We start from the raw sequence: 57214 nt of genomic DNA, 5'->3' as shown, positions 1-57214 counted from the left end.
CTTCCGGGTTCATCCAACTAGACGCTCCAAAACCGTCGTTCAACGTTTAAGTCCTGCGTGCGCCGGCAGCAGAAATGAGCTTCGATGCGTATCTTCATCGTGCTAAGCCGCTAAGCCGCTAAGCCGCTAAGCCGCTAAGCCGCTAAGCCAGGTGTGCCCAGGTCCTGTTTGAGTCACGCACGTCACCCCAGCTGCGCGACATAAACAATGCCTCCTTGCGCTACGTTGGATCGGTGCCGACGCCGTAGCGGTGCTTGCGTAGCTCGATGCCGGCCTCCGCGCGCTGGCGTTCGCTGACGATCATCTGGTCAATGCTTTCGATGAGCCAGACGGCGAAAGCCTGCACGCGTGGGCTCTCGTCATTCTTCCAGGCGGCGATTTCGGCGCGTTTCGCCTGAAAGGCCTCCAGCATGCCGTACTCGCCCCGCACGACGCCGGTGCTCTCGATCGCTGCGGCCACCTCGCCCCAGGCCGAGGATCGCTCCGGGACCATCTTGATGATCTCCTTGCAGATGTCGAGGACCGGCGCGTCGCCGGCGTACGTGCGCACTACACCGATCACGAAATCAATGTCGGTCGGATGCCCCGTCTTACTGAATGACAGCAGTTCAGCCTGCAAGGCCGCGTCGAAGTCAGGAAACACGGCCTTGATGAGCCGCGCCCCACCGTAGTACGGGAACATACTCGCGTCGTCAGACGTGAAATCCGCGCGTACGGCCCGCAGTAACTCGCCCGGCAGCGTCGACAGGAGCTTGTCCACCCTGTGCAAGTTGTAGGGAATAGCTTCGAAGCGAACCTCCTCGCCGTCAGTGAGGCCGGGTTCCTCTTCGCGCGCCCGCTCTGAGCGCACGCGGGTCATCATGAAGTCGAGCACCGCCTTTGGATCAGTCTTGCCGATGGCGGCCAGCACTTCCTCAGTCTCATAGCCGATCTTCCTGACCGATACGATGCTGGCCAGCACCTCGTTGCGCTCGTCCGCATCCATGGCCTCGACCAGTTTGCTGATGTCCCGGCTGAACCACACCACGTTGACCCAGCGCGGATCATTGCGAGCCGTCACCAACCGCATCCCCTTCTGGAAGATCCCCTTGGCTTCTGCATGGCCGAGGCTGAACTGGCGAGCGGCAACACCCATAGACTCAACGATGGCGGCCGTACCTTCCTTGTCCTCTACTTTCGAGGCCTCGTCCATGATTTCGGCCAGTAGCTCAAAGCGCGGGTGCTGGTCGACGTTCAAGGACTTGGCAATCGCAGATAGCTTGGACCGGTCGACGACCATCCAGCCTTTCACCAACGTCAGTGCATCTGCCGCACGGTCGCTCTCCCACAGGCCGCGCAGCAACGCAATCTCGAAAGGCTGCATCCGGCCCTCATCGTTCTGCAACAGGTCCAGTGCCATGCCCGGCATCCGCTGCGCCAGTGACCTCAGGAAGTCGTAGAAGATCGGAAACATAGCCAGATCGTCAGACCGGGTCTTGGCGAACTCCAAAATGCGCGCTCGCCACTCTTGGTAGGTTTCCGGAGTGATCTCTTGGAGGTACCGCTCGGCCGCGGCGCGCCTGACCTTGTCACCGTTCTCCCAGTCGTTCTGGGAACTCTTGAGTTCCTCCCAGACCCCATGGATGCCTTCGAAGCCGATTAGGTCCTTATAGATCGTGTACTCGCTGAGCTGGGCGATCGCGTCACGAATCTCCAGGGCTGCGGCCGCAATTGGCTGAGAGGCCGAGTGATAGAAATTCCAATAGGCATCGTGTTCGATGGACTGGACGACCTGCAGTTCCTGCGTTGACACTTGGTCTCGAAGGAAGTTCAAGACCTCGATGGCATTGCGCTCAAACATCTCTAAGGTCCGGACATCGCTGCTTGGACGTTCGCGGCGAGTTGCTGACCCGAATGTCTGCAACACGCGTTCGCGGTGTGGTACATCCTCGCTCAGCATGAACATTCGCTTGAGCAGGGCGATAGCGGCGTCTCGCATCTCGACGACGCCTCCTCCTGCCTGCACGCCACCACGGCTGATGTTCACTGCGTTGTAAGTCCAAGTGTGGCCTTCGATCGCGGGCGACAGCACTTGACGGAGCATGTTCAGCGCGATGCCCGAGATGGCGAGCAGCGGCCCATCCTCCATCCTGGCCAAATACTCGACGATCTCCTGCTGCGGCCGCGCTCCCAGTGGCGGATTGCCATAGAACAGGTTCAGGTCGAAAGTGGCCAGCGATTCCAGCGCGCGCTCCGCCTTGTTGCGGGTGTCGGAGTCGTCAGAGCGCGCGATCTCCAACAGAAAGTCCATCAGCGCATCGATGTGGACATAACGCACCGCCTGCGGAACGTCGACAGCATCGCGGATCAGTTGCTCAGACGAGCGGTACCTTCGATGGCTGGCAGCGACCGGTTCGCCACCCCAGGTCAACTGCCGCTGCTGCACCGAGCGAACGAAAGCGGTCAGCATGGGCAAGACGCGGTAGCTGAAACGCGTCGCCAGGACGGCCAGCACTTTCAATGCCGCGGTGAGTTCGTCGTACTCGGTGCCGGTGTTCAGGACACCTTCAACCCGATCCAACTCGGTCAGCAACTTGGCTTCGACCACCGGCGAAGGGTCGGTCACCAGGTTGGCGAGAGCTGCGAGGCGGAGATCGAAGTCCATCGTCAGATCAACCTCATCAGCAGCGCGCGGACCGCGGGTTCAGCCGCCATGCCTTGAGCCAACTGGAGATTGGTCGGCAGGAGCCGATTGCCAACCTCCCTGAACACGCCCCATGCCACCAGCGTATTGGCCATCAACTCTGCCTTCGCCCGGTCGACATCAAGACTCTCAAGCGTCGAGAATAGCTTTTCCTTGTCGGGGTTGTTCAAAGCCTCGTTCATGCCGATCAAGACGACGTCGAAGTCCTTAAAGGTGTCCGCACGCAGCCTGTCCAGTGTCGACAGCGCTGGCTCCAGACTGGCTTCTGCCGACGACACCGTTCCTGGATCGGCAGCGGGCCCGGCCTGGCGGATCGGGACGACGGCGGTTGCTTCCTCAATCGCCTGGTCCAGCAAATCGATCCTCCTAAACACTTCGAAACCGGCATCCTGCAGCGCGAGCTCGAATCGGCCGTCCTTGACCAGCACGCAGTGGCGCCCTGATCTCACCTTGAGCTCCAGGGCTGCCTCAAAGATCCAGGAATCCGGGATGTGCTTGCGCTCGGGCTCCCGGTCTTGAGCTGGCCTGAACGGCGGCCTGCCGTGCATGTACCGCTCAAAGGCCTGCTTGGCGTGTTCCTCCGTGAACGGCAGGATTTCCACTTTCCTGTCCTCTAGGTACTTCCGAAAGATCGCGCGCGAGTTGCGGTCGACGTCTTCGCGCGTCGGCAGATCCACGCTCGTCGGTATGGGAATTCCTTGCACCAGCATGCTCAGCGGTGACTCCGCCATCTTCAACAGCGCGCCGCGCGCCTGTTCCGCATGCGTGTTGAATTCGTACAGCATCTGCGTGCGCCGCTCTTCCAGCACCACCTCGGGGATGTAGAGCTTCATCACTCCCTGGTTCACGCGCCGTAGCAGCCTATCGAACAGGCTGGACGGGAACTGCGCCGGTCTCAGGACGCTGGTGTCGAGGATGACGTGAAAGATCGGCATGGGCATATGAAACGCCTCGCGGCGCACCAGCGCCAATCAGGCGCCGATGATGTTAGACCAAGTGCCGTAGCCGCCACCGGGCCAGTGCGCTGGCATCACGAACGGGGCGGCTCCCAGCGCAACCTCCCGCAAGGGTAACGTGCCGGCGTCAAGGCCCCCCGACCACATCGAGCCAAGCTCGGCGTTCGACTGACTGCGCAGAAAGCAGACCGTCGTGAACTACCGCTCCCAGCCTGTTGCCGACATGAACTGGCCCATCGCAAAGCACCGGGCCGCCGAATTGTGTCGAGGGGCAGCCAGTACGACTAGCGATAGGGCGTGTGCCTCGAGCCGCTCCCAACGGCAACAAGGTGCAGCTATACGGCCTCGCCGCCATGCGCGCGTTGGCGAAAGGCGGTCGGTGCCAAGCCGTGCTGGGCGCGGAAGAATCGCGTGAACGCGCTCTGCGAGGTGAAGCCGAGGCGGCTGCTGATCTCGGCCATGCCGAGACTGGTGCTGCAGAGCAGGCGACGAGATTCCTCCAGCCGCACCTTCAACTCCAACTGGCTGAAGTTCGTGCCCTCCTGCTGCAAGCGCCGGTTCAGTGACCAGCGCGAGGTGTCGAGCTGCGCACACAAGTGCTGAAGAAGCATTGCGCCCTGGAGGTCGAGTGCGTCGTCGGCGATCAGCTTGCGAATCCGCTCCTCGACAACCGGTGCGAGACCGTGACGGCGAATCCGCTGTAGTTCCTGCTGGGACTGCTGCAGGATCGCCGATGCGATCCTTGAGTTGTAGAAGGAAGCCCGTGCATCCAGGTGAGGCGCGGCGAACAGCATGCGGTTGGCTGCGCATCCGAAGCGCGGCCTTGTGCCGAAGAGCTCGGCCAGGTGGCGCCGGTTGGGCGTTTCGTCGCCAGTCAGTTCCACCTCGAACTGCGTCTCGCGGCCCAGGTCGTAGGCGCGAACCAGGACTGCCAGCGCGACGAAATGAAAGAGCGCCTGAAAGTCGCGGCTTGGCGCGAACTCGGGTATGTACTCGAAGCGGATGGTGCCTGCGTCGTGGCTGGCGAGCAGATGGTCGAATTCGCCGGCTATCGGCCTGAACCGGGCGAATGAGCCGAGTGCGTCGCGCAGCGTCGGTGCATTCAGGCAGGGGTTCCCGATCAGCGGGAGGCTCTCGAAGAACGCGTCGCCGTCGGCCAGCTGATACGTCAGCTGCAGCGGAAGCGACGCCATGAGTTCGACGGTGCGCCGGTGGCGTTCGCCATCGATGCGGCCCTTGGGGTCTGCGAGATCGGCTTGCGCGATACCGGTGCGGGCGCTGAACTGCGCCGGCGAGAGGCCGGCCTTTTCCGCGTACAGCATCGCCGCCCGCGCGACACCGTTCGACACCGTGCGGTCCTTGAGCGCACTGCTGGCGAGCATGGGACATCTCCTTTGGTTTTTCTCCGCCCTGGTCGCCTGGCCATCCGCTCGCGCGCGGCACGTGCTCCCGAATGCAAAGACCTGCCCCCGGCGATCAAACGGAATTCTTAATGTTTCGTTAATGTATGACAGCCTTCGATAAGACGATGGCACAAGACGTTAACGATTACTAAGGAGACATGGATGCGCGTACGTACGGAGCCCGCTTTGCGGACATCCATCTATTGGTTCGCCGGCTCATCACTGGCGCTCGGACTTGCCGGGTGCATCGATGGAGATAGCAGCCTGACTCAGCCCGATTTCGGCGCGACCAGCGTGCCGCTGCTCGCCGCGGACGGCTACAAGTTCAAGGACCTGAACAAGGATGGCAAGCTCGAACCCTACGAGGACTGGCGCCTGTCGGCCGATGCACGTGCCAAGGATCTCGTCGGCCGCATGACGCTGGCCGAGAAGGCCGGCCTGATGATGCACGGCACGGCGCCGGTTGCCGACGATACGACCGGTGCAGGCACCGGCACGTCCTACGATCTCGTGGCGCTCGATGCGCTGGTCAACACGAAGTACGTCAACACCTTCATCACACGCATGAGCGGCGATGCTCAGACGATGGCGGAGCAGTACAACCGGATCCAGCAGCTGGCTGAACAGTCGCGGCTGGGTATCCCGGTGTCGATCAGCACGGACCCCCGGCATCACTTCCAGTACACGGTGGGCGCGAGCGCCGGCAACGGCGGCTTCTCGCAGTGGCCGGAAACGCTTGGCTTCGCGGCGCTCAACGATGCTGCGCAGACGAAGCGCTTCGGCGAGATCGCACGGCAGGAGTACCGCGCCGTCGGCCTCACTCAAGCGCTGTCGCCGCAGGCGGACCTGTCCACCGAGCCCCGCTGGCCCCGCGTCAACGGCACCTTCGGCGAGGATGTGAACATCGTGAAGGCCCAGGTTCAGGCCTACATCGAAGGCTTCCAGGGCGGCTCCGACGGCCTGAATCCGAAGAGCGTCGTTGCCGTGGTCAAGCACTGGGGCGGCTACGGGGCGGCCAAGGACGGCTGGGACTCGCACACGCACTACGGCCGCTTCATGACCTTCCCGGGCAACAACCTCGACATGCACCTCAAGGCATTCGAGGGCGCCTTTGCCGCGAAGGCCGGGTCGGTCATGCCGACCTACTCCATGCCCGACGGGACCTACACGGTCAACGGTGTGACGCTCGAACCGGTGGGCGCCGGCTTCAGCAAGGCCATGGTGACCGATCTGCTGAGGGGCCAGTACGGGTTCAAGGGCGTGGTGCTGTCCGACTGGCTGATCACCGCCGATTGCGATGAGGCCTGCCTGAACGGCGCGGCGGGCATGCCTTCCTTCATCGGGCTCGGCACGCCATGGGGGATGGAGACGGCAACCAAGCTCGACCGCTACGTCAAGGCAGTCAACGCGGGCCTGGACCAGTTCGGTGGCGTCACCGAGCCGGAGTACCTGATCCAGGCCGTGCAGCAGGGGCTGCTGACCGAGGCAAGGATCAACGACTCGGCCTATCGCATCCTTCTGCAGAAGTTTCAGCAGGGGCTCTTCGAGCAGTCATCCGTCGACCTCGAGAAAGCGAAGACGACCGTCGGCAACGCCGGCTTCAAGGCCGAAGCGCTCGACGTCCAGCGACGCGCGATGGTGCTGCTGCAGAACAACGCCAGTACGCTGCCGATGCAGGTCAGCGGCAAGAAGGTGTGGCTGTACGGCATCGACGCGTCGGTGGCCGCAAGCTACGGCTTCACCGTGGTGGACAGCCCGGCCGCCGCTGACGTCGCCATTGTCCGGGTGAGCACGCCCCATGAGTTGCTGCATCCGAACTACATGTTCGGGCTGTTGCTGCACGAGGGTCGATTGAACTTCGCCGATGGTGACGCGGACTACGAGGCGATCAAGGCGGCCGCCGCGGCCCCGAAATCCATCGTGTCCATCTACATGGACCGACCGGCGATCCTGTCCAACGTCACGGGCAAGTCGAGCGCGATCCTCGCCAACTTCGGCGCGACCGACACAGCGCTCTTCGACGTCATCACGGGCAAGGGCAAGCCCCAGGGCAAGCTGCCATTCGAACTGCCTTCGTCGATGGACGAAGTCTCCGTGCAGAAGTCCGATATGCCGCACGACACCGCGCATCCGCTCTTTGCCCTTGGCTTCGGCCTGAGCTACTGATCGCGCAGGACGACCTCGGCGCGATCCCGGACCAGGCGCGTGAGCCGGGCCATTGAGGGCGGACAGCCTGGCGTGGTCCTGCGCGGATTCAGCCCCACAAGGCTGTCTCCGGTGGCTGGATGCTGGCACCGTCGTAGATCAGAGGCGATTCCCGATCGCGCGTGAAGAGCAGCGGTGCGTCGAGGTCGACGTAGTCGCACAGCTGCGCGATCAGGAAGTGAGGCGCCATCGCGAGCGAGGTCCCGCCCATATTGCCGACCATGAGACGGAAGCCAAGATCGCGGGCTTGGCTCGCCAGGGCCAGCCCTTCCGTCAGGCCGCCGCTCTTGTCGAGCTTGATGCTGACGTGGCTGTACAGCCCCTGCAGGCGATCGAGTGAATGCCGGTCGGTGCAGGACTCGTCCGCAGCAAGAGCGAAAGGAGCGCGATGCCCGCGCAACTGCTCGTCTCCCCATCGGGGAACGGGCTGCTCGACCAGTTCGACGCCCAGGCGATGCAGTTCCGGTGTCAGCCGGTCCAGCAGGTCCCGATCCCAGGCCTGGTTGGCGTCGACGATCAGGCGCGCAGTCGGATGCAGTTCCCGGGCGATTTCGACCAGGTCCACATGCCGGTCGCGATTTACCTTGATCTTCAGGATCGGCATGTGTGCGTGGGCGAGAACCCGTCGCCGGAAGTCCTCGTCGTCGCCGATACCCAGGGTCACCGCAGTGCGGACAGGTGCCCAAGGGGCGATTCCGGCCAGTCGCCAGGCCCGCCGCCGTTCGCGCTTGGCCCGCAGGTCCCATAGCGCGCAATCGAGTGCATTGCGGGCTCCTCCCGCCGGGAGCAGCTTCAGCAGAGGTTCTCCCGTCGTATCGTGTTCCACCTGCGTGGCCACACTGGCGATCTGCTCCGCCATCGACGTGCCGGTCTCGCCCATGTAGGGCAGGCCCGGCGCCTCGCCCCGGCCCACGTGCCCTTCGTGGTCACGCACCTCGACCACCAGCACCTCGATCTCGAAGACCGTCCCGCGCGCCAGCATGAAGGGTTCCCGCATCGGCAACCGTTCGATGCGGCTCTCGATCTGCAGCTTCATCATTGCATCCGCGCGGCGATCTTCAGCACCGTGAGTACGTCGAAATAGTTGCTGGTTTCCAGCAGCAACTGGGTGTCGGAGACCTGCCTCACGCCGGGAATGAAGGACCGCGCATAGGCCTCCGCGGCCTTCGCGAAGCTCAGCTTGAATACGAAGTCGCGCGGCATCGGCAGCAGCGCTGGAAGCGGTCCGGCGATCGCGCGCCGCACGCCGTCCCGGATCTGGCGTACCGCCGCATCGGGCAGCAGCGAGACGGCGGACGGTCCCTCGCCGCGCAGCGTCGCCACGGTCGTGATGCCGTCGATCAACTGCCCTGCCTCTTCGCACTGCGCCTGGTCGCCGGAGAGGAAGCAGACCGGCACGCCCATGCTGGCCGCTGCGAGGGCGAACAGGTAGAACTCCGAGGCCGTCCGGCCGTTGAGCTCGATGCGGCTGAACAGCCGTCCGCTGACCGTATGGGCCAAGGGATTGCCGCCGGAGCCGGCCGCCGAGTGGTAGCCGACGAACAATGCGCGCTGGAAGCTCGCGTCGATGCCTTGCACCATCGAGAAGGGATGGCCGCTCCAGCCGCGGATCAGTTGCAGGGACTTGCCTTCAGGCGTATGCAGACCGCGCGGATCGATGTTGCGACCCGTCCAGTGCGCGTCCTTGACGACGATCTCGCGCGTGCCGGCGTCGAACGCGGCCTCGCAGGCGGCGGCCACCTCGGCCGTCATCTGCGCCCGCATCGGCGGGTAGTCCGGGCTGTTCATATCGCATTCCGAGGGCGCCGAGATGCAGGCGATGCCCTCGATGTCCGCGCTGAGGTAGACCTTCATGCGCCGGTCCTCCGGACGAACCAGAGCCGGCGCGCACGGTAGGTGTCGATCCGGAAGCCGGTGACCTGGTTCCTCTCGACCTGGGCGGTGAGCGGGTAGCGCGTGCCCGGCGACTGCTGCTCTTCGAGCCCGAAGGTGCTGCCCCCCAGCGCCGTGATCGCCAGGCCGCGGGCGGCGCTGTAGTCGCCCTGCATGCGCAGGACATCGGGCGCATCTGCGTGAATCTCGGCGGAGGCCTGGAGATCCTCGCACCAGTAACGACCGACCAGGGCGCTGCGGTCCAGGACCTCGGCGGCGTCGAGTCGCCTCATGGACTCGACGGTCCCGCCCACCTCTATCCGCAGTGCGCGAGGCGCCTGGCCGTTCTCCGGGGCCAGGTCTTTCCTGGCCAGCACATACGGGCCCAGGCCGATGCTCTCGAAGCCGGCGCGCAATTGGTCGCCCTGGTCGAACAGCAGAGGAATCGGCGGCATGTGGAACAGTGACACGCCCAGCTTGCCCTGGACCTCGTCGAAGCCGATCAGCAGACCGGACTCCGCCTGGTAGCGAGCGCCCGCCAGATGCTCCAGGCCCGCGATGCTGGCGAGGACCGGCGCAGGCGCGGAGCCCGGCGCATCACCGAGCACGGCATCGACGATGCGCCACCCGAGGTTCGTCGCGCTCAGCGGAGCTCCGTTGACCAGCACGACGAGATCGAGCCCCAGCCCCGGCACGGTCAGCATCTGGCCGTTCAGGCCGAACAGGCCGCCCGAGTGGTGGATGATCTCGTGGCCGCGATAGGCATGCCGCTTCAGGCCCAGCGCGTACGTCGACTGGAGCCCGTTTGCGAGCGTCGCCGGCTCCAGCATCTGGCGCCAGGTCTCCGCCGTGCCGACCCGCTTGTCGCTGCCGCGCAGGTGGGCCAGCCAACGCAGCATGTCGTCGACGGTCGAGACCATGCCACCGTCGCCGCGCAGGTCGGCGTCGGAGGGTGGCCGCATCCAGCCGCCCTCGGGCGCCGGCACATGGGGCGAGGCGAGGCCGGGCACCATCAGCGCGTCGTTCGGGATCGAGTCGGTGTCTTGCATGCCCAGCGGCTCGAAGATGCGCGTCTTCAGGAAGCGCTCGAAGGGCATGCCCGCCACCTGCTCGATCACCAGCGACAGCGCGTGGTAGGTCCCGTTGCTGTAGATCTGGCCCTCGCCCGGTGCGAAGTTGGCCTCGCCCTGCCGCAGCAGGGCCGCGAGCTGCCATTCGTTCGGCTGCACGGCGGTGCCGTTGGCCAGCGTACCCATGTCCAGCGTGCAGCGGTAGCCGCTGGTGTGCGTCATGAACTGCCTGAGCGTCGGCACGCCGCGGCGCGAGCGGACGCCGCTCAGGTAACGCGTTACCGGTGCGTCCAGGTCGAGCAGGCCGTCCTCGGCCAGCAGCAGCGCCGCCAGGCAGGTGAAGTGCTTGCTGATCGAGGCGATGCGGATCCGCGTCTGCGGCCGGTTGGCGACGCCGTGCTGCACGCTGGCCATGCCGAAGGCGCGCCGGTAGACGGCCCGCCCGTTCAGCGCCACGCCGACGATGAGGCCCGGGGCATCGCTGCGCCTGGCGGGTTCGAAGAGACCGTCGAGCTGGGCGCTCAGGTCGTCGGCAATGGGGCTCGCGGACATGGGTCGGGATCTCGTTGTGCCTGGGATTGCGGTCGATTTTGGCGGGCGGTGCGGTGGCGGCCATAGCGAGTTCTTGACATGGCAGGCGGCGCGGAGCGGCCTAGGATGGCCCCATTCCCAGCAACGATGCGCTTCTTCTTCATGGCAGAGCAAGAACTGACGGCCGCCCTCGACGGGCTTTTCGCCCCGTTCCGCAGGGCCGATGCGCCCGGCTGCACGGTGGCGGTCGCCCGCGGCGGCCGCACGGTCTACCGCGGCGCCTTCGGCATGGCCAGCGTCGAGCAGGGCGTGGCGCTGCAGGCGGGCACGCCGATGCCGGTGGGCTCGATCAGCAAGCAGTTCGTCTGCGCGGCGCTGCTGCTGCTCGCACACGAAGGCGCGCTGTCGCTGGAGGCGCCGATCGGCAGCCTCGTCGAAGGATTGCAGGGCGAGCAGGCCAGCCCCACGCTGCGCCAGCTGATGACGCACACCGGCGGCGTGCGCTGCTACCTGGACCAGTGGGTCTTCAACGGTTATGTGACGCTGCCCGCCGGTATGGCCGAACGGATTCAGCGGCGCCAGCATGCCCTGAACTTCGCGCCCGGCACCGGCTCCAGCTACAGCAATGGCGGCTACCTGCTGCTGTCGCTGGCGATCGAGCGCGCGAGCGGCATGCCGCTGGGCGAGTTCCTTGCCCGCCGCTTCTTCGAGCCGCTGTCGATGACCGGCACCTGCCTGCCGCCGCACCGCTGGCCGCTTCGTACGGGCGAGGCAGCGACCTACCTGCCGAGCCCGCCCGGCTGGCGCCACGGCATCGCGATCTCCGACGACCTGTACGGCGATGGCGGGCTGGTCTCCACCGCCGACGACCTGCTGCGCTGGGCCACCTGGCTCCGCACCTCGACGGGGCCGGTGGCGCTGTCTGCCATGGCCCTTCCTACGCGGCTGGCCAATGGATTCGCATCGGACTATGGCCTCGGCCTGATCACCGAGCGCTGGCGCGGGCTGCGCGTGGTGCAGCACGCGGGTGGCATGCCGGGGGCGTCCAGTTCGCTGTTCATGCTGCCGGAAGAAGACCTGGACGTGGTCGTCGCCTTCAATCGCGCCGGCCCGGCCATCGGCATGGGCCTGAAGGTGATCGAGACGGTGCTCGGCGCGCGCCTCGCCGCCGCGGTCGACGGGCCGCGCACGCAGCATCACCCGACGCTTCTCGGGCGTTACGTCGCGGAAGAGAGTGGCCTGCTCTTCGGCTTCGCGGACATGGACGGCGCGCTGGGCCTGAGCCTGTTCGGCGGGGCGCCGTTCGCGCCGGACGCCGCGGCGCCCGACGACGGCATGCTGCCCTTCGTGGCCGATGTCGGGACCGGTGGCATGCGCTTCCGCTGGCCCGAGCCCTCGCGCCCCGGCGGCGCGCTCATCGAGTATCGCGACGCCGGCACCTGGCGCCCGGCGCGCCGGCTGGACATGGACAAGCCGGATCCGGGCTCGCTGTCGCCCGATGCGTGCCACTGGTTCCACAGCGGGGACGCCGCTGCGCGGGTGCGCCTGGAACTGGACGGTGGCCAGCCGGCCCTGCGCTTCCAGGGCGAATACGGCGGCGCGCTGTATCCCGCCGAATTGCTGGAACCCGAGTTGCTTCGCTTCTGGCCGACGGCCTTCCCGGGCGGCATGCTGGCGCGGCTCGGCCGACGGGCCGGTGTGCTGCAGGCCATCGTCGTCAGCACGTCGCGCACCCGCCGCACGGTCTTCGAGCGGGGGGAGGGCTGAGATGCTGATCCAGCAGCCCTCAAGAAGCCCCGCCGGACGCCGCCTGGGGCCGACGCGGCAGATGCCCGCGGGCCGATCGATCGCGAACGGCCCGTCGACGGGCGGCCTGGTCGGCGTGCTGGGCGGCATGGGGCCGCTGGCCACGATCGACTTCATGCGCAAGATGCTGGCCCACACGCCCGCGGCGATCGACCAGGACCATGTGCCCGTCGTCGTCGCCAGCGTGCCGCAGATCCCGGACCGGACGGCCGCCTTCCAGGGCCGCGGCCCCTCGCCCCTGCAGGCCCTGGTCGAGAGCGGCCGACGCCTGATCGAAGCCGGCGTGGACGTCATCGTGATGCCCTGCAACACGGCGCACCTGTGGTTCGACGAACTGCAGTCCGAACTGGTCGTGCCGATGCTGCACATCGTGGATGCGGCGATCCGGCAGATCCCGACGGAGGCGTCCACTGCGACCAGGGTCGGTCTGCTCGCCACCGAGGCGACGCTCGGGTCCGGCCTCTACGCGGCGCGTACCGCGAGCGCCCGGTTGACGATCGACTGGCTCAGCCCCACGCCGGACGAGATGCGGACGCTCGTGACGCCGGCCATCGCGGCCGTGAAGGCGGGCCGCATCGAGGAGGCCCGCCAGGCCCTGCGCCTGGCTGCGCGATCACTCGCCGCTCGCGGCGCGCAGGCCGTGGTGATGGGGTGCACCGAGATCCCGCTGGCCCTGGACGAAGAGGCCGCCGGCTGCGTCCTGGTGGATGCCACCGACGCGCTGGCGCGTGCGGCGGTGGCCTGGTCCCGCCGCACGGAGCTGCAATGATTGCGTTCCGCATGGCGCGGCCGGACGACGCCGCCGCCTGCGCGCGCCTCGACGGGCTCGCCTGGGGCGCGGAAGCGGCTGCGAGCGAGGAGCGGCTGCGCGCGCGCATCCTGGCGCACCCGTTCGGCAATCTCGTGGCCGAAGCAGACGGCGCCATCGTCGGCTCGGTCTGGACCGTCTGCAGCCACCCGCGCGAGATCGCCACCTGGGCGCAGGCGATCGGCGCCGAGGACGCGGGCGCATCGCTGACGCCGTTCGGGGAACTGGTCGTCGGGGTGAACATCGCCGTCGAGCCCTCATGGCTGGCCCGTGGACTCACCCAAGCGCTGATCGAGCGGATCGGCGCGCTGTGCTTCGCCGCGGGCAAGCGCACGCTCGTGTTCTTTCCGCCGGTCGCCAGCGAGGCCCGCGTGGCGTCGGCCTGCGTGGGAGGCCGGCCTGGCCGGGTCACGGCCCTCGTGCCGGGCTACTTCCGCCACGCCGACAACAGCGATCTCGCCGCGCGCGTCGAATGGAGCAACCCCGAACTGCCCTGAGAGCGTGGCGTGGCCTGCGAGCCCGTAACATAACGGGCACTTTCAACGCATCAGCTCGCATGGCCCCCTTGCTCCCGCCGGCAGGCTCCCCTCCGATCGCGCAGTTCGCGGCCCGGCTGATCGACACGCTGGACTCCGACCGCCTCCTGGCCGAGCTGGCGGACGGCCTGCGTGCCCGGCTGGACTTCACGAACCTGATCGTGTTTGCCTACCGACAGGGCTTCGCCGCCGATCTGGTTTTCACCAACCTGGACATCGATCGCCTGCGCAAGCAGATGGAGCCGTACACCAGCGGCCTGTTCATGCTGGACCCGTTCTACATCGCGGACATGACGGAAGGCCGGCACGGCGTGCTGACCTTCGCCGGCGTCACGCCCGAGGCCTTCAAGGACAGCGAGTTCTTCCTGGCCTTCTACAACGGCGTCAATGTGCTGGATGAGCTGCATTTCGTCGTGCCGCTGGCGCCTGGCCGCTCGGTCCATGTGTTCGTGGAGCGCGAGGCGCCGCTGGAGAAGTTCACCACCGACGAGATCGCGGGCCTGGAGTCGCTGGAGCCGATGGTCCGCAGTGCGATCCAGCGGCACTGGGCCTGGCGCGATCGGGCGCAGGCCGACGCCACCGCCTCGCCGATCCAGTCCGCGGGCGGCATCGACGGCGTGATCCGCAACATGAAGCCCGGGCAGCTGACGCCGCGCGAGATCGAGGTGATCGGCCTGTCGCTGCGCGGCCATTCCTCCAAGCTGATCGCCCACGAGCTGAGCATCAGCGAGGGCACGGTGACCAACCACAAGCGCAATGTGTACGAGAAGCTGGAGATCCATTCGCAGAGCCAGCTGTTCTCGCTGTTCCTGAGCACGCTGGCCGGGCAGGCGGCCTAGGGTTCGTCCCCCGTCAGGTTCTTGCTATGGCCCGTCAGGGGCCGCGTTCCTAAGCTGTGAACCAGACAACAGCTTTCGAACCCGTGGAGCATTCCTGATGAGACTCAAGTCCATAGCCCTCGCCGCGACGGCCACGCCGATCGCCTGCTTCTGTTTCGGTACGCCGGCCCTGGCCGAGGACGCGTCGGTCACCGCGGCCGCCGCGACCGAACTGGAGCATGTCGTCGTCACCGCCCGCAAACGCGAGGAACGGGGTCAGGACGTGCCCCAGTCGCTGAACGTGATCTCCGGCCTGGCGCTGGAGTCCTCGGGCGTTTCCACCTTCGAGCAGTTGCAGTACAAGCTGCCGGGCGTCGCCGCCGTCAGCGGGCCGGGCAACCAGATCGCCATCCGCGGCGTCAGCAACAACGCCAACCAGCGCGGTGGCGGCCCGTCCACGGCCGTCCACCTCGACGGCGTCTACCTCCCCCGGCCCGAACTGGCGCTGGGCGAGGTCTTCGACCTGGGCCGCGTGGAGGTGCTGAAAGGCCCCGAGGGCACGCTCTATGGTCGCAACGCCACGGCCGGCGTCGTCAACTACATCTCGCGCGACCCGGGCCAGGGCAGCGGCTTCGACGGCTTCGTCGGCGTCGGCACCGACCATCTGGTGCGCGCCCAGGCCGGCGTCAACCTGCACCTGGGCGACAAGGCGGCCCTGCGCATCAGTGCCGCCTCCACCAAGGATGACGGCTACACCGAGAACCTGAATGCCGCCGGCGGCACTATCGACGCTCGCAATTTCCAGGCGGCCCGCATCAAGGGCGTGTTCCAGCTCGCAGACGGCGTCGAGGCCCGGCTCACCGCGCAGTTCGTCGACGACAAGGGCACGGTGGGCTACGGCGTCTCCGGCAATCCGCTGACGCCGAACTACGCGAATTCGCTGAACCCGCCGCAGCGCCAGAGCGTGCGCCGCATCGAGACCGACACGCCCCCCGATGTCCACCGCCGCGGCAGCATCTTCTCCCTGCAATTGACGGCCGACCTCGGCGGCGGCATCGAGCTCAAGAGCATCACCGGCGTCGTCAACTACGACAGCCGCAACCGCTATGACGCCGACGGCACCGGCGGCTTCATCGAGCGCACCGGTGGCCAGGACAAGTCCGACTTCTGGTCGCAGGAGTTGCAGCTCAGCGGGGGCTCGGCGCGCGGCCTGTCCTGGACTACCGGCCTGTACTTCTCGCAGGAGAAGACCTCGGGCGGCACGACCGTCGAAGACTCGATGTCCTACCCGGACGACCTGACGCCGTTCACCTACTACACCGGCGCCTTCAATGCGAAGTCGCGCAGCGGCGCGGTCTTCGGCGAGCTCAGCTATGCGCTGAACGAGCAGTGGACCCTGGTCGGCGGTGCGCGCTACACGAAGGAAAAGCTCTCCGGCGACTCTCGCGGTGCGGACATCGATTTCGATACCTTCCAGATGGTGCCTTTCTCGGGATCCGGCGCGACGTCCTCGGGCCGCTTCACGCCCAAGGCCCTGGTGCAGTTCCGCCCGTCGAAGGCCCACATGCTCTACGCCAGCGTGACGGCAGGCTTCAAGAGCGGCGGCGTGAACTTCAACCCGCCGATCAAGACCTACAAGCCCGAGAAGATCACCGCCTACGAGTTCGGCAGCAAGAGCGTGCTGCTCGGCGGCGCGCTTGAGATGGACCTGGCGGGCTTCTACTACGACTACACCGACCTGCAACTGCGCACGGTGGTGGGCAACCAGGCGCCGATCTCGAACGTGGCCAAGGCCACGGTGAAGGGCGTGGAGATGGCCTTCGTCGCCCACCCGACGCGCGACCTCAGCCTGGACCTGAACATGGCCTACGTGGACAGCGCGTTGAAGGACTATCTCTCGCCGGCCACCGGCACCGACCTGAGCGGCATGCCGCTGCCGCTGTCGCCGAAGTTCAGCGGCACCGCCGGCGCCCAGTACCGTGTCGGCCTGGGCCGCGGCGATGCGCTGACGCTGCGGGCGGAGGTGAACCGCCAGACCAGCGTGATCTTCCCCGCGCTGCAGAACCCGAGCCTGGAGCGACGCGGCCCGGTGACCCTGGTGAACGCCAACGTCCGCTACAGCTTCGCGGATCGCAGGACCTGGCTCGCGCTGATCGGCCGCAATCTCGGCAACAAGACCTACATGACGAACCGGAACTACTCCGCCGGCTTCGCCGATGTGGAGACCTACGCCGCGCCCCGCACCGTCGAGCTCCGCCTCGGCTCCTCCTTCTGACATCATGAGTTCCACGATCCAATTTCAGCTCCCCTGCGAGCAGGGGCGATCCATCGCCATCGACCCGGCGCGCACGGCGCTGGCCTGCATCGACTTCCAGGTCGACTTCGTCGCGCCCGACGGCATGGGCGCCTCGCGGGGCCTGGCCGTCGAGCGTCTCGCGGCGGCGCTGCCCGCCGCGCAGCGCGCGCTGGCCGCCGCGCGGCGGGCCGGCGTCTTCGTCTTTCACACCCGCGAGGCCTACGCGCCGGACCTGTCGGACCTGAACATGTACCGCCGCCGCTTCGACAGCAGCATCGGTACGATGGGACCGCTGGGCCGCTTCCTGGTGCGCGGCGAGCGCGGCACCGAGATCCTCGACTCGATGAAGCCGCAAACCGGCGAGCCGACGATCGACAAGGCCGGCTTCAACGCCTTCCACAACACCGCGCTGGACACGGTGCTGCGCGTGCGCGGCATCGAGACCCTGCTGGTCATGGGCTTCACCACCCAGTGCTGCGTGGCCTCCACCTTCCGCGGCGGCGTCGATACCGGCTACTGCTGCGTGCTGCTGCAGGACGCCTGCGCCGCGTTCGACCCGGCCGACCACGAAGCGACCGTCCGCATGACCTACAGCGAGAACCACAACTTCGGCTGGGTCAGCGACTCGCTGCGCCTTGAGACCACCCTCGCTGCATACCCGCACCCATGAACATGCTGCTTGCCCAACTCCAGAAGTGGCCGCTGATCTCGCCCTTCTCGATCTCTCGCTACACCTTCACGCACAGCCTGATCCTCACCGTCCGCATGAACGCCGCGGACGGGGCGAGCGGCGTCGGCGAATGCGAGCCGCATGAATGGGACGAGGCCGCCGCGCGGGCCCAGATGGCCGATGCGCAGGTCGTGCCCGAGGCCCGCTGCTACCCGGCCTGGCTCGACGGCCTCACGCGCGACAACATCCTCCAGCGCCTGCCTCGCACACCGCTGCGCAACGCGATCGACTGCGCGCTGTGGGACCTCGATTGCAAGCGCATCGGCGTCCGGGCGGGCCGGCTCGCGGGCCTCGCGATGAATCCGGTGCCGGTGATGCCCACGCTGGGCATCGATGCGCCGGCGGCGATGGAGGAACAGGCCCGCGGCCATCGCGGCAGTCGCTGGCTGAAGGTCAAGGTCGGCAGTGCCGACGGGCGCGACGCCGAGCGGCTGGAGGCCGTCGCCGCGGCGGTGCCGGGCATACGGCTGCTGGTGGATGCCAACTGCGGCTGGTCGCCGGACGAACTGGCGCGGCTGCTGCCGCTGTGCTCACGCCTCGGCGTGGCCATGATCGAGCAGCCGATGCTGCCGCAGTTCAACGACCAGATGCCCAAGCCACCCGGCGACATGGTCTTCTGCGCGGACGAGAGCTGCCTCGATCGAAGCTCGCTCGCCGCCGTGCGTGACCGCTTCCAGTTCATCAACATCAAGCTGGACAAGACCGGCGGCCTGACCGAGGCGCTGGCCCTGCGCCGCGAGGCCGAGGCGATGGGCCTGGGCATCATGGTCGGCATGATGTCCGGCACCTCGCTGGCCGTGGCGCCCGCCTTCGTGCTCGCGCAGGGGCTGGACGTGGTGGACCTCGAGCTGGGCTTCCTGCGGGAGGATCGGGTCCCGGCGATGACGATCGACAATGGATGGCTCCAGGCGCCGGCGGCGGCGCTGTGGGGTTGAGCGCACGAGGCAAGCAAGACATGACCCCCACTTACCGCCGCACGGAAGCGCTTGCGGTGCTGGTCGCGATGATCCTCGTGACCATCACGCTCAGCCTGGCCACGACGCCCTTCGGGCAGATCGCCGATCCGGTACGGCGCACCTTCGGCATCAGCGACGTGAAATTCAGCCTGCTGATCGGCGCGCTGTTTGCCGTGCCTTCGATGGTCATGAGCGTCGGTGGGGGATGGCTGGCAGACCGGCTCTCGCGGCGCCGGCTGCTGATCGGCGCGCTGCTGGTCTGGACGGGCGGCGCGATCGGCACGGCGCTGGCGTCGAGCTATGAACAGCTCGCCGTGGCGCGGCTGCTGGTCGCCTCGGCGGCGGGTGTCAAGTTCCCGCTGGCGATGACCTGGATCGCCGACGCCTTCCCGGCCGAGCGGCGCGGCAAGGCGGTCGGCGCGCTGTTCGTGGTCATCGGTGTCGGCCCGGCCATCGGCGCGGCGATCAGCGGCATCGTGGTCCATGCGGCACAGGCCGGCGTCTTCAAGGACTGGCCGCTGCTGGCAGGCCTGGAACCGTGGCGGCAGGCCGTCGCACTGCTGGCGGCGAGCAATCTGCTGCTGCTGCCGCTGATCGCCGTGCTGCGCGAGACCCGCCAGCGTCATTCCGACACGCCGGAGGTCGCCTCATCGGACGGCAGGCCCGCGCTGCCCCTGCTGCTGGTCGGCGCGATGGTGCTGGGATCGGCACTGTTCTCGCTGGCCGACACGGCGAACCTGGCCTGGCTGCCCACGGTCTTGAGCCGCCAGCACGGTTTCGACGCCCAGCAGGTCGGCTTCGCGTTCGGCGCGATCGCGACGATCGCGGGCTCGCTCGGTCCGATCGCTGCCGGCTACATCGACGCTTGGGCCTACAAGCGCTTCGGCAGCCCGGGCCGCTTGCGCAGTTGCGCCATCGCTGCCTTGCTCTGCGCACCATGCCTGATGGCATTCGGCGGCTCCAGCGCCCACGTGCTGATCGGCGCGCTGATCGTGAGCGGCGTGATCTCGATGATGGCGATGACGCTCAGCTTCCTGGCCATCCAGGCCGCGCTGCCGCCAAGCAAGCGCGGCTTCGGCTCCGGTCTCGCCAACGCCGTGTCGAATCTCGCCAGCGCTTCAGCGCCGACGCTGGTGGCCATGACCTCGGCGGTGCTGCCGGTCGGTCCGGGTGCGATCGGCGTTGGCGTCGCCGTGGTGGCCGTCGGGGCGTTTGCGCTCAACGGCGTGATCTATGCGATGACGGCGACGGGCCTCGGGCGCTGGGAACGGGCCTTGCACTAGCGCCGCCTGAGGGTGCGCGGATCGGCGCATGTGAGCGCTCAGGCGCCTTCGACACCTGCTTCCTGCAGCACCACGCCGGGGAAACGGCCTTCCTGCGGGCAAGCCGGCGGCGCATCCGGACACCTCGCTGTGATGGCCGGCTACCGCCTGAGCGGCGGCAACTGTACTCTTCGCCTAACGCCCCAACTGGACTCCATGGCCGCGGCTCCCGCTGCCTACAGTCGATCCCAGCGATCAACGACGACGAGACGGAGGTTTCCATGGCAAGCAGGAGCAAGCGAGACGTACCCGGCATCCGCCGCTACGACGGCCCGGCCGGCGGGTGGGGCGCGCTGAAGGCCACGGCCAATGCGGTGCGCCACCAGATGGACGCGCTGGAGGTGCTGGAGGCGCCGATCGTGCTGATGCGCACCAACCAGCCCAGCGGCTTCGACTGCCCCGGCTGCGCCTGGCCCGACAAGGAGCACAAGTCCACCTTCCAGTTCTGCGAGAACGGCGCCAAGGCCGTCACCTGGGAGGCCACCAGCAAGCGCGTGACGCCCGAGTTCTTCGCGCAGCACACGGTCACCGAGCTGCTGGCGACGTATACCGACTACCAGCTGGAGGACTTCGGCCGGCTGACCCACCCGATGGCCTATGACGCGGCCAGCGACAAGTTCGTGCCGGTCGAATGGGAGGCCGCCTTCGCGCGCATCGGCGAGGTGCTGCGCGGCCTGGCCTCGCCGGACGAGGCGGAGTTCTACACCTCGGGCCGTGCGTCCAACGAGGCGGCCTACCTGTTCCAGCTGTTCGCCCGCGAGTACGGCACGAACAACTTCCCCGACTGCTCGAACATGTGCCACGAGGCCACCAGCGTGGGCCTGCCGCAGTCGATCGGCATCGGCAAGGGGACGGTGTCGCTGGCCGACTTCGAGGCCACGGAGCTGATCATCTCGATGGGCCACAACCCCGGCACCAACCACCCGCGGATGATGGGCACGCTGCACGAGGCGGCCCGCCGCAAGGTGCCGATCATCGTCTTCAACCCGCTGCGCGAGCGGGCGCTGGAGCGCTTCGCCGATCCGCAGGACCTGATCGAGATGGCGACCTTCGGTTCCACCAGCATCGCCTCGACCTACTTCCAGGTCAAGGCCGGGGGCGACGCCGCGGCGCTGAAGGGCATCATGAAGGCGCTGCTGGCGCTGGAAGACGTGCGCGGCGGCGTGCTGGACCACGGCTTCATCGCCGAGCACACCGAAGGCTTCGCAGCGCTGGCCGCCGACCTCGCCGCCACCGAATGGCCGGCGATCGAGAAGGAGAGCGGCCTGGCCCGCGCCGACCTGGAGCAGGTGGCCGAGGCCTATGCCAGGGCCAGGTCGACCATCGTCACCTACGGCATGGGCCTGACCCAGCACAACACCGGCACGGCCAACGTCCGCCTGATCGCGGACCTGCTGCTGCTGCGCGGCAACTTCGGCCGCCCCGGCGCCGGCATCTGCCCGCTGCGCGGCCACTCGAACGTGCAGGGCAACCGCACGGTGGGCATCACCGAGAAGCCCTCGCACGCCTTCCTCGACGCGCTGCAGGCCGAGTTCGGCTTCGCACCGCCGCGCGGCCACGGGCACGACGCGGTGAAGACGATGCAGGCGATGGTCGAGGGGCGGGCCAGGGCGCTGATCTGCCTGGGTGGCAACTTCGCGGTGGCGATGCCGGATCCGGCATCGAGCTTCCCGGCGATGCGCAAGCTGGACCTCAGCGTCCACCTCGGTACCAAGCTGAACCGCTCGCACCTGCTGGTCGGCAAGGAGAGCTTCATCCTGCCGGTGATCGGCCGCACCGAGCTGGACGTGCAGGCCAGCGGCCCTCAGTCGATCACCGTCGAGGATTCGATGTCCATGGTGCACGCCTCGGCAGGCCGGCTGCGCCCGGCCTCGGCGCAGCTGCGCTCGGAGCCGGCCATCGTGGCCGGCATGGCGGCGGCGACGCTGCCGGGCAGCACGGTCCGGTGGATGGAGCTGGTCAAGGACTACGACCGCATCCGCGACTGCATCGAGCGGACCATCCCCGGCTTCGACCGGTACAACGAGCGCATCCGCGTGCCCGGTGGCTTCCGCATGCCGCTGCCCCCGACCGAGCGCCGGTGGCCGACGCCCTCGGGCAAGGCGATCTTCTCGGTCTTCCCCGGCCTGCGGCAGAGCTACCTGCCCTGGGACGCGGGTGTGCTGTGCCTGGTGACCATCCGCAGCCACGACCAGTACAACACGACGATCTACGGCATGGACGACCGCTACCGCGGCGTGTTCGGCCGCCGCGACGTGCTGTTCATGAACCCGGCCGACATGGCGCAGCGCGGCCTGGAACACGGCGACCTCGTCGTCATCGAGACGATGACGAGCGGCCGGCCGCTGAAGCTCGACGGCATCACCGTGATCGAGTACGACATCGCGCCCGGCTCGGTCGCCGCCTACTACCCCGAGGCCAATGTGCTGGTGCCGCTGGACTACATCGACGAGGAGAGCGGCACGCCCTCCTACAAGTCGATCCCGGTGCGCATCCTGCGCTCGGCGCAGCAGCACCTGAGCCGTCGCGCAGCGTGAGCAAGAAGCCCGGCTGCGGCCGGCTGGCGATCAGGCCGCGTACGTCAGAACAGGAAGTACCTCTGCGCCAAGGGCAACTCCTTCGCCGGCTCGCAGGTCAGCAGCTGCCCATCCGCCCGCACCTCATAGGTCTGCGCATCGATCTCCATCCGCGGCAGATAGGCATTGCGGACCATGTCGCGCTTGGTGACCGAGCGATTGCCCCGCACCGTCGCCACCGTCTTCTTCAGCCCATAACTGTCAGCCTGAGCGGCGCCGGCCAGCGACATGAAGGTCAATGATCCCGCCTGCAGCGCGCCGCCGAAGGCGCCGAACATCGGCCGGTAGTGCACCGGCTGCGGCGTCGGGATCGATGCGTTGGCGTCGCCCATCAGCGAGGCGGCGATGAAGCCGCCCTTGAGGATCAGGCTGGGCTTGACGCCGAAGAAGGCCGGGCGCCAGAAGACCAGGTCCGCCCACTTGCCCACCTCCACCGAGCCGAGCTCGTGGGCCGTGCCGTGCGACAGCGCCGGGTTGATCGTCAGCTTGGCGATGTAGCGCTTGACGCGTTCGTTGTCGTTGCGCGCGGTGTCGCCTTCCAGCGAGCCGCGCTGCAGCTTCATCTTGTGGGCCGTCTGCCAGCAGCGCATCACCATCTCGCCGACCCGGCCCATCGCCTGGCTGTCGGACGAGAACATCGAGATCGCGCCGAGGTCGTGCAGCACGTCCTCGGCGGCGATGGTCTCGCGGCGGATGCGGCTCTCGGCGAAGGCCAGGTCCTCGGCCACGCTCGCATCGAGGTGGTGGCAGACCATCAGCATGTCCAGGTGCTCGTCCACCGTGTTGACGGTGTAGGGCATCGTCGGGTTGGTGGAGGAGGGCAGGAAGTTCGCCTCGCCGACCACGCGCATGATGTCCGGCGCATGGCCGCCGCCCGCGCCCTCGGTGTGGAAGGCGCACAGCGTGCGGCCTTTCGTCGCGGCGATCGTGTCCTCGACAAAGCCGCTCTCGTTGAGCGTGTCGCTGTGGATGCTGACCTGCGTGTCGGTGCGCTCGGCCACCTGCAGGCACATGTCGATGGCCGAGGGCGTCGTGCCCCAGTCCTCGTGCAGTTTCAGGCCGACGGCGCCGGCCTCGATCTGCTGCATGCCCGCCTCGGGGCGGCTCGCGTTGCCCTTGCCGAGGAAGCCCAGGTTCATCGGGAAGGCGTCGGCCGCCTGCAGCATGCGCTTGATGTTCTCGGGCCCCGGCGTGCAGGTGGTGGCCAGCGTGCCGGTGGCCGGGCCGGTGCCGCCGCCCATCATCGTGGTGACGCCGCTCATCATCGCTTCCTCGATCTGCTGGGGGCAGATGAAGTGGATGTGGGTGTCGATCGCGCCGGCAGTGACGATCATGCCCTCGGCCGCGATGATCTCGGTGCCGGGGCCGATGACGATGTCCACGCCCGGCTGCACGTCCGGGTTGCCGGCCTTGCCGATGGCGGCGATGCGGGTGCCGCGCAGGCCGATGTCGGCCTTCACGATGCCCCAGTGGTCGATGATCAGCGCGTTGGTGATCACGCAGTCCATCGCGTCACCGGGCCCGGGGCCGTTGGGCCGCTGGCTCTGGCCCATGCCGTCGCGGATGGTCTTGCCGCCGCCGAACTTGACTTCCTCGCCGTAGCCGCCGGCCTTGAGGGTCAGGTCTTGCTCGACCTCGATCACCAGCGCGGTGTCGGCCAGGCGCAGCCGGTCGCCGACGGTGGGGCCGAACATCTCGGCATAGGCGCGTCTTCCGAAGGTCGCCATTCAGAGTTTTCCTTGCACTTGTCCGCGGAAGCCCCAGACCTCGCGGTCGCCGGCGTAGTCGACCAGCTCGACCGTGCGCTGCTGCCCCGGCTCGAAGCGCACCGCCAGGCTGGAGGCGATGTTCAGCCGCATGCCGCGGGCGGCGGCGCGGTCGAAGCTGAGCGCCGCGTTGGTCTCGGCGAAGTGGTAGTGGGAGCCGACCTGGATCGGGCGGTCGCCGGTGTTCTCGACGACGACGGTGAGCGTGCGGCGGCCGGGGTTGAGCTGATGGACGGCGGTCTCGTCGTCGATCAGCAGTTCGCCCGGGATCATGCGAGCAGGCCCAGGCCGATCAGCGCGATGGCGGCGCCGGCGACGCGCGGCAGCCAGTCCGCGTAGCGGCGCATCTGCAAGCCGAGGCCGATGCCGAGGACGTGCAGCGCGGCGGTGCCGGCGACCATCCCCGCCAGCGCCGCGTAACCCGCCAACTCGACGCCATGCGCCGCCCCATGGAACAGCGCGAAGCCGCCCATCACCAGCCCGCCCAGCGGCAGCTGCCGCGGCGCCAGCAGCAGGGCGCCGGCGGCCAGCAGCGAGCCGGCGATCATCGTCTCGACGGCCGGGAAGGCCACGCCGGCTCGGGCGAGCAGCGCGCCCGCCAGCAGCATCGCCACGAACATCAGCGGCGCCGCCCAGCGGCGCTGCACCGAGCCGGCGCTCCAGATGCCGACGGCCAGCATCGCGGCCAGGTGGTCGATGCCGGTGAAGGGGTGGATGAGCCCGTCGGTGAACCCGTGATGGTGCGCGGCACCGTCGGCGCCGACATGGGCGAAGGCCGGTGCGGCACAGAGGGTCAGGGCGATCAGCAGCGTGTTTTTCTTCATCTTGGTGCGTCCTCGTATCTCATGCAATCGGTTGGTGCACGGTCACCAGCTTGGTGCCGTCGGGGAAGGTGGCCTCCACCTGGATCTCCGGGATCATTTCGGCGATGCCGTCCATCACATCGGCCTTCGTGAGCACCGTCTTGCCCTCGCTCATCAGCGCGGCCACGCTCTTGCCGTCGCGGGCGCCTTCCATGATGGCGGCGCTGATCAGCGCCACCGCCTCGGGGTAGTTGAGCTTCAGGCCGCGGGCCTTGCGGCGTTCGGCCAGCAGGGCGGCGGTGAAGATGAGGAGCTTGTCTTTCTCTCTTGGCGTCAGGTCCATGGCAGCGGAAGCCAGCACGTTCAATGCCAGCGGCACGGGTCTTGATAGAAAGGCAGCATGCCGTCCCCGCCAGCCCCGGTCCATGCTCCAGAACCCGTCCAGCGCGTCATCAAGATCCGCCGGGACTACAACGCCTGGGTCGCCTCCGAGACGCTGGAGGACTACGCGCTGCGCTTCACGCCCCATGCGTCGCGCCGCTGGTCGGCCCGGCAGGTGGCGAACACGGCCTTCGGCGCCTCGTCCTTCCTGGTGCTGGAGGCGGTGGGGGCGACGCTGCTGGTGGAGTACGGCTTCGTCAACGCCTTCTGGGCGATCCTCGCCACCGGGCTGGTCATCCTGCTGGCCGGCTGGCCGATCTCGGTCTATGCGGCGCGTCACGGCGTGGACATGGACCTGCTGACCCGCGGCGCCGGCTTCGGCTATATCGGCTCCACACTGACGAGCCTGATCTACGCCAGCTTCACCTTCATCTTCTTCGCGCTGGAGGCGGCGATCATGGCCTACGCGCTGGATCTCGCCTTCGACATCCCGCCGGCCTGGGGCTACCTGCTCTGCGCGCTGGTGGTGCTGCCGCTGGTGACCCATGGCGTCACCGCCATCGCCAAGCTGCAGGCCTGGACCCAGCCGCTGTGGCTGGCGATGCTGGTGTTGCCCTACTGCTTCGTGTTCAGCCGCTATCCGGACCTGCTCGCTCAAGTAGGCAGCTATGCCGGCATCCACGGCACCGGGGGAGCCTTCAAGCTGCCGCTGTTCGGCGCGGCCATGACGGTGGGCATCGCGCTGATCACCCAGATGGGCGAGCAGGCCGACTACCTGCGCTTCATGCCCGAGCCGCAGCCGGGCCGCAAGTGGCGCTGGCGGGCGGCGGTCTTCGCTGGCGGCCCCGGCTGGGTGATCCCCGGCGTGGCCAAGATGCTGGGCGGCGCGGTGCTGGCCTACCTGGCGATCAGCCTGATGGTGCCCAGCGACCGCGCGGTGGACCCGAACCAGATGTACCTGGTCGCCTTCGACACCGTCTTCAGCCGCCCCGGCTGGGCGGTGGCGGCCACCGCGCTGCTGGTGATCGTGTCGCAGCTGAAGATCAACGTCACCAACGCCTATGCCGGCTCGCTGGCCTGGAGCAACTTCTTCGCGCGGCTGACGCACAGCCACCCGGGCCGCGTGGTCTGGGTCGTGTTCAACACGCTGATCGCGCTGCTTTTGATGGAGATGGAGCTGTTCCAGGCGCTGGACCGGGTGCTGGGCCTGTACGCCAACATCGCCATCGCCTGGATCATGACGGTGGTGGCCGACCTGGTGATCAACAAGCCGCTGGGCCTGTCGCCCAAGGGCATCGAGTTCAAGCGGGCGCACCTGTACGACATCAATCCGGTGGGCGTGGGCTCGATGGCGATTGCGTCGATCCTGAGCGTTACCGCCCACCTGGGCTTCTTCGGCCCGATGGCCCAGGCCTTCTCCGCACTGATCGCGCTGGTGGCGGCCATGATCTGCGCGCCGCTGATCGCCTGGGCGACGAAGGGCCGCTACTACATCGCCAGGCCCACCACGCTGACGCCGGCGAAGCGCTACTGCTGCATCTGCGAGCGCGAGTACGAGGGTGCCGACATGGCCCACTGCCCCGCCTACCAGGGCCCGATCTGCTCGTTGTGCTGCTCGCTGGACGCCCGCTGCGACGACCTCTGCAAGCCCCACGCGCGGCTCGGAGCCCAGGGCCGCGCGCTGCTGCACCAGCTGGTGCCCGAGCGCTTCCTGCCGCTGCTGGAGAACGGCCTGGTGCAGTACCTGGGCCTGATGGCGCTGGTGATGCCGGTGCTGGCGCTGCTGTTCTACACCCGCTCGCTGGTCGTGCTGCTGCTGGCCTCGGGCGTGATCGGCTGGTGGCTGGTGCTGACGCACAAGAGCCGGCAGGTGGCGCAGGAGGAGTCGCGTCGCCAGAGCCAGGCGCTGTTCGCCGAGATCGCCTCGCACAAGGAGACCGACGCGCAGCTGCAGCTCGCCAAGCGCCAGGCCGATGGCGCCAACGAGGCCAAGACCCGCTACATCACGACCATCAGCCACGAGCTGCGCACGCCGCTGAACTCGATCCTCGGCTACGCCCAGATCCTCGACGAGGACGCCCGCATGCCCGAGCACCGGCGCCAGGCGGTCAAGGTGATCCGCCGCGGCGGCGAGCACCTGCTCTCGCTGATCGAGGGCAGCCTGGACCTGGCCCGCATCGAGGCCGGCCGCTTCAAGCTCGAGCCGCAGGCCTGGGCCTTCGCCGAGGCGATGGACGACCTGGCCCGGCTGCTGGGCCCGCAGGCGGCGGCCAAGGGCCTGGCTTTCGAATTCCAGGCTGATGCAGCCCTCCCGCAATGGGTGCGGGCAGACGCCAAACGGGTGCAGCAGATCCTCATCAATATCGTCGGCAATGCGATCAAGTTCACCGCCGAAGGCGGCGTCACGCTGCGCATCCGCCATGCCCGCGACATGGCCCGCTTCGAGATCGAGGACAGCGGCCCGGGCATGGACGCCGCCGAGCTGGCGCGGGTGTTCGAGCCCTTCGAGCGCGGCGCCGCGGCCGGCGGCGCCAGTTCGGGGACGGGCCTGGGCCTGACCATCTCCAGGATGCTGGCCGACCTGATGGGCGGCGAGCTGAAGGTCAGGAGCGAACCGGGGCAGGGCACCTGCTTCGAGCTGAAGCTGTTCCTGCCTACGCTGCACGAGGGCGCCATCGCCCAGCAGCGGCGGCGTGCCGCCCGCATCGGCTTCGAAGGCCAGCCCCGCCGGGTGCTGGTGATCGACAACGAGGAGGCCGACCGGCAGCTGCTGCGCGCGGTGCTGGAGCCGCTCGGTTTCGACGTCATGACGGCCGCCAGCGGCGCCGAGGCGCTGGCCCTGATCCCCGGCTGGCCGCCCGAGGCCATCCTGCTGGACCTGGCCATGCCCGGCCTGGACGGCTGGCAGACGCTGGCCGCGATCCGCCGCCAGGGCCTGTCGGATGCGCCGGCTGCCATCGTCTCGGCCAACGCCTTCGACCGCGGGCTGGAGAACGAGCTGGGCATCACGCCGGGCGATTTCATCGTCAAGCCGGTGCGGGTGGACGAGCTGCTGGACTGGCTGGGCCGCGCGTTGGCGCTGCAGTGGCGCTTGCGGGAGGCGGCGCCGGCGGCTGTAGCGGCGGTTGCGGCGGTTGCGGCGCCGGCCACGCCCACCGCCTCCCGCGAGCACCTGCAGGCGCTGCTGCAGCTGGTCCAGCGCGGCCACGTCAAGGGCATCCACCGGCAGCTCGACCTCATGCTGGCCGAGGATCCGGCAAGCCAGCAATTCGTGACGGAATTGCGGATGCTGGCGCGGGATTTCCAGTTGCAGGCGATGGACGGCCGAGTGGCACGCGCCTTGCAAGCTTTCCCGCATACATGAGCGCGCCGACGATTGAACATCACGAGGAAATAGATGCAGCGCTGCCGGCCTCCCCGCCGGTGGCGAGCCATGGCGAGCGCGTGCTGATCGTCGACGACGTGCCCGACAACCTCGCCCTGCTGCACGACTCGCTGGACGAGGCCGGCTACACGGTGATGGTGGCCACCGGCGGCGAGGCCGCGCTGCGCATCGCCGCCGAGATCCATCCGGACGTGGTCGTGCTCGACGCGATGATGCCGGTCATCGACGGCTTCGAGGTGGCCCGCCGCCTGAAGGCCGACCCGGCCACCGCCTCGGCCCCGATCATCTTCATGACCGGCCTGTCCGAGACCGAACACATCGAGGCCGCCTACGCCGCCGGCGGCGTCGACTACGTCACCAAGCCGATCCGCCCACGCGAGGTGCTGGCGCGCATCGCCGCCCACCTGCGCGGCGCCCGCGCCCAGCGCCAGGCGCGCAATGCGCTGGACGCCTTCGGCCACGCCAGCATGGCGGTGCACGAGGCCGACGGCCGCTGCGTCTGGCAGACCGCGCTGGCCCGCTCGCTGATGGCCGACTACTTCACCGGCGGCCACTTCGAGCGCGGCCGCCTGCCGCCGGAGATGATGCTGTGGCTGCACCGCGAGGCGCTGCGCCGCCGCGCCGGCGCCGAGCCGGCGGGCCTGACCGTGCTGCCGCAGCCGCGCGCCGGCGAGACCATCGAACCCGGTGCCAAGGTGGCCCGCGCCGCCAAGCGCCTGTCCTTCACACTGCATGCGGTGGACCCGGACGCGCTGGGCGAGGGCCAGTGGCTGATCGTGATGCGCGAGGCCGACGACGCGGCGCTGCTGGACGGCCTGATCCACGGCTTCAAGCTCACCGGCCGCGAGGCCGAGGTGCTCTACTGGGTCGTCAAGGGCAAGACCAACGCCGACATCGGCGAGATCCTCGGCAGCAGCCCCCGCACGGTGCAGAAGCACCTGGAGCATGTGTTCGAGAAGCTGGGCGTGGAGACGCGGACCGCCGCCGCCGCGATGGCGATGGGCAAGGTGCGCGGCCTCGAGGCGGGCCGCTGACTTGTTTGCTGACAAGTCGCAGTTGGTAAAGCCCTAGCTTGTCAATTGAACGGCCATCGGGCCGCCGCTAAGTTGGGGGCATGTCCGCCCGCCCCACTGCCCTGCTCATCGGCCTGAACCCCGACCTCATCGAGGACGGCGCCTCCGACTTCGCCGCCTTCAGCGGCGACAAGATCATCCAGCGCTGGGCCGCGCTGGCCGCCGACGAGGCAGCCTTCGCCGCCGCCGGCTACGACTGCGAACTGGGCCTGGTGGACTACGGCGAGACGGCCGAGGCCGTCACCGCCGCGCGGCTGCAGGCCCGCGCCTTCGACTGCGTGCTGATCGGCGCGGGCCTGCGCTTGCAGGAGCGCCACGCCCTGCTGTTCGAGCGCCTGCTCCATGTCGTGCGCGAGCACGCGCCGCAGGCGGCGATCCGGTTCGGCGCCGGCGGGGCCTGAGCGATCGTTCAGGCCAGCCGGGCGAGCAGCCAGCGGTTCAGGTCTTCGATCTCCTCCGCGCAGACCGAGTGCGGCATCGGGTACTCATGCCACTCGACCGCATAGCCCAGCGCCTGCAGCGCATCGCGCGAGGCCGCGGCGCGGGCCACCGGCACGACCGGGTCCATGCGGCCGTGGGCCATGAAGATCGGCGTGGCGGCGTTGGCGGCGTGGCGCTCGGCGGTGGTGGTGTCGGCCAGCGGCAGGTAGCCCGACAGGCCCACCAGGCCGGCCAGGCGCTGCGGGTGGCGCAGGCCGGTCATCAGCGTCATCGCGCAGCCCTGGGAGAAGCCCATCAGCACGATGCGCTCCGGCGCGATGCCGCGCTGCACTTCGCGCTCGATCAGCGCCTCGATCTGCTGCTGCGATTCGCGCAGGCCGGTCTCGTCCTCGCGGCGCACCAGGTCGGCGCCGAGGATGTCGTACCAGGCGCGCATGCGGTAGCCGCCGTTGATCGTCACCGCGCGCTCGGGTGCATGCGGGAAGACATAACGTACCGGGCCGACGGCATCGAGCTGCAGTTCGTTGCAGATCGGCACGAAGTCGTTGCCGTCGGCGCCGAGGCCGTGCAGCACGATGATCGTGGCGGTGGGATTGGGCGCGGTTTCGAGTTCGATGGCGTCGAGCGGGTTCATGGTCGGTGGGGCTTGTAGGTGTGGGGAAACAGTTCGAGCAGCAGCGAGTCGGCGTGGGTGCGGCCCACGATGGACCAGCCGCGGTGCAGGTAGAAGTCGACCGCGCGGGTCTCGGCGCCGGTGTCCAGCCACAGGCGCGGCAGGCCCAGCGCGAAGAGCCAGTCGACCATCGTGTCGTGCAGCGGGCCGCCGTAGCCGCGGCCCTGGTGCTCCGGGTGGACGAACAGCGCCCAGATGCGGCCGGCGTTGTCGCCGCCGGTGTCTCCGCAGGCGATGGCGAAGCCGGCGAGGCTGCCGTCCGGCGCGTCGAAGCCCCAGCCGCGGCCGGTGGTCTCCATGCGCTCGATCACTTCTTCGTCGCTGATGCGGCCGGGCACCAGCGTGTTCTCGCGCACGGCGTAGCGCACCCGCCAGATGCCTGGCAGGTCGGCGCGGGTCAGCGGTCTGGGCTGGTGCATGGCGCCATTGTCCGCGAGGCGACAGGCCGCCGCCGCGCCGCACGGCATGATCCCGGCCATGGGAACGCTCTACCTCGTCCGCCACGGCCAGGCCTCCTTCGGCGCGGCTGACTATGACCAGCTCAGCCCGCTGGGCTTCCAGCAGTGCCGCCTGCTGGGCGAATACTGGCGCGCCCGCGGCATGCAGTTCGACGCGGTACTGACCGGCTCGCTGAAGCGCCATGCGCAATCGTTCGCCGGCATCGTCGAGGGCCTGGGTCATGCGCCGGAGCCGTTGGTGTGGCCGGGCCTGAACGAGTACGACAGCCATGCGGTGATCGGCGCGCTCCACCCGGAGCCGCTGCACAAGCCGGCCAATGCCGAGGAGTACCGCCACCACTTCCGCCTGCTGCGCGAGGGCCTGGCGGCCTGGATGCAGGGCCGCACCCAGCCCGTCGGGATGCCGAGTTATGCCGAGTTCTCGGCCGGCGTCGCCTCGGCGCTGGCGCATGTGCTGAAGACGGCCGCCCAGGGCAGCAGGGTGCTGATCGTCAGCAGCGGCGGCCCGATCTCCACCGCGGTAGGGCAGATCCTGCAGACGCCGGCCGAGACGACGATCGAGCTGAACCTGCGCATCCGCAACAGCTCGGTGACCGAGTTCGCCTTCACGCCCAAGCGGCACATGCTGGTCACCTATAACGGCCTGCCGCACCTGGACTTTGCCGAGGGTGCGGCGCTCGTCACCTACTCGTAAGCGAAAATCGGTCGGATGCTGTTCTCCGACCTGATTCCCGCCGCCACCGCCGACAAGCCCGAGGCGCCCGCGCGCTTCCTGCGACTGCTGGAGACGGCGCTGGCCGAGGGGCGCTTCGTCAAGCTGCTGCTGGCCAAGCCGACCGATCCGGACCTGGAGCGGCTGACGGTGCGCCTGGTCGAACTGCGCGGTGAGCCGCAGCTGCAGTTCCTGTGGCGGCACAAGACCCGAGACGTCACCAAGAACCATGCGTTGAAGGACGGCGTCAGCGAGATCGCCGGCCTGCTCGGCGCTCAGTTCCAGAACGCCCATCTGCACACGCCCTCGGAAGAAGTCCAACTGGCCTTCAGCCGCAAGGGCAAGCCGAGCCTGCGGGTGTCCAAGCTTGCTAACGACGAGGCTCAGCAGACTGCTGCCGCCACCGGCCACGACAAGGAAAAGCAGCGCCATCTCGACCTGCACCGGCCGTTCTGGACTGAACTCGGCGTCACCCACGAGCTGCGCGGCGAGCGGCAGCTGGTGCCGGCCATGTCGCGCAAGTGGAAGCAGATCAACAAGTTCATCGAGATATTCGGCGCCGCGCTGAAGAGCTCGGCGCTGGCCGACAGCCCCGACGTGTTCGTGGCCGACTTCGGCTCCGGCAAGGGCTATCTGACCTTCGCCACCCATGACTGGCTGACGACGGTGCAGGGCAAGCGGGCCGAGGTGGTCGGCGTCGAGCTGCGCGAGGACATGGTCAAGCTCTGCAACGAGGCGGCGAAGAAGCACGGCATGACCGGCCTGCGCTTCGACCAGAGCGATGTGCGCCACTACACGCCGGCCCGGCTGGACGTGATGATCGCCCTGCACGCTTGCGACATCGCCACCGACTACGCCATCCACCTGGGCCTGCGCGCCGGCGCGCAGGTCATCATGTGCAGCCCCTGCTGCCACAAGCAGCTGCGCCCGCAGATGACCATGCCCGCGGTGCTCAAGCCGCTGCTGCAGCACGGCATCCACCTGGGCCAGGAGGCCGAGATGGTGACCGACTCGCTGCGCGCGCTGCTGCTGGAAGCGGAGGGCTACGAGACGCAGGTGTTCGAGTTCGTCGCGCTGGAGCACACCAGCAAGAACAAGATGATCCTGGCGGTGAAGAAGAGCGGTGCGGCGCTGGCCGCGGCCGAGAAGAAGAAGCCGGAGCTGCTGGCCCAGATCGCGGCGATCAAGGCCTTCTACGGGATCAGGGAGCAGGCGCTGGAGAGCCTGCTGCTCTGCGCGGCCTGACGAACGCCGCGGCGTCGTCTCGGCGCCACCACCTACGCCGATCTGCGTATTCCCGGTTCGCGGGGGCGTCCTCAGACTGAGTCCAGTTGTTCACCGACCGACTGACTCAATCAAATCCGCTGAGGAGCCCCCGTATGTCCAAGATTTCCCGCCGTACCCTGGTCGCCCTGTCCGTCGGCCTGGCGACGGCTGGCCTGCCCGCCTTCGCGGCCGACACCATCAAGGTCGGCGTGCTGCACAGCCTCTCCGGCACGATGGCCATCTCCGAGACGGTGCTCAAGGACACCGTGCTGATGGCGATCGACGACATCAATGCCAAGGGCGGCGTGCTGGGCAAGAAGCTGGAGCCGGTGGTCGTGGACCCGGCGTCCAACTGGCCGCTGTTCGCCGAGAAGGCCAAGCAGCTGATCACGCAGGACAAGGTGGCCGTGGTGTTCGGCTGCTGGACCTCGGTGAGCCGCAAGTCGGTGCTGCCGGTGTTCGAGGAAACCAACTCGCTGCTGTTCTACCCGGTGCAGTACGAAGGCGAGGAGCTCAGCAAGAACGTCTTCTACACCGGCGCCGCGCCGAACCAGCAGGCCATCCCCGCCGTCGAGTACCTGATGAGCAAGGACGGCGGCTCGGCCAAGCGCTTCGTGCTGCTGGGCACCGACTACGTCTACCCGCGCACCACCAACAAGATCCTGCGCGCCTTCCTGCACAGCAAGGGCGTGAAGGACGAGGACATCATGGAGGAGTACACGCCCTTCGGCCACTCCGACTATCAAAGCATCATCGCCAAGATCAAGAAGTTCTCGTCCGAGGGCAAGAAGACCGCGGTGGTCTCCACGATCAACGGCGACTCCAACGTGCCCTTCTACAAGGAACTCGGCAACCAGGGTCTGAAGGCGACCGACGTGCCGGTCGTGGCCTTCTCGGTCGGTGAAGAAGAGCTGCGTGGCGTGGACGCCAAGCCGCTGGTGGGCCATCTGGCGGCATGGAACTACTTCATGTCGATCAAGAACCCGACCAACGCCGCCTTCATCAAGCAGTGGAGCGACTACGCCAAGGCCAAGGGCATCCCCGGCCACAAGGACAAGCCGCTGACCAACGACCCGATGGAAGCCACCTGGATCGGCATCCACATGTGGGCGCAGGCGGTCGAGAAGGCCAAGAGCACCGACACCGACAAGGTGATCGCCGCGATGGCCGGCCAGACCTACAAGGCCCCGGGTGGCTTCACCTCCACGATGGACCCGAAGAACCACCACCTGCACAAGCCGGTCTTCATCGGCGAAGTGAAGGCGGACGGGCAGTTCAACGTGGTGTGGAAGACGCCGGGCCCGGTGAAGGCTCAACCGTGGAGCCCGTTCATTCCTGAGAACAAGGGGAAGAAGGACGAGCCGGTGGCGAAGTAAGGCGGTAGCGAGCCGTTCGTCCTGAGCCTGTCGAAGGACGGGCTGAGCTTGTCGAAGCCCTTCGACAAGCTCAGGGCGAACGGTGTTTCCTGGGCGATGACTCGACCCCCATGATTTTCAAACGCCAGTTCTTCGCCGTCCTTGCCTGGCTGCTGATCTTTTGCAGCCACGCGCAAGCCCTGACCCCCACCCAGGCCCGCGCCATCGCCGCCGGCGAGACGGACGACCGCATCGCCGCGCTCAATGCCGCGGCCGCTGCGGGCGAGCCGGGCCTGGCGCCCTTCGTCCAGGCGATGCTGGACGACGGCGTCAAGCTGACGCCGGCGCAGGTGCTGGTCATCGACGGGGAGAACGTCAAGGACGCCGCCACCGGCAAGCCGGCCCAGTTGCCCGAAGACGCCGAGGACGTCGTCAACAACAACCGCATGCGCGGCGCGCTGCAGCAGGCGCTGGCTGCGCTGAAGCTGCTCTCGCCCGATGTGACGCTGCGCCGCGAGGCGGTGGCCGCGCTATCCAAGGAGCCGCTGGAAGAAGCGCAGCTCCCGCTGCTGGAAAAGGCCATCGCCGCCGAGACCGACGCCGCGCTGAAGGACAAGCTGACCACGCTGCGCGCCGGCCTCTTCGTCGCCTCGCCCGACAAGGCCAAACGCCTCGCCGCCGCGCAGCAGCTCTCCGAAGCCAGCGACGCCAGCGTCAAGAGCCTCCTGATCGACCGCCTCGCCGTCGAGCCCGACGCCGAGGTGAAAGCCGCGCTGACCCAGGCGCTCGGCGCCATCGAGCGCCACCTCGCCTGGGGCGAGCGCCTGGGCCTCGTGTTCACCGGCATCAGCCTCGGTTCCATCCTGCTGCTGGTGGCGCTGGGCCTGGCCATCACCTACGGCCTGATGGGCGTGATCAACATGGCCCACGGCGAGCTGATGATGATCGGCGCCTACGCCACCTACGTGGTGCAGAACCTGTTCCGCACCTACCTGCCGGGCGCCTTCGACTGGTATGTCGTGGCCGCGATCCCGGCTTCCTTCCTCGCCTCCGCCCTGGTCGGCGCGATCCTCGAGCGCAGCGTGATCCGCTGGCTCTACGGCCGGCCGCTGGAAACGCTGCTGGCGACCTGGGGCATCTCGCTGGTGCTGATGCAGGGCGTGCGCTCGCTGTTCGGCGCGCAGAACGTGCCGGTGGAGAACCCGGCCTGGCTGTCCGGCGGCGTGGCCGCGATGAGCAACCTGACGCTGCCCTTCAACCGCATCGCCATCATCGCCTTCGCCTTCCTGGTGCTGGGCGGCGTGGCCGCGATGATTGCAAAGACGCGGCTCGGCCTGTTCGTCCGCGGCGTCACGCAGAACCGCCGCATGGCCGCCTGCATGGGCGTCAACACCGCCCGCATCGACACCTATGCCTTCGCCCTGGGCGCCGGCATCGCTGGCCTGGCCGGCTGCGCGCTGAGCCAGGTGGGCAACGTCGGCCCGGACCTGGGCCAGAGCTATATCGTCGACTCCTTCATGGTGGTCGTGCTCGGCGGCGTCGGCCAACTGGCCGGCACGGTGATCGCGGCGCTGGGCCTGGGCGTGCTGAACAAGCTGCTGGAAGGCGTGGCCGGCGCGGTGCTGGCCAAGATCATGGTGCTGGTCTTCATCGTCGTCTTCATCCAGAAGCGGCCGCAGGGACTCTTTGCAATGAAAGGCCGGAGTGCCGAGGCATGAGCGACATGACGACCAATCCTCCCACCACCTCTTCGCCGGCCTTGCTGCCGCAGCGGCCCCGCCTGCTCTCGCCGCGCGGCTGGCTCGCGGTGCTGACGGCGATCCTCGTCGTCGCCGTCCTCGTGCCGGTGCTGAACCTGCTGGTGCCCGCGGGCAATCCGCTGCACCTGAGCGACTACCTCGTCGGCCTGGTCGGCAAGATCATGTGCTACGCGATCTGCGCACTGGCGATGGACCTGATCTGGGGCTACACCGGCATCCTCTCGCTGGGCCACGGCCTGTTCTTCGCGCTCGGCGGCTACGCGATGGGCATGTACCTGATGCGCCAGATCGGCCGCGACGGCAACTACCAGAGCGACCTGCCGGACTTCATGGTCTTTCTCGACTGGAAGACACTGCCCTGGCACTGGGCGCTGAGCGATTCGTTCTGGTTCCAGATGGCGATGGTGCTGGTGATGCCGGGCCTGCTGGCCTATGTGTTCGGCTTCTTCGCCTTCCGCTCGCGCATCAAGGGCGTGTACTTCTCGATCATCACGCAGGCGCTGACCTATGCGGCGATGCTGCTGTTCTTCCGCAACGAGACCGGCTTCGGCGGCAACAACGGCTTCACCGACTTCAAGCGCATCCTGGGCATCTCGGCCACCGCGCCCAGCACGCGGATGACGCTGTTCGTCATCACCGGCCTGGTGCTGGTGGGCTTCTACCTGATGGCCAAGTGGATCGTGGCCAGCAAGTTCGGCCGCGTGCTGCAGGCGATCCGCGATGCCGAGAGCCGCGTGATGTTCACCGGCTACGACCCGCTGGCCTACAAGCTCGGCATCTGGGTGCTGAGTGCGCTGATGTGCGGCGTGGCCGGCGCGCTCTACGTGCCGCAGGTGGGCATCATCAACCCCGGCGAGATGAGCCCGGCCGCGTCCATCGAGATCGCGATCTGGGCGGCGGTGGGCGGCCGCGCCACGCTGATCGGGCCGATCGTCGGCGCCTTCTTCGTCAACGGCGCCAAGAGCTGGTTCACGCAGGTCTTCCCCGAGTTCTGGCTGTACTTCCTGGGCGCGCTGTTCATCGCGGTCACGCTGTTCCTGCCGGACGGGATCGTCGGCCTGTTCAAGAGCAAGAAGGGTGAGAAGCAGTCATGACGCCTGAGTTGATGGAGCAGGGCGCCGAGGCGCTCCAACACCACGCCGAGATCGAAGCCGCGCAGAAGGACAGCTCGGGCGGCAGCGCGTCCTTCGGCCGCCTGGTGCACGGCCTGACGCCGGACTTCACGACCGGCGTGGCGCTGTACGTCGACGACGTAACGGTCAGCTTTGACGGCTTCAAGGCGCTGAACCGGCTGAGCCTGATGATCAAGGTCGGCGAGCTGCGCTGCATCATCGGCCCCAACGGCGCGGGCAAGACCACGATGATGGACTGCATCACCGGCAAGACCCGCCCCGATGCCGGCACGGTCAGCTTCGGCCAGAACATCGACCTGCTGCGCCTGCGCGAGAACGAGATCGCCGCCGTGGGCATCGGCCGCAAGTTCCAGAAGCCGACCGTGTTCGAGCAGCTCAGCGTGTTCGAGAACCTGGAGCTGGCGCTGAAGGCCGACAAGCGCGCCCGCACGAGTCTCTTCTCGCGCCTCTCCGGCACGCAGCTGGATCGCATCGCCGAGGTGCTGACGCTGATCCACCTGCTGCCCTCCGCGCAGCGCCAGGCGGGCCTGCTGTCGCACGGCCAGAAGCAGTGGCTGGAGATCGGCATGCTGCTGATGCAGGACCCGAAGCTGCTGCTGCTGGACGAGCCGGTGGCCGGCATGACCGACGAGGAGACCGAGCGCACCGCGGAGCTGTTCCTGTCATTGGAGGGCCAGCACTCGCTGGTGGTCGTCGAGCACGACATGCATTTCGTCGACCAGCTGACCGAGGGAAAGAAGACGGTCACGGTGCTGCATGAGGGCTCGGTGCTCGCGGAAGGGCTGCTGTCCGATGTGCAGTCCAACGAGCGCGTGGTCGAGGTCTACCTGGGACGCTGAACACATGTTGAAAGCTCAAGACATCCAGCAGTTCTACGGCGGCTCCCACATCCTCCGCGGCGTCAGCTTCGAGGCGGCGCTGGGCGAGATCACCGTCGTCCTCGGCCGCAACGGCGTCGGCAAGACCACGCTCTTGAAGAGCCTGATGGGCGTGGTGCCGATCAAGAGTGGAGACCTGACCCTCGACGGCGGCGCCATCAACAAGGACACGCCCTACGAGCGCGTGCGCAAGGGCATTGGCTACGTGCCGCAGGGCCGCGAGATCTTCGGCCGGCTCACCGTCGAGGACAACCTGCAGATGGGCCTGGCCTACAAGCCCGCCGGCACCAAGATCCCGCCGCAGCTGTTCGAGCTGTTCCCGGTGCTGAAGACCATGCTGCACCGGCGCGGCGGCGACCTCTCCGGCGGCCAGCAGCAGCAGCTCGCCATCGCCCGCGCGCTCGCCGCCGGCCCCAAGCTGCTGATCCTGGACGAGCCCACCGAGGGCATCCAGCCCAGCATCATCAAGGACATCGGCCGCGTGCTGCGCCAGCTCGCCGACGAGGGCCTGGAAATGCCCGGCGGCCCGCGCCAGCGCATGGCCATCATCCTGGTCGAGCAGTACTACGACTTCGCCGAGGAACTGGCCGACCAGTACCTGGTGATGGAACGCGGCCAGGTGATCGCGCGCGGGCGTGGCAGCGAGATGAAGGAGAAGGGCATCAAGGAGATGATCTCGGTGTGAGGCCCGCGTCGGTGCCGCAGTCCTCGACGGCGCCGGAGATCCAGTCGATGCGGCAGTTGAGCTTCCCGCCGCTGTCCTTGTCCTTGCGCTGGTACTGGCAGAGCCCGGTCGTGTCGGCCTTGTTGTCCCCGCGGTGCTCGACGAAGTCGTCCCTGTCCTCGGCGAGCATCCTGCGCGCCATCGCCGGCGTGAAGCCGAAGGCCGCCGTTTCGCCGCTGCGGGCCACGCGCGCCGCCAGGTTGCAGGACATCAGCGCGATCGAGTGCAGCTCCGTCGCCTCGTACACGACGCCGAAGCGCCCGGTGGTACCGGTGGCCTGTCGGGTGGACGGGAAGTCGAGATAGATGTTCGTGCGGTTGGAGCGCCTGACGGCCGAGTTGGCGGCATTGCTCACCAGGCGCACCAGGCTCAGCCATTCCCCGTCCTGCGTGACCCGGATCACCTGCGGGTCCTGGACCTGCATGATCGGCTTGCCGGGTTGGGGAGCGCGGTAGGCGGCGCGCAACGCCGTCCAGCCGGTGGCCGGCGAGGTGTTGAACACATAGGCGGCCGTGATGTCCCGGTTCATGTAGGCCGCATGCTGGGCCAGGCCGCCGCCCAGCGAATGCCCGGTGGCGTAGACCGGAAAGTGGCGCCGCTCGTCGCCCTTGCCGAGCAGATCGTCCAGCAGGCCGGGCAGCCGGGTCGTCACCAGGTCGTACTGCGGCGCGTGCGCGCCGAAGGCTCCGGCGACATTGCTCCACCAGTCTTCGGTCAGCTGGTCGGAGGAGTTCTCGGTGCCGCGGAAGGCGATCACTGCCATCAGGATCTTCTGCTCGGGCGGGGCTGCCTCGTCCACGTAGACATAGGTCTCGTAGAACAGGCCGTCCGAGGCCGTGCATCCGGCCCCGTCCTGCTTCCAGCGCTGCCAATGGCGGCGCGGCACGCTTCCCTGGGGCCGGCTTTCAGCCTCCGCCCGGTTCAGCCGCTCGAGCGGATCCCACTCCTGCAGCGCGTGCCGGCAGGCGCTGGGCTTGTCGCTGCGCTCCCTGACGTCCGCGAAGCGGTGATAGGCGAGGTTGGACAGCACCGCCATCCAGGCGACCTGGCTGACCAGTTCCTGGGCCGAACTGAGCTGGCCCAGTTCGGAGGCGGTCAGGACGGTCGGCGTGCTTTGCCACCACGGGTCGCGGCGGCGCTGGCCGGGCAGGCCCGAGCCGGTGGCCAGGCGGGTCGTGGGCTCGACCATGGCGAGGTAGCAGTCCGCGGACTCGCTGCCGGCGCCGCGATGGTCATGCGGGGAGGCCTGGCCCTGCCGGCAGGCGGCCAGCGCGGCGCGGGTGTCGGCAGCCTGCTCCTCCCGATAGAGCCGCGCCTCGTGGAAGGTGGCCAGGCTGCTGGCACAGCCCGCCAGCAGGCTGGCGCATGCGGCCAGCAGCAGCGCTGCGGCCCGGTGGCCTGTCGGCGTCGTGTCCATCTCCTGCCCTCGTCTCTGTTTCGACTTGAATTTGGCCCAGCGTCACATGCCTGCGGGCGCCCGGCCATCCGCGCCAACCCTGCTCGGATCGGGCAATCTTCACTACGGGCTGGACGGGGCCACAATGGCTGCCTGCAGCCTCACTTCCCGGAGCCCCCCGTGCACGCCCGACTGCTCCTCCTGCCAGCCGCTCTTCTCGCCGCCGCCCTGGCCGCCCAGGCGCAGGACGCGCCCTTCACCCGCAAGCCGCTCCCGGCCGGCCACCCCTTCATCGGCAGCTGGCGCGTGCAGGTGCCCGGCACCGACTGCCACGAGATCTACCAGGTCCATGCCGACGGGACGATCGACGTCACCAGCGGCGCGCAGGTCAGCCGCTCGGAGTTCGAGATGCCCGACCGGCCCTCGCCCAAGGGCTTCTACAAGTGGACGGACAAGATCGTCCGCGACAACGGCAAGCCCGATTGCTCCGGCGAGGTGATGAAGCTCGGTGACTTGTCGACCAACTTCATCGTGTTCGACCCCCCGCGCAAGCAGTTCCTGATGTGCGAGGCCGAGAGCCTGGACAGCTGCGTGGGGCCGTTCAAGCGACTGGCCGACGACGGCGCCTGAAGAAGGGCGCTCCCGCGCCAGGTTTCCGGTTTATTGCCCCGCCATCCTCGGCGGTGCATACCGTCTATACGCCGTCGCGTATGCCGCCGTGCATGCGATCCAAGGATCATCCGTCCCGGTCCCTCCACGCCAGAGGCGAGACAGCAAACGCCCGTGCGGACCCTTGAGACAATCCGAAGAGACGACGGAGTAAAGATCCCCATGAACTGGACCGAACGCGTGTTCAAGCTGCAGGAACACGGCACCACGGTGCGCACCGAGCTGGTGGCAGGCCTCACGACCTTCCTCACGATGGCCTACATCATCTTCGTGAACCCATCGATCCTCGGCGATGCCGGCATGCCCAAGGATTCGGTCTTCGTGGCCACCTGCCTGATCGCCGCTTTAGGCACGACGATCATGGCCCTGTATGCGAACTACCCGATCGCGCTGGCGCCGGGCATGGGGCTCAACGCCTATTTCGCCTATGTCGTCGTGCTGCACATGGGCTTCACCTGGCAGGCGGCGCTGGGCGCGGTGTTCGTGTCGGGCTGCCTGTTCCTGGCGGTGTCGCTGCTGGGCCTGCGCGGGCTGATCATCCGGGCGATCCCGGTCTCGCTGCGCTATGCGATCACCGTCGGCATCGGCCTGTTCCTGGCGCTGATCGCGCTGAAGAGCGCCGGCATCGTGGCCGCCTCGCCGGCCACCTACGTGACCCTGGGCGACCTGCACAAGCCGCCCGCGCTGCTGGCGATCCTCGGCTTCGTGCTGATCGCCGTGCTGGACAAGCTCAAGGTACCGGGCGCCATCCTGATCGGCATCGTCACGGTGACGGTCCTGTCCTTCTTCTTCGCCGGCAACCAGTTCCACGGCGTGTTCTCGGCGCCGCCGTCGATCGAGCCGACCTTCCTGAAGCTGGACATCAAGGCCGCCTTCAGCGGCGGCGTGATCAACGTCATCCTGGTGTTCTTCCTGGTCGAGCTGTTCGATGCCACCGGCACGCTGATGGGCGTGGCCAAGCGCGCCGGCCTGCTGGTGCCGGGCAAGATGGAGCGGCTGAACCGCTCGCTGCTGGCCGACAGCGGCGCGATCTTCGCCGGAGCGCTGCTGGGCACCTCCAGCACGACGGCCTACGTGGAGAGCGCGGCCGGCGTGCAGGCCGGCGGCCGCACCGGCCTGACCGCGCTGACGGTGGCGCTGCTGTTCCTGGCCTGCCTGTTCATCGCCCCGCTGGCCGGCGTGGTGCCCGCCTATGCCACGGCGCCGGCGCTGTTCTTCGTCGCCTGCCTGATGCTGCGCGAGCTGACCGAGCTGGACTGGAACGACAGCACCGAGGTGATCCCCGCCACCGTGACGGCGCTGACGATGCCCTTCACCTACTCGATCGCCAACGGCCTGGCCTTCGGCTTCATCACCTATGCCGCGCTGAAGCTGTTCACCGGCAAGGGCCGTGAAGTCCACTGGATGCTCTGGCTGATCGCCGCGATCTTCCTCTTCAAGTACGCCTACGTCGGCGGATGAGATGGAGCCCCTCGCCCGGTCTCGCGGCGCTGAACGCGCGCGAGTCCGGTCGGTCCCCCGAGGGGACGTCACGACTGGCGGCATCGAGCCGCCAGCCGTGCCAGACGGGCCGGCTTGGGGCGGCCCGGCGCTCGGCCCGGAATGCACGCTGAATTGGGCAAAGAAAGCGCCCCGGCCGCTTGCGCGGTCGGGGCGTTGGCACAGGACACCGCCGAGGACGTCCGAAGACGTGGAGCTGCGGTGTGGAAGCGCGATTGCCTTGTGGACAACGAGGCGAATGATCCGCCGGGCGGCGCGGCCCTGATGCGCCGATCAGCGAGGCGGAATCCAGACATCTAATTGGCCGGGAAATCCCGGCCAATCCTCGCGAGGCAAGACCTGGCCCCGGGCCGCTCGGTCAGAAGGTTGTCCAGTCCCCGTCCGCCTCGGCCGGTGCGGCGGCCTTGGGTGCCGGTTTCGGCGCGGGCGGGCTGGCCGCCGGCCGCTTCGTTGCCGCCGGCGCCGCGGGCGCCCGGGCTTGCGCGGCCGGGGCGGGGCGCGGCGCTGGCGCCCTGGCGAGCGCGGCCGGGGCAGGCGGGCGATGCGCCACCGGCGCCGGTGGCAGCGACGCCTTCAGGCTGACGGCCGCGTTCGCCGCCAGCCGGAAGCTCGCCACCGCGGCCAGCAACTGCTTGGCCTGACTCTTCAGGCTCTCGCTGGCGGCGGCGCTCTCCTCCACCAGCGCGGCGTTCTGCTGGGTGGTGCGGTCCAGCTGGGTGATGGCCTCGCTGACCTGGCCGATGCCCGAGCTCTGCTCGCGGCTGGCGCTGCTGATCTCGCCCACCAGGTCGGCCAGCTTCTGCACCGAGGTGACGATCTCCTGGATCGTCTGCCCCGCCTTGTCGACCAGCGCGGTACCGTTCTGCACGCGTTCGACCGAGTCGCTGATCAGGCTCTTGATCTCCTTGGCCGCCTCGGCGCTGCGTTGGGCGAGCGAGCGGACTTCGCCCGCCACCACCGCGAAGCCGCGCCCCTGCTCGCCGGCCCGCGCGGCCTCCACCGCCGCGTTCAGGGCCAGGATATTGGTCTGGAAGGCGATGCCGTCGATCGTGCCGATGATGTCGGCGATGCGCCTGGAGCTGTCCTCGATGCCGCGCATCGTCGTCACCACCTCGCCCACCACCTGGCCGCCGTCGCGTGCCACCTGGGTGGCGCTCTGGGCCAGCTGGTTGGCGGCGGCGGCGTTCTCGGCGTTCTGGCGCACGGTGGCGTTGAGCTGTTCCATCGTGGCCGAGGTCTCCTCCAGCGAGGAGGCCTGCTCCTCGGTGCGGGAGGAGAGGTCGGCATTGCCCTGCGCGATCTCGGCGCTGGCGGTGGCCACCGAGTCGGCCCCGCTGCGCACGCTGGACACCGTGCCCAGCAGGCTCTGCTGCATGCGCGCCATCGCGGCCAGCAGCCGCGCGGTCTCGTTGCGGCCTTCCTCGTAGTCGATGCGCTGGCTGAGGTCGCCGTCGGCCACGCGGCCGGCCGCGTCGACCGCGTTGTTCAGCGGCGCCGTGATGGCCCGGATCAGCGCCGCCGCCATCGCCACGGCCACGAGGATGGCTATCACCGTGGCGCCGGCCATCCAGTAGGCGCCGCGGTGGAAGAGCTCATCCGCGTGCTTCACCGACTCGCCGGAGCCGACGACGTTGATCTCCATGATCGTGGAGAGATCCTTGATCGAGGCGAGGTAGGCGTCGCGCACCTCGCCGTACATCACGCCCTGGATCTCGGCATCCGGCGCGCTGACCTTGACCAGGCCCAGCGCCTTCTGCCCGCCGGCCTCCAGCTTGGCGAAGTTGGCCTTGAAGGAGGCATAGGCCGCCTTCTCGTCGCCCTCGGAGGGCAGGGCCTCGTACTCCTGCCGGTCCTTCTGCAGCTTGTCCAGGGCGGTCCTCATATTGCCCTGCGAGATGGAGATCTGCTGTTCGGTCTTCGCCGAGGCCTGCTGCAGCAGGCTGATGCGGTAGTCGGCCAGGTCGGCGCGCATCGCGCCGGCCATGCGGATCGTGGGCATCCAGTTGGTGTTCATCTGGACCGCTTCGTCCTGCATCGCCGACATGCGGGTGTAGGCGAAGATCGCCAGCAGCACCATCAGGACCAGCAGCACGATGTAGGACGAGGTCAACTGCCTCGCCACGCCCATCTTTCTCAGCGTCAGCATATGGTGGATCCTCCCGAAGCGTCGGGGCATTGTGGACCGGCCCTAACGCGCAAAGCAAGCGCAGCCCCGGCGGGCGGAATCAGGTGCGCCAGATGCGCGGCGGGCAGGGTTCGAGCTGCCAGGCCTGTCGGCGCCATGCGCGCCACACCTGGGTCAGGAGCGCGAACGCGGGCTCCACGCGATCGGCCAGCAGTCGCAGCACGACCAGGCCCGGCTCGGGCGCGGTGGCGCCGCAGGGCAGGGCCTTGTGCTCGCCCGCTGCGGCGCGTGCGGCTTCCAGCAGGGCCTCGCGCCGCGCGGCGGGCAGCGCCTCGCCGGCCGCGAACCACATCGTGGCCAGCACCGTGCGGCCAGCCAGGCCCAGCGGCGAGTCGAGCAGCGCGCGGTCCGTGCCGGCGTCGATGCGGCCACGCTCGAGCCAGCGGCCGGGCAGCTCGATCTGCTGCAGGTAGTGGCCGCGCGTGAAGGGCTTGCCGGCGGCCGGCAGGCCCAGGGCGGCAATGTCCCAGCCGATCATCTCGGCGCCGGGCGCGAGCTCGAAGCGCTGCCGGTTCTCGGCCAGCGCGGCGTCGTAGACCAGGGCCTCCAGCGGCAGCCATTCGAGCCGCGTGCCGGCGGCAAGGCGCGCCCGCACGGACTGCACGGCCGTCGGCCCGGCGCTGCGATAGAAGCGGGTCGCGCCGGGCGTGGTGAGCAGCGCGTGGCTGCCCCCGGCCAGCGTCATGTCCAGGTCCAGCGTGTCGCCGCCGACGACACCGCCCGGCGGGTGCACCAGCACATGGTGGCAGACGCCGGGCCCTTCCGGATAGAGCCGCTGCAGCACCCGCAGCGGGCCTTCGTGGCGGTCCAGCGCCGTGGTGCAGCCGTCGGCATCGCGCCGGTAGTCGAGGGTCAGGTGTCCATGCCAAGCCATGGGGGCGAGCTTACCTTCAGTGCTGGTGCGCGGCGGCCGGCGTCGCCGGCGTTGCGGCCGGCAGCAGCTTCAGCTTCGCCTGCCAGTCGGCCTGGCCCTGCACGCAGACCTGGCGCACCGGGAAGCTGAAGTCGCCGGCCTGGGCGGGCAGGCCGACGCGCAGCACGAATTCGTCGTACCAGTCGTCCTGCAACTGGTCCTCGGCGCCGCGGGCGGTCCAGCTGATCTGGTTGGCGGCCGGCCGGGCGATCGTCCAGCCGGCCTTGGGCATGGGCTTGGCGCCGCGCACGCCTTCGGGCAGCGTGACGATCACCTGCCGCGTGGCCGAACCCTCGCAGCCGTGGCCGACCTTGAAGACGGCCCGGTAGGAGGAAGCTGCCGGTGCTTCGGGCTGCTCCAGCGTGATGTGGGCCCGGGCGGCGAATGTGGCCAGCGCGAGCAGGGCGAGGGTCAGGTGTTGCTTCATGTGATCTGTCTCCTCAGAGGCTGAACTGCAGCTCGGCGTTGTAGCTGCGCTGCGAATAGGGATGGAAGGCCCAGTACTGGTAGTTGTTCAGGTTGTCGATGCCGGCGGCCACCGACCACTGCCGGTTGATGACGTAGCGCAGCCGCACGTCGGTCGTGAAGAACTTCGAGAAACCCATGTAGGCGAAGCCGTTCGGATCGCTGTTGTTCAGCGTGCCGTACTGGCGGCCCGAGTAGCGCGCGCCGAAGCTGGCGCTGAGATCGGGCGTCAGCGCATAGCTGGCCAGCAGCGAGGCGCGCCACTTCGGCACGCGGGGCTGCTGCCTGCCGATGGTGTCGCCGGGCGTGCTGACGAAGCCGTCGTTGGCCCGGATCGTCGAATCGGCGTAGGTGATCGAGGCCGACAGGTCCAGGCCGCGGGCGAGCAGGTCGGCGGCCTGCAGCACGGCCTCCACGCCGGTGGTGACGACGCGGCCGATGTTCTGCACGCTGCTGACCGTCTGTGTGCCGACGACGCTGGACTGCGAGTACAGCGCGTTGCGCGTGTCCTCGTGGAACAGGCTCAGGCGCAGCTGCTGGCCGCTCATGCCCCACAGCGCGGCCAGCTCGGTGGTCCAGCCCTTCTCCGGCTTCAGATCGGGGTTGGTGACCGGGTCGCCGGGCACATAGGCGCCGCTGCTGCTGAGCCCGCCCTGGTACAGCTCGGTGGCGGTCGGGTAGCGCACGGCGCGGCCGGTGGAGAGCTTCAGGGTCAGGTCTTGCGCGGCCTGCCAGCCGAGGGCGAGCTTGGGCGACAGGTCGGTCTCGCTGCGCGAGCCGAAGGCGACGCTGCGCCCGTCCGACGCGGTCTTGCTGCCCTCGCTCGCCTGCCAGTGCTCGGCGCGCAGGCCCAGCATCGCCTGCAGGCCGGCGCCGGGGTTCCAGCTGTCCTGCGCAAAGGCGCTGGTGAGCGCGGTGCGGCCGGAGAATGCGGTGAACAGGCTGGTCGCGTCGCCGGCGATCCAGTCCGCTGTGTTGCTGACGCGCTGGCGGTAGCGGTAGCGCTCGGCCTGCAGGCCGAAGTCGATCGTGTGGGCGCCGGGCCGCAGCACGCCGCGGGCGGCCAGCGTGGTCCAGCCGGTGCCGCCCAGGTCGGTCAGGCGGCCATTGCTGGTGCTTGCGCTGGAGGCGGCCGCGGGCAGCGCGACGAGCGAGCTGCGCGCCTGGTCCTTCGCATAGTCGTAGGCGCTGGCGGCGAGCTCCCAGTCGAAGAAGCCGCGGGCGTTCTGCTTCAGCGATAAGCCGGCCATGCGGTGTTCCAGCGTCTCGCGGCTGAGGCCGAAGTCGGTGGCGGCCAGCGTGTAGCCCTGGCCGCCGATGGCGACCGGGCCGCTGTACACCGGCTGGCCGGCGGCGTCCTGCAGATAGCTGTGCGGATTGCCTTCGGACCGGTTGCGCCACAGGCCCAGCGTCAGGCTGGCGCGCAGGGCGGGGTTCAGGTCGTAGGCGAGCTTGAGCTTGGCATGGTCCTGCACGGTGTCGTACTGGGTGCCGGCGCCGAGGATCTTCCAGGGCGTGTTGCTCTTGTCCAGTCCGTCGACCGAACCCGTTACCTGAGCGGCGCCGGCGGCCGGCGCGGCCTTCGAGACCGGCTTGGTGACGAAGGTCAGCGGCTGGCCGTCGCTGTCCAGCCGGTTGAGGTTGATCCACCAGGCGAAGGCACCCGCGCGGTCGCCCAGCGAGGCACTGACCGAATGGCTGCCATAGGTCTCGTGGGTGTTGTACAGATCGAAGGGCTGGCGTTCGACGGCCACCTTGGCATGAGCCTCGAAGCCGCGCGGCATGCGGGTCTGGTAGTCCACCACGGCGCCGGCCGAGTTGCCGGCGTAGGCGGCAGAGAAGGGGCCGTAGAGCACGTCCACCCGCTCGATCTCCTCGGGCGTGACCAGGCCCCAGCGCGGCGCGAAGGTGGCGCCGTTGCCGAGCAGGTTGGACAGCAGGATGCCGTCGGCGAAGACCAGCGAGCGTGCGCTGTTGCCGGTGCCCGAGGCGCGGGTGGACAGCACCGCGTGGTTGTAGTCGCCGTCGTAGCGCTTGCGCACCAGCAGGCTGGGCAGGTATTTCAGCGCGTCCTCGGCGTCGCTGGCGTTGATGCTGCGCTCGATGTCGGCGCCGGTGAGGCCTTCGATGGTGCTGGGCAGGTGCGTGGGCAGCGACGTGGGGGCGGCGCTGCCGCTGACGGTGACCAGGCCCAGCTGGCGGACCGGGGCGGACGAGTCGGGCTGCTGCGGGCTGAGCTGCGGCGTGGGCGCGGCGGGCTCGTCGTCGCCGCAGTCCTCGCAGGCGAGGGCGGCGTGGCAGTGCGCGGCCAGCAGGGCCAGCGCGGGCAGGTAGAACTTCTTGTGCATGGAACTTCCGGGTGAGAACGGCGTGCAGGCCGCGCCGTTCCAAAAGGGGAACGGCCGCGGTGCGGGCGTGGACTCAGGCGGAAGCGGGCGGGGCGCGGGCCGGCGCGGCGCGCCAGGCGTGGGCGGTGACCGAGGCGCTGAAGAAGCGCTCGGGCATCGGGAAGGACAGGCCGGTGGCCAGCGGCAGGGCCGGCGGCGTGGGCGGCAGCGCGAGGTCGGCCGCGTGGGCGTGGCACATCGCGCAGTGGCCCATCGTCAGCATGTCCAGCGCGGGGTTGCCGGTGTCGCCGCGCGGGTTGGTCGTGCTGGTGCTGGAGCAGATCTGCTGCCAGGCGTAGTCGCCCCGCGCGTGGCTCAGCGCCGCGCTGATGCCCGGCGCGAGCATGCCCAGCACCAGGATCGCGAGGGCGAACCAGGCTTGCAGGCGGTGCGTGTGAGTGCGGCGCAAGGGGCAGGCGGTTTCAGGGCTAACACCGAAGTTTAGCGGTATCGGATGGGCATACTGCGGAAGCCCGCTCAGAGGCATCGAGGAGACTGGATATGCGCATCTCGACCCCGTTCGCCCTGGCCGCCGCCTTCGCTGCCGGCCTGCTGCTCTCGCCCGCCGCCCAGCGCCTGCTGGCGCCCGAGGCCCATGCCCAGGCCGCGGCGCTCAGCCCGGCGATGATCGACCTGACGGCGATCAAGCACGGCGACCTGCCCGCCACGCCCAACCCGCAGATGAACTCGCGGGCGCTGGTCGTCACCGACAACGCGACGATCGCGCTGCAGTCCGGCAACGTGGCCAAGCACATCCATCCGAAGACGGACGAGATCCAGTACATCGTCGAGGGCAGCGGCGCGATGTGGCTGGGCGGCGAGCGCCACGAGTTCAAGCCCGGCACGCTGATCGTGATCCCCAAGGGCACGCCGCACGGCGGCACGATCGTCGCGAGCGGCCCGGTCAAGGCCATCGCGATCAAGATCCCGCCGCAGCCGAAGGACGACGTGACTTTCGTGGATTAGCGGCCAACCCGAACGGGACCACTAGGCGAGCATGTCGCGCAGCATCCGCGCGACGACCTTGGTCGCGCGGCGCAGGTCTTCCAGCACCAGGTGTTCGTCCGAGCGCTTGGCATTGCTCTCGAACACCGTGCGCGGGCCGGCGCCGTAGATGGCGGCGGGGATGCCGGCCTCGCCGTACAGGCGCACGTCGGTGTACAGCGGCGTGCCGGAGGTGGGGATGGGCTCGCCGAAGACGGCCTCGCCGTGCTTCTGCAGCGCGTCGACCAGCGGCTTGTTGGCCGGCGAGGGCTTCAGCGAGCGGGCCAGCAGCAGGCGCTTGATCTCGACGGTGATGCCGGGGAAGGAAGCGGCCGCGTCGGCGATCACCTGGCGGATCTCGGCCTCGACCGTCGTCGGGTCTTCCTCGGGGATCATCCGGCGGTCCAGCTTCAGCACCACCTTGCCGGGCACGACATTGGTGTTGGTGCCGCCCTCGATGCGGCCGACGTTCAGGTACGGGTGCTTGATGCCATCGACCTTGCTCGTGATCTGCCGGTACTTCGTGTTCTGGGCGTACAGCGCGTTGAGGACGGTGACCGCGCCCTGCAGCGCATCGACGCCGGTGTCGGGGATCGCCGCGTGGGCCATCTTGCCGTGCACCGTGACTTCCATCTGCAGGCAGCCGTTGTGGGCGGTGACGACCTGGTAGCTGAAGCCGGCGGCCAGCAGGTAGTCGGGCTTGGTCAGCTTGTGGGCCAGCAGCCAGCCGGGGCCCAGTTCGCCGCCGTACTCTTCGTCGTAGGTGAAGTGCAGCTCGACGCCGCCCTTCAGCGGCGCGTTCAGCGATTCGAGCGCGCGGAGCGCGAAGGTGAAGGTGGAGAAGTCGCTCTTGCTGACCGCGGCGGCGCGGCCGTAGAGCTTGCCGTCCACGATCTCGCCGCTGTAGGGGCCGTGGGTCCAGCCCTCGCCCGGCGGCACCACGTCGCCATGGGCGTTCAGCGCCACGATCGGGCCGCCGTCGCCGTAGCGGCGGCGCACGATCAGGTTGGTGATCGACTCGAGGCCGTAGGCCTTCACTTCGGCGGCGGGCACCGGATAGGCGTCCGCGGGCAGGTCGAAGCCGGCCAGCAGTTCCTTGGTGCGCTCCGCGTGCGGCGCGTTGTTGCCGGGCGGCGTGTCGGTGGGCACCTGCACCAGCGCCTGCAGGAACCTCACCTGCTCGTCGAAGTGGGCGTCGATCCAGGCGTCGATCTTGTCGTAGTCGGTGCTCATTGAATGTTTTCCAGGAGGTGTTGGAAGGCGCGGACGCACAGCTCCGCGTCGTCGTTGGTGATGGTTTCCAGCGGGTTGTGGCTGATGCCCGAGTTGCCGCCGCGCAGGAACAGCATCGCCTGCGGCAGCATCTCGTGGATCTTCATCGCGTCGTGACCGGCGCCGGAGGGCATGCGGAAGATGGGCAGGCCCTGGGCGGCGACCGCGGCCTCCCAGCGCTGCTGCCAGCGCGGGTCGCTCGGCGCGGCGTCGGCGGCGACGGTCTGCGTCAGCGTCCAGTGCAGGCCGCGGCGCTCGCAGATGCGTTGCAGCTCCGCCTTGACGTCGGCGTCGATCGCATCGCGGGCCTCGTTGTTCGTCGCGCGCAGGTCCAGGCTGAACTTGCAGCGGCCCGGCACGACGTTGATCGAGCCGGCCGGCACTTCCAGCATGCCGACGGTGCCGACCACATGCTCGACCGCAGCCGCGCGCTTCTCGACGAACAGGATCAGCTCGGCCACCGCGGCGGCCGCATCGCGCCGGCGGTCCATCGGCGTGGTGCCGGCATGCGAGGCCTGGCCGATCACCTCGCCCACATAGCGCCTGCTGCCGTTGATCGAGGTGACGATGCCCAGCGGCAGGTCGATCTCGTTGAGCACCGGGCCCTGCTCGATGTGCACCTCCACATAACCGAGATACCGGGCGGGGTCGCGCTTCAGCGGGGCGATCGATTCGAGCGTGGCCGGCTTGTCGGCGGCCAGCATCGCGGAGCGCATCGTCACGCCGTCGGCATCGCATTGCGTCAGCCAGGCCGGGTCGAAATCGCCGGTCAGCGCGCCGGAGCCGAGGAAGGTGGCCTTGTAGCGCTGGCCTTCTTCTTCGGCAAAGCCCACCACCTCGAAGCCGAAGGGCAGGCGCTTGCCGGCGCGCTTGAGTTCCTTCACGCAGGCCATCGGCACGAAGATGCCCAGCCGCCCGTCGTACTTGCCGCCGTTGCGCACGGTGTCGAAGTGGGAGCCGGTCAGGAGGCGCTTCGCGTTGATGTCGCTGCCGTGATACACGCCGACGACGTTGCCGACCGCATCGATCGTCGCTTCGTCGAAGCCGCAGTCGTGCAGCATCCAGCGGCGCAGTTGCTCGGCGCAGGCCTGGTGGGCCTCGGTCAGGTAGGTGACGGTCAGCTGGCCCTTTTCCTTGAAGCCGGGGTCGGAGTGGACGGCCAGCGCCTCCGCCCAGTCCCATACCAGGTTGCCCAGCTCGGGGCTGGCGGCGAACTTGTCGTTGAGGCGGATCTCGGCGATGCGGTGGATGTTGCGCAGGCACTCGGCCAGCTCGAAGTCGGGGTGGCCTTCGAGGCGCCGCGCGAAGGTGGCGATGATCTCGGCCTTGGGCAGGCCGCGCCCGCGCGGGCCGCGCACCGCCAGGATGAAGGGGAAGCCGAAGCGCGCGTTGTAGTCGGCGTTGAGCTGCTGGATGCGGGCGAATTCCTCGGGCGTGCAGTCGGTGAGGCCGGCCTTGGTCTGCTCGTTGGTGGACTCGGCGGTCAGTGTCTTGCTGACCATCGCCTTGCCGGCCAGCTCGGGGTGGGCGCGGATCAGGGCGAGCTGTTCCTCGCGGGTGGCGGTGCGGACGACGTCGGCCAGCGCGTGCTTCAGTGCGGCGAGGCTGGGGAAACCGCGAGGAGGCCGGGCCGCATGGGCGCGCTCGGCGATCCAGGGCGAGTGTTCGTAGGTGCCGTCGAGCATGCGGACGAATTCGTCCTGGCCGGCGGTGTTCAATGCGTCGAGATTCATCGTTACTGCTCCGAAGTCATTCCCAGATGAAGGCGGTCTTGGCGTCGAACGGATGGACCTCGCGCCAATGGCGGGCGATGTCCACCCGCTTGCAGATCCAGACCCTGTCATGCGCCTCGATGTGGTCGAGGAAGCGCTGCAGCGCGCGCATCCGCCCCGGCCGGCCGAGCAGCCGGCAGTGCATGCCGATGCTCATCATCCGGGGCGACTCCGCGCCTTCCTCGTACAGCACGTCGAAGCTGTCCTTCAGGTACTGGAAGAAGGGATCGCCGTGGCTGAAGCCCTGGGGCAGGGCGAAGCGCATGTCGTTGCAGTCCAGCGTGTAGGGCACGATCAGCTGCGGCGCCAGTTGCCCATCGGTCTTGCGCACGTTGAGCCAGAAGGGCAGGTCGTCGCCGTAGTAGTCGCTGTCGTAGTCGAAGCCGCCGTAGTCGGCCACCAGGCGGCGGGTGCGCGGGCTGTCGCGGCCGGTGTACCAGCCGGTGGCGCGGTTCAGCGTCAGCTTCTGGATCGCTTCCATGCCGAGGCGCATGTGCTCGCGCTCGGTGGCCTCGTCGACGTTCTGGTAGTGGATCCAGCGCCAGCCGTGGCAGGCGATCTCGTGGTCCAGCTCGACGAAGGCCTGGGTCAGCTCGGGGTGCCGCTTCAGCGCCATGCCCACGCCGAACACGGTCAGCGGCAGCGCGCGCTTCTCGAACTCCTTGAGCAGCCGCCACACGCCGACGCGCGAGCCGTACTCGTAGATGCCTTCCATGCTCAGGTGCCGGTCCGGGTAGGCGGCCGGGTTGAACATCTCGGACAGGAACTGCTCGCTGCCGGCATCGCCGTGCAGCACCGAGTTCTCGCCGCCCTCCTCGTAGTTGAGGACGAACTGCACCGCGACGCGGGCATTGCCGGGCCATTGCGCGTGGGGTGGGTTCTCGCCGTAGCCGACGAGGTCGCGGGGATAGCGTGGGGAGGTCATCGTGTCAGCACTTCCGAAAGGTCTTGGACGCGCGGCTTCAGCCGCAGGTTCGACTCGACATTGCCCAGGTGGGAGCCGAGCAGCTTGACGGCCGCCTTGCCGTCCCGTGCGGCGAGCGCATCGACGATGGCCGAGTGCTCGGCATGGGATTCGGCGGCGGAATGGGAGCTCTGGTACATCAGCGAGATCAGCGAGCTGCGCGAGAGCAGGTCGGTCAGCAACTGGGCCAGCACCTCGTTGCCCTGCATCTGCGCCAGGATCACGTGGAAATCGGCCAGCAGCCGGGTGCGGCCGGGCACGTCGGTGATCTTCAGCGCCTCGGCCTCGTCCTTCAGGTGGCGGCGCAGTTGCGCGAGCTGCTCGTTGGTGATGGTCTTGGCCAGCCGGGTGAGCATCGCGGTCTCGAGCATGGTGCGCACCTCGAAGACCTGGTGCGCCTCCTCGACGCTGGGCTCGGCCACGAAGGCGCCGCGGGCGGGCGTCAGCGTGACGAGGCGGTCGCGGCTGAGCTGGTTCAGCGCCTGGCGCACGAGCGTGCGGGAGACCTTGTAGATGTCCGCGAGCTTCTGCTCTGCCAGCTTGGTGCCGGGCATCAGGCGGCGTTCGACGATGGCCTGCGTGATGGACGCCGCGATCTTGTCCGTTGCCGAAACTGGAGCTGCTGTTTTTGATTTGGCTGACATTGTGTGCTGAAGTGTATACACTTTCGCCAGATTTCCAAGCCACCAAGGAGTTCTGAAAGATGGGCAAGCTGACGACGCACGTGCTGGACACGGTGCATGGTTCCCCGGCCGCGGGCATGGCGGTCCGCCTCTATCGTCTCGGCCGCGACGGCGCCGCCGAGGAGTTGAAGTCGATCACCCTGAACCACGACGGCCGCGCCGACGCCCCGCTGCTGGAAGGCGCCGCGCTGCTGCCGGGCCGCTACCGGCTGGTGTTCTCCGTCGCCCCGTACTTCCGCGGCCGCGGCGCGCTGCTGCCGGAGCCGGCCTTCCTCGACGAGGTGCCGCTGGACTTCGGCATCGCCGACACGAATTCCCACTACCACGTGCCGCTGCTGGCGAGCCCGTGGAGCTATTCCACCTACCGCGGCAGCTGAGGCAAGACCATGCGGGCCTGGCAGGCATTGACGCGATCGCTGGACCACGGTCCCGCGGTGCTTGTCAGCGTCCACGCGGTGCAGGGCAGCGGCCCGCGCGAGGTGGGCGCCTGGATGGCGCTGACGACCAGCGGCGAGCTGATCGGCACGATCGGCGGCGGCCAGCTGGAATTCGACGCCATTGCCCATGCCAACGAGTTGCTGGACGCCGCCGTCCCGTCAGATGAAATCCGGCGTTATGCGCTGGGCCCGAGCCTGGGCCAGTGCTGCGGCGGCGTGGTCTACCTGCGCTATGAATGCCTGGACACCGTGCCCGCCGAGGGCCTGCGCGGCCGCCTCGCGCAGGAGGCCGAGGTGCTGCAGGTGGGCCTGTTCGGCGGCGGGCATGTGGGCCGCGCCATCGTCGACCTGCTGGGCAAGCTGCCGGCCGAGACGTTCTGGGTGGACAGCCGCGACGAGATCTTCCCGCCGGCCCTGCCGGACAACGTGCGCGCCGAGCATTCCGACCCGGTGCAGGCGGCGGTGCGCGACCTGGTGCCCGGCTCGCGCGTGCTGATCATGAGCTTCAGCCATGCCGAGGACCTGGACATCGTCGCCGCCTGCCTGCAGCGCCAGCGCGAGCGGCGCGACCTGCCCTTCATCGGCCTGATCGGCAGCAAGAGCAAGTGGGCGGCCTTCCGCCACCGGCTGGAGGCCCGCGGCTTCACCGAGGCCGAGATCGGGCACGTGACCTGCCCCATCGGCGTGCCCGGCATCGAGGGCAAGCAGCCCGCGGTGATCGCGATCGCGGTCGTGGCGCAGCTCCTGGGCGGCTGATTCCGTGCCGAAAGTCGCCGAAATCCCGCCGACGTAACTTTTCCCGCTCAAGCTTTCCCCGTTCCGGTCGCTTATCGCCCATAACGTCCAAGTTGGACGGAGAATCCGGGCGTCTGATCCGGACCGATCGGCACCCCCCGCTTCACGCTGCGGGCGGGTGGCTGTGTTTCCACGCAGCGGGACAAGGGAGATAGCTCAATGAGCACGTTCAGTGACATGCGCATCCGCACCAAGCTGATGCTGGGCTTCGCTGCGTTGGCAGCGGTCGTGGTGGGGCTGTCGGCCCTGTCCTTGCACTCGCTCGGCGGCGCCAATGCGCGGCTGACCGACTACCTGCACGGCATCGGCGAGCGCGAGGCGCTGGCCAAGCAGGTGCGCGACGCGGCCAACGAACGCGGCATCGCGGCACGCAACCTGGTGCTGGTCAGCGAGGATAGTGATCGCTCGATCGAGAAGGCGGCCGTCACCCAGGCCCACCAGCAGATGCAGGAGCGCCTGGCCGCGATGAAGAAGCGGCTCACCGGCGACAGCCCCGGTGTCACCGAGCGGGAGCGGGCCCTGTTCGGCAAGCTGGAAGAGGTGGAATCCCGCTACGGCCCGGTGGCCCTGGACATCGTCAACAAGGCGCTGAACGGCGAGCGGGACGCGGCGATGGTCCGCATCGTCAAGGACTGCCGGCCGCTGCTGGTGGAGCTGATGAAGGCGATCGGCGAGGTGGTCGCCTACGACCAGACCCAGGCCGATGCCTGGACGGCCGCCGCGGCCGGCGAGTACAAGCGTGACATGGCCATCAGCATCGCCATGTGCGTCGTTGCGGCGCTGGCTGCGGTGGTGCTGGGCTGGATGCTGAGCCAGTCGGTGACCGTGCCGCTGCAGCGGGCGGTGAAGCTGGCCGAGGCGGTAGCCGCCGGCGACCTGAGCAGCCGCATCGAGGTGGATCGCGCCGACGAGACCGGCATGCTGCTGGCCGCGCTGAAGACGATGAACGAGAACCTGGGCGAGATGGTGGCGCGGGTGCGCCAGTCGGCCGACGGCATCGCCACCGCCTCGGCCGAGATCTCGGTGGGCAACCAGGACCTGTCCAACCGCACCGAGCAGCAGGCCAGCTCGCTGCAGCAGACGGCCGCCTCGATGCAGCAGATGACCGAGGCGGTGCAGCAGAGTGCGGACACCTCGCGCCAGGCCAGCCAGCTGGCCAACTCGGCCGCCGAGGTGGCCGGACGGGGCGGCGAGGTGGTGGGGCGCGTGGTCGGCACGATGAGCGAGATCAGCGAGTCGAGCCGGCGCATCGCCGACATCATCGGCACCATCGACGGCATCGCCTTCCAGACCAACATCCTGGCGTTGAACGCGGCCGTCGAGGCGGCGCGGGCCGGCGAGCAGGGCCGCGGCTTTGCCGTGGTGGCCGGCGAGGTGCGCACGCTGGCCCAGCGCAGCGCCCAGGCGGCGCGCGAG

General features: G+C 68.6%; 48 protein-coding genes. 26 read left to right on the top strand and 22 right to left on the bottom strand.

Features of this window, described 5'->3' with window-relative positions; all coding sequences use genetic code 11:
• Window positions 1-220: 220 nt before the first annotated feature.
• The 3 genes from B0W88_RS01535 to B0W88_RS01525 form a co-directional block, all read right to left on the bottom strand.
• A complete protein-coding gene (locus B0W88_RS01535; RefSeq protein ID WP_077032877.1) occupies window positions 221-2644 on the bottom strand; it encodes a hypothetical protein in 2424 nt (807 codons plus the stop codon).
• Window positions 2645-2646: 2 nt separating this feature from the next.
• Complete coding sequence (locus B0W88_RS33430) at window positions 2647-3645, bottom strand: PIN domain-containing protein (RefSeq protein ID WP_233151589.1); 999 nt, start codon at window positions 3643-3645, stop codon at window positions 2647-2649.
• Between the two features lie 329 nt (window positions 3646-3974).
• Window positions 3975-5021 carry an AraC family transcriptional regulator gene (locus B0W88_RS01525; RefSeq protein ID WP_077032876.1) on the bottom strand — a complete coding sequence of 349 codons (1047 nt, stop codon included), beginning with the start codon at window positions 5019-5021 and terminating at the stop codon, window positions 3975-3977.
• A 183-nt stretch (window positions 5022-5204) separates the two neighbouring features.
• Between B0W88_RS01525 and B0W88_RS01520 the strand changes: the two genes are divergently transcribed.
• Window positions 5205-7208 (top strand): glycoside hydrolase family 3 N-terminal domain-containing protein, encoded by a 2004-nt coding sequence (locus B0W88_RS01520; protein WP_077032875.1) that lies wholly within the window; start codon window positions 5205-5207, stop codon window positions 7206-7208.
• Between the two features lie 88 nt (window positions 7209-7296).
• Here B0W88_RS01520 and B0W88_RS01515 read toward each other — a convergent pair whose 3' ends face one another.
• The 3 genes from B0W88_RS01515 to B0W88_RS01505 are packed head-to-tail and all read right to left on the bottom strand — an operon-like array spanning window position 7297 to window position 10741.
• On the bottom strand, window positions 7297-8283 hold the full coding sequence (locus tag B0W88_RS01515; protein WP_198937738.1) for a dipeptide epimerase: 987 nt from the start codon (window positions 8281-8283) through the stop codon (window positions 7297-7299).
• A complete protein-coding gene (locus B0W88_RS01510) occupies window positions 8283-9101 on the bottom strand; it encodes a M55 family metallopeptidase (RefSeq protein ID WP_077032874.1) in 819 nt (272 codons plus the stop codon). Before B0W88_RS01510 ends, B0W88_RS01515 begins: the two co-directional genes overlap by 1 nt.
• Entirely contained in the window at window positions 9098-10741 is a 1644-nt protein-coding gene (locus tag B0W88_RS01505) for a serine hydrolase (protein WP_077032873.1), read from the bottom strand. Before B0W88_RS01505 ends, B0W88_RS01510 begins: the two co-directional genes overlap by 4 nt.
• Before the next feature lie 141 nt (window positions 10742-10882).
• On the opposite strand from B0W88_RS01505, the gene B0W88_RS01500 reads away from it, so the two are divergent.
• The 9 genes from B0W88_RS01500 (at window position 10883) to B0W88_RS01460 (ending at window position 22529) form a co-directional block, all read left to right on the top strand.
• Complete coding sequence (locus B0W88_RS01500) at window positions 10883-12487, top strand: serine hydrolase (protein WP_158080773.1); 1605 nt, start codon at window positions 10883-10885, stop codon at window positions 12485-12487.
• A gap of 61 nt (window positions 12488-12548) precedes the next feature.
• Window positions 12549-13295 carry an aspartate/glutamate racemase family protein gene (locus B0W88_RS01495; protein WP_077032883.1) on the top strand — a complete coding sequence of 249 codons (747 nt, stop codon included), beginning with the start codon at window positions 12549-12551 and terminating at the stop codon, window positions 13293-13295.
• Window positions 13292-13831 (top strand): GNAT family N-acetyltransferase, encoded by a 540-nt coding sequence (locus B0W88_RS33425; RefSeq protein WP_158080772.1) that lies wholly within the window; start codon window positions 13292-13294, stop codon window positions 13829-13831. Before B0W88_RS01495 ends, B0W88_RS33425 begins: the two co-directional genes overlap by 4 nt.
• Before the next feature lie 59 nt (window positions 13832-13890).
• A complete protein-coding gene (locus B0W88_RS33420) occupies window positions 13891-14709 on the top strand; it encodes a helix-turn-helix transcriptional regulator (protein ID WP_077032870.1) in 819 nt (272 codons plus the stop codon).
• A gap of 97 nt (window positions 14710-14806) precedes the next feature.
• On the top strand, window positions 14807-16963 hold the full coding sequence (locus B0W88_RS01480; RefSeq protein WP_077032869.1) for a TonB-dependent receptor: 2157 nt from the start codon (window positions 14807-14809) through the stop codon (window positions 16961-16963).
• 4 nt (window positions 16964-16967) lie between these two features.
• A complete protein-coding gene (locus B0W88_RS01475) occupies window positions 16968-17654 on the top strand; it encodes a cysteine hydrolase family protein (protein WP_077032868.1) in 687 nt (228 codons plus the stop codon).
• On the top strand, window positions 17651-18649 hold the full coding sequence (locus B0W88_RS01470) for a dipeptide epimerase (protein WP_077032867.1): 999 nt from the start codon (window positions 17651-17653) through the stop codon (window positions 18647-18649). The genes B0W88_RS01475 and B0W88_RS01470 overlap by 4 nt, the downstream gene beginning before the upstream one ends.
• A gap of 20 nt (window positions 18650-18669) precedes the next feature.
• Window positions 18670-19953 carry an MFS transporter gene (locus B0W88_RS01465; RefSeq protein ID WP_077032866.1) on the top strand — a complete coding sequence of 428 codons (1284 nt, stop codon included), beginning with the start codon at window positions 18670-18672 and terminating at the stop codon, window positions 19951-19953.
• A 260-nt stretch (window positions 19954-20213) separates the two neighbouring features.
• Complete coding sequence (locus B0W88_RS01460; protein WP_077032865.1) at window positions 20214-22529, top strand: FdhF/YdeP family oxidoreductase; 2316 nt, start codon at window positions 20214-20216, stop codon at window positions 22527-22529.
• A gap of 44 nt (window positions 22530-22573) precedes the next feature.
• Here the strand turns inward: B0W88_RS01460 and ureC are convergent, their stop codons facing one another.
• From ureC to ureA, 4 genes are read right to left on the bottom strand one after another with little or no spacing between them, the layout of a single operon-like run.
• Complete coding sequence (ureC, locus tag B0W88_RS01455; RefSeq protein WP_077032864.1) at window positions 22574-24295, bottom strand: urease subunit alpha; 1722 nt, start codon at window positions 24293-24295, stop codon at window positions 22574-22576.
• Window positions 24296-24607, bottom strand: coding sequence for an urease subunit beta (locus B0W88_RS01450; protein WP_077032863.1), 312 nt, complete (start codon window positions 24605-24607; stop codon window positions 24296-24298).
• Window positions 24604-25158 (bottom strand): HupE/UreJ family protein, encoded by a 555-nt coding sequence (locus B0W88_RS01445; RefSeq protein ID WP_077032862.1) that lies wholly within the window; start codon window positions 25156-25158, stop codon window positions 24604-24606. The genes B0W88_RS01450 and B0W88_RS01445 overlap by 4 nt, the downstream gene beginning before the upstream one ends.
• A gap of 19 nt (window positions 25159-25177) precedes the next feature.
• Window positions 25178-25480 carry an urease subunit gamma gene (ureA, locus tag B0W88_RS01440; protein ID WP_077032861.1) on the bottom strand — a complete coding sequence of 101 codons (303 nt, stop codon included), beginning with the start codon at window positions 25478-25480 and terminating at the stop codon, window positions 25178-25180.
• Between the two features lie 57 nt (window positions 25481-25537).
• Between ureA and B0W88_RS01435 the strand changes: the two genes are divergently transcribed.
• The 3 genes from B0W88_RS01435 to B0W88_RS01425 all read left to right on the top strand — a co-directional run bounded on the left by B0W88_RS01435 (window position 25538) and on the right by B0W88_RS01425 (window position 30377).
• Window positions 25538-28882, top strand: a complete 3345-nt coding sequence (locus B0W88_RS01435; protein ID WP_077032860.1) for an ATP-binding protein — start codon at window positions 25538-25540, stop codon at window positions 28880-28882.
• A complete protein-coding gene (locus B0W88_RS01430) occupies window positions 28879-29937 on the top strand; it encodes a response regulator (protein ID WP_083748492.1) in 1059 nt (352 codons plus the stop codon). Before B0W88_RS01435 ends, B0W88_RS01430 begins: the two co-directional genes overlap by 4 nt.
• Before the next feature lie 80 nt (window positions 29938-30017).
• A complete protein-coding gene (locus B0W88_RS01425) occupies window positions 30018-30377 on the top strand; it encodes a hypothetical protein (RefSeq protein WP_077032859.1) in 360 nt (119 codons plus the stop codon).
• Window positions 30378-30385: 8 nt separating this feature from the next.
• On the opposite strand, the gene B0W88_RS01420 is transcribed toward B0W88_RS01425, so the two are convergent.
• Window positions 30386-31051: an alpha/beta hydrolase gene (locus B0W88_RS01420; RefSeq protein WP_077032858.1), complete on the bottom strand. Its 666-nt coding sequence runs from the start codon at window positions 31049-31051 to the stop codon at window positions 30386-30388.
• Complete coding sequence (locus B0W88_RS01415; protein ID WP_158080771.1) at window positions 31048-31509, bottom strand: GNAT family N-acetyltransferase; 462 nt, start codon at window positions 31507-31509, stop codon at window positions 31048-31050. The genes B0W88_RS01420 and B0W88_RS01415 overlap by 4 nt, the downstream gene beginning before the upstream one ends.
• Before the next feature lie 58 nt (window positions 31510-31567).
• Here B0W88_RS01415 and B0W88_RS01410 point away from each other — a divergent pair, with 58 nt between their 5' ends.
• From B0W88_RS01410 to urtE, 7 genes are all read left to right on the top strand, one after another.
• Window positions 31568-32242, top strand: a complete 675-nt coding sequence (locus tag B0W88_RS01410) for a histidine phosphatase family protein (protein ID WP_077032857.1) — start codon at window positions 31568-31570, stop codon at window positions 32240-32242.
• A gap of 15 nt (window positions 32243-32257) precedes the next feature.
• Entirely contained in the window at window positions 32258-33505 is a 1248-nt protein-coding gene (locus B0W88_RS01405; RefSeq protein WP_077032856.1) for an SAM-dependent methyltransferase, read from the top strand.
• Window positions 33506-33639: 134 nt separating this feature from the next.
• Window positions 33640-34902: an urea ABC transporter substrate-binding protein gene (urtA, locus tag B0W88_RS01400; protein WP_198937737.1), complete on the top strand. Its 1263-nt coding sequence runs from the start codon at window positions 33640-33642 to the stop codon at window positions 34900-34902.
• Between the two features lie 110 nt (window positions 34903-35012).
• The gene (gene urtB / locus B0W88_RS01395; protein WP_077032855.1) at window positions 35013-36599 is read left to right on the top strand and encodes an urea ABC transporter permease subunit UrtB; all 1587 of its coding nucleotides are present in this window, start codon (window positions 35013-35015) and stop codon (window positions 36597-36599) included.
• Between the two features lie 5 nt (window positions 36600-36604).
• Window positions 36605-37735, top strand: coding sequence for an urea ABC transporter permease subunit UrtC (gene urtC / locus B0W88_RS01390; protein WP_077032879.1), 1131 nt, complete (start codon window positions 36605-36607; stop codon window positions 37733-37735).
• Window positions 37732-38613 (top strand): urea ABC transporter ATP-binding protein UrtD, encoded by an 882-nt coding sequence (urtD, locus tag B0W88_RS01385; protein ID WP_077032854.1) that lies wholly within the window; start codon window positions 37732-37734, stop codon window positions 38611-38613. The genes urtC and urtD overlap by 4 nt, the downstream gene beginning before the upstream one ends.
• Before the next feature lie 4 nt (window positions 38614-38617).
• Window positions 38618-39337: an urea ABC transporter ATP-binding subunit UrtE gene (gene urtE, locus B0W88_RS01380; RefSeq protein ID WP_077032853.1), complete on the top strand. Its 720-nt coding sequence runs from the start codon at window positions 38618-38620 to the stop codon at window positions 39335-39337.
• On the opposite strand, the gene B0W88_RS01375 is transcribed toward urtE, so the two are convergent.
• Complete coding sequence (locus tag B0W88_RS01375) at window positions 39315-40793, bottom strand: DUF6792 domain-containing protein (RefSeq protein WP_077032852.1); 1479 nt, start codon at window positions 40791-40793, stop codon at window positions 39315-39317. The two genes, urtE and B0W88_RS01375, sit on opposite strands and share 23 nt — an antisense overlap.
• Window positions 40794-40952: 159 nt before the next feature.
• On the opposite strand from B0W88_RS01375, the gene B0W88_RS01370 reads away from it, so the two are divergent.
• Both B0W88_RS01370 and B0W88_RS01365 read left to right on the top strand, forming a co-directional pair.
• Complete coding sequence (locus tag B0W88_RS01370) at window positions 40953-41402, top strand: hypothetical protein (protein WP_077032851.1); 450 nt, start codon at window positions 40953-40955, stop codon at window positions 41400-41402.
• Between the two features lie 201 nt (window positions 41403-41603).
• Complete coding sequence (locus tag B0W88_RS01365) at window positions 41604-42902, top strand: NCS2 family permease (protein ID WP_077032850.1); 1299 nt, start codon at window positions 41604-41606, stop codon at window positions 42900-42902.
• A gap of 397 nt (window positions 42903-43299) precedes the next feature.
• On the opposite strand, the gene B0W88_RS01360 is transcribed toward B0W88_RS01365, so the two are convergent.
• From B0W88_RS01360 to B0W88_RS01340, 5 genes are all read right to left on the bottom strand, one after another.
• Entirely contained in the window at window positions 43300-45087 is a 1788-nt protein-coding gene (locus B0W88_RS01360) for a methyl-accepting chemotaxis protein (RefSeq protein ID WP_304442562.1), read from the bottom strand.
• A gap of 79 nt (window positions 45088-45166) precedes the next feature.
• On the bottom strand, window positions 45167-46000 hold the full coding sequence (locus B0W88_RS01355) for an urease accessory protein UreD (RefSeq protein WP_077032849.1): 834 nt from the start codon (window positions 45998-46000) through the stop codon (window positions 45167-45169).
• Between the two features lie 16 nt (window positions 46001-46016).
• Entirely contained in the window at window positions 46017-46466 is a 450-nt protein-coding gene (locus B0W88_RS01350) for a YcnI family protein (protein WP_077032848.1), read from the bottom strand.
• 13 nt (window positions 46467-46479) lie between these two features.
• Window positions 46480-48852 carry a TonB-dependent receptor gene (locus B0W88_RS01345; RefSeq protein WP_083748489.1) on the bottom strand — a complete coding sequence of 791 codons (2373 nt, stop codon included), beginning with the start codon at window positions 48850-48852 and terminating at the stop codon, window positions 46480-46482.
• Window positions 48853-48925: 73 nt separating this feature from the next.
• Window positions 48926-49300 carry a DUF2946 family protein gene (locus tag B0W88_RS01340; RefSeq protein ID WP_077032847.1) on the bottom strand — a complete coding sequence of 125 codons (375 nt, stop codon included), beginning with the start codon at window positions 49298-49300 and terminating at the stop codon, window positions 48926-48928.
• Window positions 49301-49392: 92 nt separating this feature from the next.
• Between B0W88_RS01340 and B0W88_RS01335 the strand changes: the two genes are divergently transcribed.
• Entirely contained in the window at window positions 49393-49857 is a 465-nt protein-coding gene (locus B0W88_RS01335) for a cupin domain-containing protein (protein ID WP_077032846.1), read from the top strand.
• 21 nt (window positions 49858-49878) lie between these two features.
• Here the strand turns inward: B0W88_RS01335 and B0W88_RS01330 are convergent, their stop codons facing one another.
• The 4 genes from B0W88_RS01330 to B0W88_RS01315 are packed head-to-tail and all read right to left on the bottom strand — an operon-like array spanning window position 49879 to window position 54527.
• A complete protein-coding gene (locus B0W88_RS01330) occupies window positions 49879-51108 on the bottom strand; it encodes a M20/M25/M40 family metallo-hydrolase (RefSeq protein ID WP_077032845.1) in 1230 nt (409 codons plus the stop codon).
• Entirely contained in the window at window positions 51105-52880 is a 1776-nt protein-coding gene (gene uraD, locus B0W88_RS01325) for a 2-oxo-4-hydroxy-4-carboxy-5-ureidoimidazoline decarboxylase (RefSeq protein ID WP_077032844.1), read from the bottom strand. The genes B0W88_RS01330 and uraD overlap by 4 nt, the downstream gene beginning before the upstream one ends.
• A gap of 16 nt (window positions 52881-52896) precedes the next feature.
• Window positions 52897-53844 (bottom strand): allantoinase PuuE, encoded by a 948-nt coding sequence (puuE, locus tag B0W88_RS01320; RefSeq protein WP_077032843.1) that lies wholly within the window; start codon window positions 53842-53844, stop codon window positions 52897-52899.
• Complete coding sequence (locus B0W88_RS01315; RefSeq protein ID WP_077032842.1) at window positions 53841-54527, bottom strand: GntR family transcriptional regulator; 687 nt, start codon at window positions 54525-54527, stop codon at window positions 53841-53843. Before B0W88_RS01315 ends, puuE begins: the two co-directional genes overlap by 4 nt.
• A 59-nt stretch (window positions 54528-54586) precedes the next feature.
• Here B0W88_RS01315 and uraH point away from each other — a divergent pair, with 59 nt between their 5' ends.
• The 3 genes from uraH to B0W88_RS35080 form a co-directional block, all read left to right on the top strand.
• Window positions 54587-54943: a hydroxyisourate hydrolase gene (gene uraH, locus B0W88_RS01310; RefSeq protein WP_077032841.1), complete on the top strand. Its 357-nt coding sequence runs from the start codon at window positions 54587-54589 to the stop codon at window positions 54941-54943.
• A 9-nt stretch (window positions 54944-54952) separates the two neighbouring features.
• The gene (xdhC, locus tag B0W88_RS01305) at window positions 54953-55759 is read left to right on the top strand and encodes a xanthine dehydrogenase accessory protein XdhC (RefSeq protein ID WP_077032840.1); all 807 of its coding nucleotides are present in this window, start codon (window positions 54953-54955) and stop codon (window positions 55757-55759) included.
• Between the two features lie 198 nt (window positions 55760-55957).
• Window positions 55958-57214: methyl-accepting chemotaxis protein (locus B0W88_RS35080; RefSeq protein ID WP_144006531.1), on the top strand; the 1257-nt coding region annotated here is incomplete at its 3' end.

The organism is Pelomonas sp. KK5 (assembly GCF_001984095.1).
Taxonomy (GTDB): domain Bacteria; phylum Pseudomonadota; class Gammaproteobacteria; order Burkholderiales; family Burkholderiaceae_C; genus KK5.
Note: the sequence above shows the minus strand (reverse complement) of the source record. Positions and strands in the feature narration are given on the sequence as shown.

Bases quoted from the DNA above. Each gene is read 5' to 3' on its own strand.
- B0W88_RS01535 (WP_077032877.1), bottom strand. From the start codon at position 2,644: ATGGACTTCGATCTCCGCCTCGCAGCTCTCGCCAACCTGGTGACCGAC.
- B0W88_RS01525 (WP_077032876.1), bottom strand. From the start codon at position 5,021: ATGCTCGCCAGCAGTGCGCTCAAGGACCGCACGGTGTCGAACGGTGTC.
- B0W88_RS01520 (WP_077032875.1), top strand. From the start codon at position 5,205: ATGCGCGTACGTACGGAGCCCGCTTTGCGGACATCCATCTATTGGTTC.
- B0W88_RS01515 (WP_198937738.1), bottom strand. From the start codon at position 8,283: ATGAAGCTGCAGATCGAGAGCCGCATCGAACGGTTGCCGATGCGGGAA.
- B0W88_RS01510 (WP_077032874.1), bottom strand. From the start codon at position 9,101: ATGAAGGTCTACCTCAGCGCGGACATCGAGGGCATCGCCTGCATCTCG.
- B0W88_RS01505 (WP_077032873.1), bottom strand. From the start codon at position 10,741: ATGTCCGCGAGCCCCATTGCCGACGACCTGAGCGCCCAGCTCGACGGT.
- B0W88_RS01500 (WP_158080773.1), top strand. From the start codon at position 10,883: ATGGCAGAGCAAGAACTGACGGCCGCCCTCGACGGGCTTTTCGCCCCG.
- B0W88_RS01495 (WP_077032883.1), top strand. From the start codon at position 12,549: ATGCCCGCGGGCCGATCGATCGCGAACGGCCCGTCGACGGGCGGCCTG.
- B0W88_RS33425 (WP_158080772.1), top strand. From the start codon at position 13,292: ATGATTGCGTTCCGCATGGCGCGGCCGGACGACGCCGCCGCCTGCGCG.
- B0W88_RS33420 (WP_077032870.1), top strand. From the start codon at position 13,891: ATGGCCCCCTTGCTCCCGCCGGCAGGCTCCCCTCCGATCGCGCAGTTC.
- B0W88_RS01480 (WP_077032869.1), top strand. From the start codon at position 14,807: ATGAGACTCAAGTCCATAGCCCTCGCCGCGACGGCCACGCCGATCGCC.
- B0W88_RS01475 (WP_077032868.1), top strand. From the start codon at position 16,968: ATGAGTTCCACGATCCAATTTCAGCTCCCCTGCGAGCAGGGGCGATCC.
- B0W88_RS01470 (WP_077032867.1), top strand. From the start codon at position 17,651: ATGAACATGCTGCTTGCCCAACTCCAGAAGTGGCCGCTGATCTCGCCC.
- B0W88_RS01465 (WP_077032866.1), top strand. From the start codon at position 18,670: ATGACCCCCACTTACCGCCGCACGGAAGCGCTTGCGGTGCTGGTCGCG.
- B0W88_RS01460 (WP_077032865.1), top strand. From the start codon at position 20,214: ATGGCAAGCAGGAGCAAGCGAGACGTACCCGGCATCCGCCGCTACGAC.
- ureC (WP_077032864.1), bottom strand. From the start codon at position 24,295: ATGGCGACCTTCGGAAGACGCGCCTATGCCGAGATGTTCGGCCCCACC.
- B0W88_RS01450 (WP_077032863.1), bottom strand. From the start codon at position 24,607: ATGATCCCGGGCGAACTGCTGATCGACGACGAGACCGCCGTCCATCAG.
- B0W88_RS01445 (WP_077032862.1), bottom strand. From the start codon at position 25,158: ATGAAGAAAAACACGCTGCTGATCGCCCTGACCCTCTGTGCCGCACCG.
- ureA (WP_077032861.1), bottom strand. From the start codon at position 25,480: ATGGACCTGACGCCAAGAGAGAAAGACAAGCTCCTCATCTTCACCGCC.
- B0W88_RS01435 (WP_077032860.1), top strand. From the start codon at position 25,538: ATGCCGTCCCCGCCAGCCCCGGTCCATGCTCCAGAACCCGTCCAGCGC.
- B0W88_RS01430 (WP_083748492.1), top strand. From the start codon at position 28,879: ATGAGCGCGCCGACGATTGAACATCACGAGGAAATAGATGCAGCGCTG.
- B0W88_RS01425 (WP_077032859.1), top strand. From the start codon at position 30,018: ATGTCCGCCCGCCCCACTGCCCTGCTCATCGGCCTGAACCCCGACCTC.
- B0W88_RS01420 (WP_077032858.1), bottom strand. From the start codon at position 31,051: ATGAACCCGCTCGACGCCATCGAACTCGAAACCGCGCCCAATCCCACC.
- B0W88_RS01415 (WP_158080771.1), bottom strand. From the start codon at position 31,509: ATGCACCAGCCCAGACCGCTGACCCGCGCCGACCTGCCAGGCATCTGG.
- B0W88_RS01410 (WP_077032857.1), top strand. From the start codon at position 31,568: ATGGGAACGCTCTACCTCGTCCGCCACGGCCAGGCCTCCTTCGGCGCG.
- B0W88_RS01405 (WP_077032856.1), top strand. From the start codon at position 32,258: ATGCTGTTCTCCGACCTGATTCCCGCCGCCACCGCCGACAAGCCCGAG.
- urtA (WP_198937737.1), top strand. From the start codon at position 33,640: ATGTCCAAGATTTCCCGCCGTACCCTGGTCGCCCTGTCCGTCGGCCTG.
- urtB (WP_077032855.1), top strand. From the start codon at position 35,013: ATGATTTTCAAACGCCAGTTCTTCGCCGTCCTTGCCTGGCTGCTGATC.
- urtC (WP_077032879.1), top strand. From the start codon at position 36,605: ATGACGACCAATCCTCCCACCACCTCTTCGCCGGCCTTGCTGCCGCAG.
- urtD (WP_077032854.1), top strand. From the start codon at position 37,732: ATGACGCCTGAGTTGATGGAGCAGGGCGCCGAGGCGCTCCAACACCAC.
- urtE (WP_077032853.1), top strand. From the start codon at position 38,618: ATGTTGAAAGCTCAAGACATCCAGCAGTTCTACGGCGGCTCCCACATC.
- B0W88_RS01375 (WP_077032852.1), bottom strand. From the start codon at position 40,793: ATGGACACGACGCCGACAGGCCACCGGGCCGCAGCGCTGCTGCTGGCC.
- B0W88_RS01365 (WP_077032850.1), top strand. From the start codon at position 41,604: ATGAACTGGACCGAACGCGTGTTCAAGCTGCAGGAACACGGCACCACG.
- B0W88_RS01360 (WP_304442562.1), bottom strand. From the start codon at position 45,087: ATGCTGACGCTGAGAAAGATGGGCGTGGCGAGGCAGTTGACCTCGTCC.
- B0W88_RS01355 (WP_077032849.1), bottom strand. From the start codon at position 46,000: ATGGCTTGGCATGGACACCTGACCCTCGACTACCGGCGCGATGCCGAC.
- B0W88_RS01350 (WP_077032848.1), bottom strand. From the start codon at position 46,466: ATGAAGCAACACCTGACCCTCGCCCTGCTCGCGCTGGCCACATTCGCC.
- B0W88_RS01345 (WP_083748489.1), bottom strand. From the start codon at position 48,852: ATGCACAAGAAGTTCTACCTGCCCGCGCTGGCCCTGCTGGCCGCGCAC.
- B0W88_RS01335 (WP_077032846.1), top strand. From the start codon at position 49,393: ATGCGCATCTCGACCCCGTTCGCCCTGGCCGCCGCCTTCGCTGCCGGC.
- B0W88_RS01330 (WP_077032845.1), bottom strand. From the start codon at position 51,108: ATGAGCACCGACTACGACAAGATCGACGCCTGGATCGACGCCCACTTC.
- uraD (WP_077032844.1), bottom strand. From the start codon at position 52,880: ATGAATCTCGACGCATTGAACACCGCCGGCCAGGACGAATTCGTCCGC.
- puuE (WP_077032843.1), bottom strand. From the start codon at position 53,844: ATGACCTCCCCACGCTATCCCCGCGACCTCGTCGGCTACGGCGAGAAC.
- B0W88_RS01315 (WP_077032842.1), bottom strand. From the start codon at position 54,527: ATGTCAGCCAAATCAAAAACAGCAGCTCCAGTTTCGGCAACGGACAAG.
- uraH (WP_077032841.1), top strand. From the start codon at position 54,587: ATGGGCAAGCTGACGACGCACGTGCTGGACACGGTGCATGGTTCCCCG.
- xdhC (WP_077032840.1), top strand. From the start codon at position 54,953: ATGCGGGCCTGGCAGGCATTGACGCGATCGCTGGACCACGGTCCCGCG.